Genomic DNA, 53,397 nt, shown 5'->3' with positions numbered 1-53,397 from the left:
GTATCGCTTCGCCGGGTCAGGTTTCGCGGCTTCAACCGCCTTGGTCGTCAACGCTTTCGCCATGGCCAATTTGCCCTCTGGGGTAACACTGGGGTAACAGATCAAGGTGTTTTTCGGTGTTACCCCAAGTTAGGAACTTAACCTAACACTTGGCGATTTTCCATTTATTTTTATGTCATTATTGGGCACGGATAGTTTTACAAATTTAGGCTATGTTGGATCGAAAAATTAGACTGTTAATCAATTGGTCGTAGGTTCGATCCCTACCGCCGGAGCCAATAACCCAATAAAATTAAGCGCTTAGTTGCTGACAAAAACAGTCATCGTCCGACGTCCGAACTTGTCCGACTTCGGACGATGTACGGAAGCCACCACGCGCGCATGAAAAAGCCCCGCTCGAAGCGGGGCTTTTTGCTTTATTGACCCAAGGCAGATTCGCCCCCATCATCGCTTGATCAACAAGTTTTGGGGGCGAGTTTTCATGACACAAGATCACCTCAAATTCACTTTCGTCTGCAAGCAGTGCGGAGCCAACCCGGCCACGCTCGAACTGCCTGAAAATTACACTGATAACGACACGGCAAAGTGCAAAGCATGTGGCGCTGAGCTCGGGCGCTATGGGGATATCAAGGCGGAAGCCATGCGCCTCGGAAAACAAGAAATCGAAAAAATGGTAAAGGACACCTTCAAGGGGCTGAAAGGCTGGAAGGTCAAGTAATCGGCAGGCGCGAAGAGGCATTACCCCTTTGCGCGGCAGGTGGTGCAGAGACGATGGCCGAAGCCGGAGCTGATGAAGCTGGCACCGCAACATAGGCAGGCGCGCGGCCGTTCGTTCAGGCGTCGCTCGAGCACATTCGCGGCCGCGCAGGCTTTGTCGCAGTGGGTTTGGCTCAGGCCAACTTGATGGCCGCTGTGAAACACCGCCCAGCTATCGCCGCTGCCCCGGATCTCGACCGCGGCGCTCATAGCATGGCCTTGGAATTTTTCACCGAGTTGGCTCGGAGTGCCTCTATTGTCAGAGCGGTGCAGTAAAGCTTGCCTCCGCTCTGAACGACATTCGTATTCGTGACGATCAATTTCGCTCCGTCGGGGCCAGAGATCTCTGTCCCCTCCTCGACCACGTGAATGGCCAAGCCGAAGATCATCGGCGCGGGCTCGCTCATGCCTTCTTCCTTTCCTGCTTTTGGGGCCGCTGCACGGCGGTGACGGCGCGGCCGGAGGTTTCGAGCTGCGGCGCCATGTAGATATCGGCGAGGTGCTGATCGACCGCGGCCGAGTTGCCGAGCACGTCGGCGGTGTCGTCTTTCGTGGCGCCGCCCGCGCGGGAGAGTGCGCCGAAGGTGCGGCGCAGGTCGCGGAACTGGAGGCCTGCCAGCGCCTCGGCCGCCGCGGCCGCGCCTTCGGCGGCGAGAGCCGCTGCGGCGGTGCGGCGCAGGGTCGCCCATCGGCGCTGAAAGCGGTCTTCTCCGTCCGGGCCCACGAAGGGCGCGGCGGCCACGTCATCCCAGATCAGGGCCGCGGCGGCCAGATCCTCGCGCCGGACGGTGCCGCCCGCAGCGGCAAGGGTGCGCGCGCGCGCCGCCGCGATGGCCGCAGTGAGCGCGGGGGTGGGCCGCGCAGATCTACACCCATCAGCGCCTGAACCGGGTGCTGATCATGGGCAACGTGCTCAAGGGCGCGAGCGATCAGACCGGCATCAAGACCAAATGGCCCAGCCTCGGGATGCGCGATAACCTGATCATTGGCGTGGGCACCGCGGTGCACCACATGCGCCCCGGCGTGATCGGGCCGCAGCACATGCGCCCGCTCGACGCGGATCCGGCGCCGATGGCTGCGGCGAGCGACGTGGCTGGGCCGTCCGGCATGCAGGGCTGGACGTGGGAGACGCCGGAAATCACGTTCGTCCCGGGCGAGACCACGGTGAAGATCTTCAAGCAGGGCACGCGGATCGACGGCGACTTGCAACTGTGGCTCAACGCGCGCGATGGCTCCTCCTATGACGTGATCACCGGGCGGCTGATCTACGACGGCGCAACGCTGCAATTCCGTCCGGTGCGCCGCCAGCGCGGCGGCACCGTCCAGTTCAAGACGGCGAATTACCTGGGCAAGAAAGACGGCATCCTTGCCGTCGTCGTCGCCAATTCCGGGGGCGCTGCGGTGGAGAACATCCGCCCGCAAGCCGCCTTCACCGGCTTCTACCAATGGGGGGTTTGAGATGAGCCTTGACGCATCCGTCATCACTGTGGACAGCGGCGCCAACGCGAATGGCTCCTGGCACATGCGCGACGATGGCACGATGACCTGCACCAGCGTGGTGAGCATCACCACGCTGGGCACTGCCTTCGCCGACATCATCACCCTGCCCTTCCCCAAGGAGTTCAAGAGCGGGTCCACCCCGGCTGTCTCCTGGGCGCTGGCGGTCGGGACCGGCGAAACGGGGATCGACGCCGGGGCAAATGCCATCGCCTTTTGTGCGCATGAGAACGATTTGGCCGAATTGGCAGAGGCAGAGATCGAACGCTTCCATCGCGGCAAGGGTCACTCAGCTTGGCGCTGCGAAACAGCGTAGCTTGACCACTTTCAGCTTGAAGCCGGCACGCCGAAACGGTAACGAAGAGGACGCTGCGGGTGTAGCTCAATGGTAGAGCATTTGCTTCCCAAGCAAGTGACGAGGGTTCGATTCCCTTCACCCGCTCCATCAGACCCCCTTTGCGGTCAATTTTCTCAATATCTTCTGGCACTTGCGTCCCTTCCGGTGCACATTCGGGCACCCATGGGACTTGTCTTGAAGCACTTTGAGCAATCCAAATCGGGAAGTTGGCAATACCGCCGCCGCGTTCCCAAAGACGTTTCCGAGGTCATCACCAAGCGCGAGTTCAAACGCAAACTGGGCGATTCCCGGAAGGAGGCCCTTGCCGCCTATCCGCAGCTTCAGGCCCAAGTGGAGCGCGAGATCGAGGCGGCGAAGCGGCGGCTTGCCGGGGCCGCGGCGGCATCGGGGCCGGGAGCAACGGAGCGCGAAGCCTATGCCGAGGCGCTGCGGCGTCGGGCCGATCTAATCACCAAGGGGGCGACGGAAGAGGCCCTTGAGCTGGCCGCCGATGCGCTGGCGGACAGCTTCCCGCAAGACGGCTATGAGCCCCTCGGAGCGCCCCCGGTCGCGCGCCACACGGTCAACCTTCTGCGCCTCGGGCCGGAACGCTACAGGCCCCCGGAGCCCACCTTGGGGGATGCGCTGCGGCTCTACCTGAAAGAGCATCTGAAAGTGGACAGCGCAGAGACGGACAGCCGCGTTGTCGGGCTTGCGCGCCGCGTCGTGGAGGCCGCAATCGCCGCCATCGGGCGCGATCTTCTGTTGACCGCGATCACCCGCGAAGACGCCCGCGCCGTCCGCGATCACATGCTGGACCGGGTGAAGGCCAGCCCTTTGCCGTGGCAGCGCATTGCTGCCTGATGCGCTTCATCACGCATTGGCGGGAAATCTGATGCACGGACAGAAGTATCGTTATGCCGACTTCGTCAGATCGCTAAGGCCGATTAACGGGAACGTCCAAGACCGGCTCGCCCAACTCACCCTACAAAACTTCTTCTGGCATATTGACGTCGCTGCCGAAGAGGGGATCATTGATGCGGCCTTACAAGGGCGCCTTCATGCAATGCGCCTTGAGCGCAACACGGTCCATATGCGAGCCCGGACGCATCGGGCGTTCTTGGGAACGTCCATATCGCCGTTTAACACGACCATCGAGACCGTGCGGCAGACGAAACTATGGCGTGCAGCCAATCCCTGAAACGCCTACAGACTGCCTACAATTTGGGGATTCTGTCGCGGCCATCCGATTGAATTTCAATTGAAATTCGTGATTTGAACGGATAGTTAGGAAGCTGGGGCTCTACCATCGAACTACACCCGCATGGCGCTTCCTTAGCGTGTCAGGCGCTGGCCTGCACCTGCAAATCCCCTGCCGCGACCCGCCCCCCCGGTGCGGGGTCCGCCCTCTACGACCGTCCCGCTGTCGCGGCCTCTCTGCGTCCCGATGTTAAGTTGACAAAAAGGATAAACTTCATGCAGAGAGAACCGGAGCGCATATGCGCGGATTCGAATCCTGTTCCGCTCCCGCGCCGCAGCTGCTAGAAGAGGCCCCCATGTCCCCGAGCGATGATGCGTTGATCCTGTTCCTCGACCGTCTGGGGGCCACCGGCCTTGCGCAGGCCTTGCGCGAGGCGGCGGCCTCCGATGCGCTCACACCGCTGGCGATGTTCATGGATGCCGATACGCTGGTGAAAGCAGTGATGCTGGGGCTTCTGGCCGCCTCGGTGCTGGCCTGGGCGATCTGGGCGGGCAAGCTGGTGCAATTGGCACGCGCGCGCCGGGCGCTTGGCCGCGATTACCGGCTTCTGGCGCGCGAAGGGCGTCTTGGCGCCATTTTGCCCCGGGGGGTGGTGGCACAGATGTCGGCCGCCGCAAGCGCCGAGGTGCGCGCTTCCGAAGGGCTCCCCGATGTCGGCGTGAAGGAGCGTGTGGCAATCGAGCTTGGCCGGATCGAGGCAGGGGCCGCGCGCGCCATGCAATCCGGGGTGACGGCGGTGGGCTCGGTCGGCTCGACCGCGCCTTTCGTCGGGCTTTTCGGCACCGTCTGGGGGATCATGAACGCCTTTGTCGGCATTGCCGAGAGCGGCTCTTCGAACCTTGCGGTGGTTGCGCCCGGCATTGCCGAGGCGCTGATGGCGACCGCGCTTGGCCTTGTTGCCGCCATTCCCGCGGTGCTGCTTTACAACCACCTGACCCGCGCCATCGGCGGCTACCGGGCCGCGCTTGCCGATGCGGCGGCGCTGGTCGAGCGCACGCTCTCGCGCGATCTTGACCGCGCGCGCCATCAGCCCGAGGCCACGCGCGCGCTGCATCTGGTGGCGGAATAATGGCGCTGCGGCTCTCCGAAGAGGATGATCTCGCGCCCGAGGCGTCGATCAACATCACCCCTTTCATCGATGTGATGCTGGTGCTTTTGATCATCTTCATGGTCGCGGCTCCGCTGTCGACCGTCGATGTGCCGGTCGATCTGCCGGTGGCCTCCAGCAAGCCCTCGCCGCGGCCCGCCGATCCGGTCGTCGTCACGCTGCGGGCCGATGGCGCGCTGCTTCTGGGCCGCGATCCGGTCACGCCAGAGGCGCTTGGCCCGGCGATCGAGGCCGCCACCAAGGGCGACCGGGAGGCGCGGATCTTTGTCTCCGCCGACAAGGCCGTGGCTTATGGCGAGATGATGGCGCTGCTCGACCGGATGCGGGCGGCGGGCTATCTGCGGGTTGGCCTCGTCGGCCTCGAACAAGCCGATGCTGACGCAATCGCAGGCGCGCTTGCTCCCAGCGCCGGGGCCGCGCCGTGAGCCTTTCGCTCGCCCTGCAGGAGGCGGGTGCCGCCCCCCCGTCCGGCGCGCGGGTGGTGCTCGCCGGGCTTGCGGTCTCGCTCGTGCTGCATGGTACGGCGCTCGCCGTCTTCGCCCGCACCGAGGCGGCCCCCACGGCGCTTGTCGCCGCGGGCGCGGGGGGCGAGGATCTGCAAAGCTTCGAGGCGATCGAGGCCGCTTTCGTCGATCTGCCGCCGCCCGAGGTGAAGCTTGCCCCGCCGCAGATGGCGCTGCCGCTCACCGCCCCGGTGATCGAAATCCCGCAGGTGGTTCTGCCCGATCCGATCCTGCTGCCGCCCGAACCGCCGAAAATCGCGCCGCCCGAAATCGAGCAGCCGGCACCGCCCCCCGAGGTGAAGCCCGAAGCCAAGCCGAAGCCGAAACCCGAACGCGCCGAAAAGCCGCCGGAGCGGCAACCGAAGGCAAAGCCGGCACCGCAACGCGCCGAGAGCCGCGCGGCGAGCCGGGCAGCGGGCGCGGGCGGGGCCACCGGTGCAGGCACGGGCGGGCAAGCTGCGCAGGCAAACCTTTCTGCGGGGGCCGAGAAATCGCTGCTCAGCCGCTGGGGGGCCGCAATCCGCGCGCGCGTCGAGCGGCGCAAGAGTTACCCGAGCGCCGCGGGCCGCGCCGAGGGCACGGTGACAGTAGCGCTGACGGTCAGCCCCACCGGCGCACTCGCCGCCGCCTCCGTCACCCGTTCTTCGGGCAATGCCGCGCTCGATGCGGCAGCGCTCGCGGCGGTGCGCAAGGCGGGCAGCTTCCCCGCCGCCCCCAAAGAACTCACAAAACCGGGCTACAGCTTCTCGCTGGCGATCAAATTCGCGCGCTGAGCGCTCAGGGGCGCGCGAGCAATTGCGCGAGGTCGAGCCCCGCGGGCATCCGCCCCGACAGATCGAGCGTGGCGAAAATATCGGCCAGATGCGCCGCCATCACCCGCTCCGCCTCGGCGCCATCGCGGGCATGGAGCGCGGCGAGCAGCGTGGCGTGATCATGGTCGCGGCAGGTCTCGAGCCCGGCCGCACCATAAATCGCCACAATGAGCGAGCTGCGCGTGACCAGATCCTTGAGGATCCGCACCAGCGTGGCATTGCCGCTCGCCTCGGCAAGCCGCAGATGGAACTGCCCCGAGAGCCGGATCGCCTCGTGACGGCTGCCGCGCGCATGCGCCGCCGCCTCCTCTTCCAGCACCGCTGCAAGCGCCGCGAGTGTTTCGGGCGAAGCGCGCTCAGCCACCAGCCGTGCCACGGCGGGCTCAAGTGCGGCCCGCGCCTCGATCACGTCGCGCGCCTGCGCCGGGCTCGGGCAGGCCACATAGGCGCCGCGGTTCGAGCGCAGCTCCACCACCTCGCGCGCCGCCAAAAGCAACAATGCGCGCCGGATCCGCATCCGCCCCACCCCGAAGGCCTTGCACAGTTCCGATTCGGAAAGCTTGGTCCCCGCCGCCAGCCGCCGTTCCATCACTGCCTCGAAAATACGCTCCACGATCTCCGCTTCGGTGATTTCCTCACCAGAAGCGGGATCATCGATTTCTCTCTCGGGGCCGTCGGTCATCGGAGCCATCTCGAAACTGCCTGTCAGAACAGGGAAATACATGGCGGGCGCCCGCTCAACAAGCGCCCGGCGTGGTGACCGCAAGCTTAACAGGAAAGTTGACAGGATTGTTAACAATATTTTCCCTGTTCTCAGCCGCCGCGCCAAGCGCCCGGAACCGGCCACCGCACCGAACAACGACGGTCCCAAGGGAGTATCCACGATGAACAGACGCACCATGCTTCGCACCACCGCGCTTGCGGTCGTGGCGGGCCTCACCTTCTCTGCCGCCACGGCTCAGGCCGAAGACACGCTGAAGATCGGCTTTGTCGGCGTCACCTCCGGGCCGGCCGCGGCCTGGGGCACCTCGAACGTGCGTTCGATGCAGACGCTGGCGGCGATGCTGAACGAAAAGGGCGGCGTCGAGATCGGCGGCACCACCTACAAGATCGAGATCGTCACCTTCGACGACCAGAAAGACCCCAAACGCGCGATTGCCGGCATGGAGCAGATGGCGCAGCAGGGCATTCATTACGTGATTGGCCCGAACGTCGATGACGGCGCCGCCGCAGTGCGCCCGGTGGCAGAGGCCAATGACATCATGTATGTCCCCTATGCCTTCCCGAAAGAGCTGTACACCAAGCCCGCCGAAAACGCGATCCTCGGCATGGTGGCGAGCTATCAATCGGGCCCGGCGATCTACAAATACCTGAAAGAAAACAAGGGCGTTGCGAAGGTCGCCTTTGTTGCTGCGAATGAATCCGACCCGCTGAGCCAACGCGACAGCGGCGTCGAGGCTGCCACGGCGCTCGGCCTTGAAGTGACGTCGTCGGATGTGACCTATCAGGTCGACACGACCGACTTCACCCCGGTGCTGCTGCCGGTGCTGAAAACGCAACCCGATCTGCTTGTCCTCTCGGGTGTGGCCCCCGCCGCCGCGCCGCAACTGATCCGCTCGGCGCGGGATCTTGGCTATACCGGGCTGATCTCGACTGAAACAGCACAGGATGCCAAGGTGATCGAAGAGGGCGCAGGCGATGCCGCGAACGGCTTCATCTCCGTGGGCGGCGCCTCCACCCCCGAGATCGCCTCGGATTACATGAAGGCGTTCGTGGCGAAATACACCGAGATGTTCGGCGAATATAACGACGAGTCGAACACCAAGGTCTATGCGCTCGAATATATCCTCGACACGATGAAGGCCGCCCCGGCATCCATCACCGATATCGCCGCCTTCAAGGCGGAGATGGACACGTTCGAGGCGCCGAACCCGTTCATGAAGGGCGATGCAAAGCTGACCTATGTCGGCACCACCTCGTTTGGCCAAAAGCGGCAGCTTTCGGTGCCGCTCGTGGTGAACGAATATCAGGGCGGCAGCTTCGAGACGCTCTTCGTGGCCACGGTCGACTGAACTGAGCCTTGCCAACACCGGACCCGGCCGCCCAAGGCCGGGTCTTTCCACCCCGGGGAGAGGGACGGAATGGAGCAGATCATCGTCAACGGGCTCTTTCTTGGCGCATCCTATGCGCTGATCGCGCTCGGCCTCACGCTCATCTTTTCACTGATGAACGTGCTCAATTTCGCGCATGGGCAAATGTATGTGCTGGGCGGGTTCATCACCTATACGGTGGTGGCGCAGTTCCATCTGCCCTTCGTCGTCGGGCTGATCTGCTCGGCTGTGGCGCTTGCCGCCCTTGGCGCCTTTGCCGAGCGGTTCCTGTTTGCCCCCGTGATCCGGCGCTCGAAACGCGAAGAAAGCACGATGCTGCTTGCCGCCGGGATCGCGTTTTTCCTCGATGCGGTGACGCTTCTCGTCTTTGGCGAAAAACAACGCGGCATCCCGAAGATCGTGCAAGGCGTGTTCAACTGGGATTTCCGCATCGTCATGCCCTATGACCGGATCCTGATCGGCTGCCTTGCGGTGGCGCTGATCGCCGCCTTCATCCTCTTCATGCGCCTCTCACGCACGGGCCGCGCGATGCGCGCGCTTGCACAAGACCGGATGGCCGCCGAGCTGATGGGCGTCGATGTCGGGCGCTATTCGATGATCGGCTTTGCCCTTGGCGCCATGCTCGCGGGGCTCGTGGGCGGGCTTTTGGTTTCCATCGTGGGCGTCAACCTCGGCATGGGCGGGCCCACCTCGATCAAGGCCTTCATGATGATCATGATCGGCGGCGCGGGCGTGATTTCGGGCGCCATCGCCGGCGGCTTCATCCTTGGCATGCTCGAAAGCGTCGGCCTGTCGCTTCTCGCAGCCTATGGCGACATCACCTATCTCGTCATCTTCGTGTCGCTCCTGATCTTCCTCGCCTTCCGCCCGCAGGGGCTGATGGGCAAACCCTGGGGTTGAGCCATGATCCGTTTTCTGTCCGTGGCGGCATTTCTCGTCGCCCTCTTCATCGGCGTGCCGGTGCTGATCACCCTCACCGGCCGGTGGGATTTCTACTACACCCTCACCTCGGTGGCGCTTCTCTCCATCGGCTCGGCGGGGGTCTGGCTCACCTTCTACATCGGGCGGATCAACATCGGCCAAGGCGCCTATGCGCTGGTGGGCGGTTACGTCGCTGCGGTGCTGATCACCAAACTCGGCTTCAACTTCTGGGCAACGCTGCCGCTCGCGGGGCTCTTTTGCGCCGCGTTGGCGGTGCTGATCGGCCTGCCGATCCTGCGGCTCCGGGGCGTTTACTTCTCGATGGTGACACTGGTGCTGACGGAGGTGGCGCGGCTCTCGGCGCTTGCGCTGCCCGTCACCAATGGCGCGCGCGGCATCACCTCGATCCCGCTGCCCGGCGAAGTGTCGCTCTTCGGCATCACGCTCCTGCCCGATTTCGCCACGCTCGAAAACCCGAAGCTCGCCTTTTACCTGATGGCCGTCACGTTGATGTGCCTCGCCTACCTTGTGCTCTGGCGCATCACCCGCTCACGGCTTGGCCATCTGTTCCGGTCGCTGCAACAGAATGAAGACCTCGCCGCCTCGATCGGCGTCAACATCGCCTTCCTGCGGGTGCTGGCCTATGCGATCTCGTCGTTCATGGGCGGCATTGCGGGGGCGGGTTTCGTGGTGATCTCGCAATCCATCTACCCCTCGTCGTTTCAGGTCGCCGACAGCGTCAACTTCATACTCAACTGCTTCCTCGGCGGGCTTGGCTTCGTGTTCGGCCCGATGCTCGGCACGCTGGTTCTCTACTTCGGCTGGTCGCTCCTTTTTGCGGCGGCGAAATACCAGATGCTGATCTATTCGACGCTCCTGATCGCGGCGATGCTGGTGGTGCCGAACGGCCTTTTGAGCCTGCCTGCGATGCTGCGCGGCAAAGGGGGTGAAAAATGAGCCCGATCCTGCAGATCCGCCATGTGACCAAGCGCTTTGACGGGCTCGTCGCGAACAATGACATCTCCTTTGAGGTCGGCGAGCGCGAGATCCTCTCGGTGATCGGCCCGAATGGCGCGGGCAAATCCACGCTCTTCAAGATGATCTCCTCGTTCCTGCGCACGACCTCGGGCGAGGTGTTGTTCCGCGGCGCGCGGATCTCGAACCTGTCGCCGCATGCCGTGGCGCGCAAAGGCGTGGTGCGCACCTTTCAGGAAACGACAATCTTCCGCTCCATGACGGTGCGGGAAAATGTGATCGTTGCCCACCACCTGCGTGCGCGGGCCTCGCTTGCGGGCTTTTTCTTCGGCTCCAGCGCGGCGCGCGCCGATGAGGCGGCTTTTGCGGCCTCTGCCGACGAGATCATCGGCTTTCTCGGGCTTGGCGCGATTGCCGATGAGCTCGCCTCAAACCTGCCGCAGGGGCATTTGCGCGCGCTTGGCATGGCAATCGGGCTCGCCACCAATCCCACGGTGCTGCTGCTCGACGAACCCTTCGCGGGGATGAACCACGATGAGACGATGCGGATGGTGGCGCTGGTGCGGCGGCTGCGCGACGAGCGCGGCATCACCGTGCTTTTGGTCGAGCATGACATGCCCGCGGTGATGAAGATCTCCGACCGGATCGTGGTGCTCAATTTCGGCGAAAAGATCGCCGAGGGCACGCCGGCTGAAATTCAGGCCAACGAGCGGGTGATCGAGGCTTATCTCGGCTCCGAAGATGCCGCCATCGGGATGTAAGACATGCTTTTAAGCCTCGAAAACATTGAACTTTATTATGACCACGTCTATGCGCTCAAGGGCGTGTCGCTGCATCTGGCCGAGGGCGAGACGGTGGCGTTGATTGGCGCCAATGGCGCGGGCAAATCCTCGATCTTGCGCGCCATCACGGGGCTGCGCAAACCGCGCGCGGGCACGATCACCTATCGCGGCGAACGGATCGACGGGCGCGCCCCGGCGGATATCGTGAAAATGGGCATTGCCATGGTGCCCGAGGGGCGGCGGGTGTTCCCCTTGATGTCGGTGAAGGACAACCTCTTGATGGGCGCCTTTTCGCGCTCCGACAAGGCGGGGATCGCGCGCTCGCTCGACTCGGTGCTCACCCGCTTTCCGCGGCTGAAGGAGCGCTACGGCCAGCAGGCGGGCACGCTTTCGGGCGGCGAGCAACAGATGATGGTGATTGGCCGCGCGCTGATGGCGGCGCCGAAGCTGCTTTTACTCGACGAACCCTCGCTCGGCATTGCCCCCAAACTCGTGCAGGACATCGCTCGCTCCATCGTGGCGATCAGCCGCGACGAGGGCGTTTCGGTGCTGCTGGTCGAACAAAACAGCCGCATGGCGCTGTCGATCTCCTCGCGCGCCTATGCGCTTTCAACCGGCACCGTGGCGCTGACCGGCGCCTCGAAAGAGCTGATGACAGATCCGCGCATCAAGGCGGCTTACCTCGGCGGAGACCTCTGATGCGCCTTTTGGTGATCAACCCCAACACCACCGCGGCGATGACCGAAAAGATCGGCGCCGCCGCACGCCGCGTGGCAAGCCCCGGCACCGAGATCGTGGCGGTGAACCCGGCCCATGGCCCCGCCGCGATCGAGGGCTATTACGACGAGGCGATGAGCCTCGCTGGGCTTTTGGGCCTGATCCGGGGACGGGATGATTTTGACGCCGTGATCATCGCCTGCTTTGACGATACCGGGCTCGATGCGGCGCGCTGCGTGACCGAAAAGCCCGTGCTCGGCATCGGCGAGGCGGCGTTCCACATGGCGGCGATGCTCGCAAACCGGTTTTCTGTCGTCACCACGCTTGGCCGCTCGGTGCCCGCCATCGAGCATAACCTGACGCGCTACGGGCTGATGGCCCGCTGTGGCCGGGTGCGCGCCTCGGAGATCCCGGTGCTGGAGCTTGAAGACCCCGCCAGCGATGCCTGCGCGCGCATCGGTGCCGAGCTTGGCCGTGCCATCATCGATGACCGCGCCGAGGCAATCGTGCTGGGCTGCGCGGGCATGACCGACCTCGCGCAAAGGCTCTCCGAGACCCACGGCCTGCCGGTGCTGGATGGCGTCGTCTGCGCCGTGGCGCAGGCCGAGGCGCTGGTGCGGCTTGGCCTCACCACCTCGCGGCTGGGCGGGTATGCGCCGCCCCGCCGCTGAGGCTCACACCGGCAAAGCCTCAAGCGTGGCCTTGATCAGCGCGATGTTGTCGGGTGCCGAGAAGCGGTGATCGGCGCCTTTCACCATGGTCAGGCGGATGTCTTCCCCCTCGGCATGGTTGAAGAGCTTCACCGCCCAGTCGGGCGGCACCGACCGGTCGAGCGAGCCTTGCAAGAGCCGCGTGGGCATGGGCAGCGGCAGCGGATCGCGCATGACAAAGTGATCGCGCCCGTCGACGATGAATTTTTTCATGATCCGGTAGGGTTGCGGCCCGTATTGCAGATCGACATAGCCTTGGTCCATCAGCGCGGTCTTCTGCTCGTCGGTCAGCGCGGCGAAGTATCCGTCCTCGGTGAAATCCTGCGCCGCCGCCACGGTCACGAGCGCCGCCACCTTCTCGGGGCATTCTCGGGCGAGCAAAAGCGCAAGCCAGCCCCCCATCGAGGAGCCCACAAGCACCTGCGGCCCCTCGGCAATCTCGTGGAGCACGGCCTTGGCATCGGCAAACCAGTCCTTCACCGAGGTCTCGGGGTAGCTCTCGGAGGATTGGCCATGGCCCGAGCAATCAAAGCGTACGAAGGCCCGGCCATTGGCGGCCGCCCAAGCGTCGAGCGCCTCGGCCTTGTCGCCCGACATGTCCGAATGCAGCCCGTGCAGGAACATCACGCCGGGGCCGCTCCCCGAACGCTTCTGATAGGCGATGCGGTGGCCCTCGGGCGTGGTGAAGAATTCGGTCATCGGGTCCTCCTTGCTGGCGGGGCGAGCCTAGCCCCCTGCCCCGCCCTTCTCAAGCGGCGCGAAACGCCGCGGGGGGCGTCGTTTTCGGGATGGACGGTTTCTTGCTGCCGGGCTAGGCGGAGGCATGACCACAACGGACCGCATCCTGCCCGGCATCGTCTTGATGCTCGGCTTCTGCACCATCGCGCCGCTCATCGACGTCGCCTCGAAACTTGCTGCGCAGGCGGTGCCGGTGGGCACCGTCACGCTCGGGCGCTATGTGGCCCAGGCGCTTCTGATGCTGCCAATCGTGGTGCTGCTCCGGCATCCTTTCAGGATGACGCGGCGCGCCGCCGCCATCACCTTCGCGCGCGCCGCGGTCTCGATCACCGCCACTTACAGTTTCGTCGCCGCGGTGCAGGTGATGCCGATTGCCGATGCCCTCGCCATCGCCTTTGTCGAGCCGTTCGTGATCCTGTTCATCGGCCGGTTCTTTCTGGGCGAAGAGGTCGGGCCGCGGCGGCTTGGCGCCTCGGTCGTGGGCTTCATCGGCGCGCTGTTCGTGATCCAGCCCTCCTTCATCACCTTCGGCGCGGTGGCGCTTTACCCGCTCGGCACGGCGGTGAGTTTCGCGCTTTATATCCTGCTCACCCGCGCGCTCTCGCGCCACATGCATCCTGTGCCGATGCAGCTTCATACCGCCTGGGCGGCGATCGTGCTCCTTGCCCCGGTGCTGACGCTTGGCGGGACATTCGAGATTGGCCAGCTCCGTTTTGAGGCGCCCGAAGGGATCTTCTGGCTCTGGTGCTTCTGTGTTGGCCTCGCCTCCACCATCAGCCACATGTCGATGAGCTATGCGCTGAAATTCGCCCCTTCCTCGACCCTGGCACCGCTCCATTATTTCGAGATGCTCACCGCCACGCTTTTTGGTTATCTCGTCTTCGGAGATTTTCCGAATGCGCTCACCTGGGTCGGCGTGGCGATCATCACCGGCTCCGGGCTTTATGTGATCCACCGCGAACGGGTCACGGCACGAGCGCTGCGAGCACCGCGCCCAGATGCGCCTTCGGCACCAGAACCAGCATCGGCCCGGTGATCTCGAGCGTGACCGGCCCGGTCACCTCATTCGAGGTGCCAACGCGGCCCGCGGGGGTGAACTCGAGCCCTTCAAGCGGCCACAAAAGCCCCTCCGCCCGCCCCGAAGCCGGGCCCATAGGGTAAAGGGAAAGCCGCGTGGTCGCGGGCAGATCAAGTCGAAATCGTGGCGGGGCGCGAAAGATCACCTCGTCTTCCGCGATCAGCACGACCGCCTGCGCGGGCCGTGCGGCGATTTCACTGAGCGCGGCAAGGGTATGATCGAGTCGCAACCCCGTAAACCCGAGGCAGAGATAGAATCGCGCCGCCACCCGATCGAGGCATTTACCAAAATCGGTGCTGTCCTGCTCCTCGATCCGGTGCAGCCGGTCGGAAAGCCTTGCCTGCGCCTCTGCGCTGAGGCTGTCGAGATCGCCGATCACCGCTTGCGGCGTAAACCCATGAAATAAAGCGGTTTGAGCCCCGCCATCGGCCGCCACGAGGGCGGGAGCCAGCGCCAGCGCCTTCGTGACATCCGCCGCTTCCGCGACCCCGCCCCCCAGAAGCGTGACCCCGCCTTCAGATTGGACAATCATCTCCGACATGGCATGATTGGTTACGATTAAGGCGAGAGAACTCAAGCGCAAACGCGAAGATTCCACAATATTGCCCCAATTCGTTCACTCGAAAGAACGACTTGGGCGGTCATGGTGAACGTGACGAGTTCAGTAGAAGGCGACGGTCAATGGTTGGAGCGAGCAAGATTCTCACCGTGTCCTACGGGACCTTCTCGTGCACGCTCGAGGGGTTCGACGAGCCTTTCAACACGATGAAGGCGATCGCGGAATATTTCCGCGATCTGGCGGCGGATGACCGCTACTTCGGCGCCGAGCCGCCGCAACCCGATGCCGAGATGCTGCACCGCATCGCCGAGCGTGAGATCCAGCGCCGGGTCGAGGCGAAGATCCAGAAAAACGGCGTGGTGCTGCGCCCACGCATCGGCGCACCGGGCAGCGAAGAGGGCCCGGGCATCGTGGTGCCCTCGGCGCAGCAAGTGATCGCCCCCGAGGCCGTGCCGAATCCGGAGCCGGTCTATGGCGCGGCCTCGGGCGCCTCTTCCGAGGCGCCGCCTGCCGCCGATCCGGTCTCGGATTCGGTGGCCGCCAAGCTGCAACGGATCCGCGCCGCGGTCGCCCATGCCCGCGCGGAGCCCGCATCCACCAGCGAACCGCAACCGCTCCCCGCTGAGACGCCCGCGCCCGAAGCGAGCAAACCGGAGGCGCCCGCGGCCCAAACCCCGGATTTCGACGTCGAACCGGACGCCCCGCAGGAACCGGTTGCAAGCGTCGCTGACTTCGGCTTCGCGCTCGACATTTCCGGCCCGCTGAGCGCCGACGAGACGGCTGCGCTCGCGGATGACGCGGGCATCGAGGCGGATCTCGAGGCAGGGATCGAGACGGCGCGTGCGGAGCAGCCCCCCGCCACGCCGGCGACCGAATCGCAAGCCGCGGATGCCCCGGAAGAAGAGCGGATTGACGAGGCCGAGCGGATCCAGCGCGAGAGGCAGCGCCGGCGCGCCGAACGTCGCGCCGCGCGCCTGGCGATGGCCGAAGTCGAGCAGCTGGAGAAAGCGCGCGAGCTGCGCGCCGAGGCCGAGGCCGAGGCACGCCAGACCGCGCAAACAGCGGCGGAAGACAACACCGAAGACAACGCCAAGGTGACAGCGGAAGAGGTGGTGCCTCCCCCCGCTGCGGCGCGTCCGGTCATCCGCGCCCGGGTGATCAAGCTGCGCCGCGCCGAACCGGCGCCCCCCGTCGCACAGGAGATCGCGTCGATTGATGCCGCCGCGCCAACCGAAGCCGCGCCAGTGCCGGAAGATGCCGAGGCGCTGCTTGCCGCGGTGACCGCCCAGCTCGGCTCCGACAGCGCGACCCGCACCGAAGCGGAGATCGCGGCGGAGGTCCCGGAGGCCGATGACACGCTGATGGCGGAACTCGCAACGCTGGCCGAAGACCTGCCCGACGATTCCGACTGGGGCAGCCTTGCCGCCGTGCAACATGCTCTGGCCGAGGCCATTCCGGACGAGGCGGCGCTGCTGCCGCAGACCGAAGATGCCCCCGCTCCGATCGCCGCCGCCCCGGCCGAGGATACGCCCGAAGCATGGGATGCGGCAACAGACGCCGCAGAGACCGAAACAGATCTCGACGCGGGAGGCACAGCCAACAGCGCAGCGGAGATACCGGACGAGACGCTCGCAGAAACACCCGCAGAGACGCCCGCAGAGACGCCCGACGCCCCGGGAGTGGCGCCCTCCGTCGCGCCCGTCCCCGCAGCGACCCGGGCTCCGCAGCCGCTTGCCGAAGGAGATCTGTCGCGGCTCCTCGAGAAAACCGATGCACAGATGGCGGGCAGCGAAAGCAAGCGCCGGATCTCGGCGATTGCCCATCTCAAGGCCGCCGTGGCCGCAACAGTGGCGGACCGGCGCGCCGGTGCCCGCGCACGGGCCGAGATCGAGACCGACGAGACCGAGCCCTATCGTCAGGATCTGCGGCAGGCCGTGCGCCCGCGCCGCCCGCTGGGGCTGGCCGAGTCCGGGCCCCGCGCCGCCGTCTCCGGCGCCCGGCCCGAATTGCGTCCGGCCCCTCTCGTGCTCGTCTCCGAACAACGCGTCGATCACCTGCCGCGCACCGAAGAAGCCCATGCCCAGGCGGTGCGTCCCCGCCGGGTCAGCACCGCGAGCCTGCAACGCCTGCGCGCGGAGGACGACCTTTGCGATCCGGAGGAGGACGGCTCAGCAACCGCTGCAGATGAAACCACAACGGGGTTTGCCGAATTCGCCCGCGCGCGGGCGCCGCAAGGTCTGGCCGAATTGCTCGAGGCCGCCGCGGCCTATACTGCGCAGGTCGAGGGACGGCCGCATTTCTCGCCGCCGCAGATCATGCGCAAGGTGACCGCGCTCGAGACCGAGGACATCAGCCGCGAGGACCGGTTGCGGGTGTTCGGTACGCTGCTGCGTCAGGGCAAGATCGCCAAGGTCAAACGCGGCCAATATGCGATCACCGAGGCGAGCCGGTTCTTCGAGCGGCGCGCCTGACCCTGAGGCGGGCGCGCCTGCGCCCGCCGAGGCCAATCAGCAAACGGAGGGGCAAAGCCCCTCCGTTTTCATTTTTGCTCAGGGGGAGGCGCTTCCGGGTCGGCCTTGCCGACACCGATGAAGATCGGTTTCAGCGGCACGATCCAGAGGAAGCCCAGCACGACATAGACCAGAACCGAGCCCCACCAGGGCAGCATGCCCCAGCGCGTCTCGGCCCAGGCCACGGCCGAGACCGCCACCACGATATAGGCTGGCAGCCCCAGCACGAGAACGAGCAGCGAGAGCCGCCGACGGGTGCGATAAGAGAGCGCCATCAGTCTTCGAACGGGTCGGTGACAAGGATCGTGTCATCGCGCTCGGGGCTCGTCGAGAGCATCGCCACCGGGCAGCCGATCAGCTCTTCGATGCGGCGCACATATTTGACCGCGGCACCGGGGAGGTCGTTCCACGAGCGCGCGCCTTGCGTGCTTTCCGACCAGCCCTCAAGCTCTTCATAAACCGGCACGGCTTTCGCCTGCAGCGCGGCCTGGGTGGGCAGATAATCGTAGCGCACGCCATCGACATCGTAGCCCACACAGATTTTCAGCACCTCGAACCCGTCGAGCACGTCGAGCTTGGTCAGCGCGATGCCGTTCATGCCCGAAATCGCGCAGGTCTGGCGCACCAGTACCGCATCGAACCAGCCGCAGCGGCGCTTGCGCCCCGTGACCGTGCCGAATTCATGCCCGCGCGTGCCAAGACGCTCGCCATCCTCGTCCTTCAGCTCAGTCGGGAACGGGCCTTCGCCCACCCGCGTGGTGTAAGCCTTGACGATGCCAAGCGAGTAATCGACGGCATTCGGGCCAAGCCCCACGCCCGTCGCCGCCTGCCCCGCGATCACGTTCGAGGAGGTCACAAAGGGATAGGTGCCGAAGTCGATGTCCAGAAGCGAGCCCTGCGCGCCTTCAAAGAGGATCCGCTTGCCCGCCTTGCGCAGCTCTCCAAGCACCTTCCAGACCGGCTTGGCATATTGCAGGATCTCCGGAGCAATCGCCTGCAGATCGGCAATCAGAGCGTCACGGTCGATCGGCGGCAGGCCCAGCCCCTCGCGCAGCGCATTGTGGTGGATGAGCGCGCGGTCCACCCGCGTCGCCAGCGTCGCCGCATCGGCGAGATCGGCCACGCGGATCACGCGCCGCCCCACCTTGTCTTCATAGCAGGGGCCGATGCCGCGCCCGGTGGTGCCGATCTTCGCGTTAGAGCCCGCCGCCTGCGCCTCGCGGGCGCGGTCCAGCTCGCCATGGAACGGCATGATCATCGGCGTGTTCTCCGCCACCATCAGCGTCTCGGGGGTGATCTGCACGCCCTGTTCGCGGATCGCGGCGATCTCTTTCAAGAGGTGCCAGGGGTCGAGCACCACGCCATTGCCGATCACCGAGAGCTTGCCGCCCCGCACCACGCCCGAAGGCAGCGCGTTGAGCTTGTAGACCTTGCCGCCGATCACCAGCGTGTGGCCCGCGTTATGGCCGCCCTGAAACCGGGCCACGACATCGGCGCGCTCGCTGAGCCAGTCCACGATCTTGCCCTTGCCCTCGTCGCCCCATTGGGCGCCGACAACCACCACGTTGGCCATGCATCTTTCTCCGCTGGTGTGAAACCGTGCGACATATAGCGAGCCGGGCGGGCGGGGGGAACCGCTTTTTCGCCGCAATCGGCCCCACTTCCCCCACGATCATGCGACTGCGCGCCTCAGCGCCCCGCAAACGGGGTTGCGCGCGAGGCCCCATCCGCCTAGATAGGCGCGTCGATAGAAAGAAGGCGCGCGCCCCTCATGGAAAACGTCCAGAACGTCATTCTCGTCGTCCACCTCGTGTTGGCGCTTCTGCTGATCGGGGTGGTGCTCTTGCAGCGCTCCGAGGGCGGCGGGCTCGGCATGGGCGGCGGGGGCGGTGGCGGTGGCACCGGCGTGATGACCGGCCGTCAGGCCGCCAATGCGCTCTCGAAGGTCACCTGGGTCTTTGCGGCCGCGTTCTTCGCCACTTCGATCACGCTCACCGTTTTTGCCGCGCGGGCCGCGAAAGAGGGGTCGGTGCTTGACACTCTGAGCATCACCGCGCCCGCCGAGGCGCCCGCCGAAACCGGCTCGCCGCTCGTCGGCGCCCCGCCGCCGGCGGCCGATGAACCGATGCTGCCGCCGGTTCCGGCCGCACCCGCAACCGATGCGGCCCCTGCCGCGGACGCCCCGGCGACGGAGGCACCTGCGGCCGAAGCGCCCGCGAACGAAGCCCCCGCTGAGGAAGCTCCGGCGGCCGATGCCGCAACCGACACGCCGGCCGAGAGCCCGGCGGAAACTCCGGCGCTGCCGATGGGCGTCTCGCCCTATTCGGACGCCCCCGCCTCGAACTGAGGCGCTCCGAAGCTCTGTCCCGCGCGCCCTCGGCGCGCGTCCCATCTTCATCTCTCCACAATGTTTAGGGGCAACCGCCCTTCTTAACTCAATCTGTTGCGGTCCGGTTGCGGGCGAGCCGCGAATCATGTAACACTCAAATCCCGTGATCCCGGTTCATCCGAACCAGGAATGCTATGGAATTTGCTGATCACGGGGGCCTCATGGCACGTTATGTCTTCATCACCGGTGGCGTGGTTTCCTCGCTCGGCAAGGGTCTGGCCTCGGCGGCGCTTGGCGCGCTTTTGCAGGCACGCGGCTTTTCGGTCCGCCTGCGCAAGCTTGACCCCTATCTCAACGTCGACCCCGGCACGATGTCGCCCTTCGAGCACGGCGAGGTTTTCGTCACCGATGATGGCGCCGAGACTGACCTCGACCTTGGCCATTACGAGCGTTTCACCGGGGTGAGCGCGCGCAAAACGGATTCGGTCTCCTCCGGGCGGATCTATTCGAACGTGCTGGAAAAGGAGCGCAAGGGCGCCTACCTTGGCAAAACGATCCAGGTGATCCCGCACGTTACCAATGAAATCAAAGACTTCATCGCAATCGGCGATGATGAGGTTGATTTTATGCTCTGCGAGATCGGCGGCACCGTCGGCGATATCGAGGGGCTGCCCTTCTTCGAGGCGATCCGGCAATTCGCGCAAGACCGCCCGCGCGGGCAATGCATCTTCATGCATCTGACGCTGCTGCCTTATCTCGCCGCCTCGGGCGAATTGAAAACCAAACCCACCCAGCACTCGGTCAAGGAGCTGCGCTCGATCGGCCTGCAACCCGATGTGCTCGTCTGCCGCTCCGAACATCCGATCCCGGACAAGGAACGCGCCAAGATCGCGCTGTTCTGCAACGTGCGGCCCGAGGCGGTGATCCCGGCCTATGACCTGCGCTCGATCTATGAGGCGCCGCTCGCCTATCACCGTGCCGGCCTCGATCAGGCGGTGCTCGACGCTTTCAACATCTCCCCCGCGCCGCGCCCCGACATGAGCCGCTGGGAAGATGTGATGGACCGGCTGACCAATGCCGAGGGCGAGGTGCGTGTAGCGATCGTCGGCAAATATGTGCAGCTCGAAGATGCCTACAAGTCGATCGCCGAAGCGCTGACGCATGGCGGCATGGCGAACCGGGTGAAGGTGAAGGCCGAGTGGATCGACGCCGAGATCTTTGAGCGCGAAGACCCGGGGCCGCATCTGGAAAGCTTCCACGCGATCCTCGTGCCCGGCGGCTTTGGCGAACGCGGTACCGAGGGCAAGATCCGCGCGGTGCAATTTGCGCGCGAGAAGGGCGTGCCCTATCTCGGCATCTGTCTGGGCATGCAGATGGCGGTGATCGAGGCGGCGCGCAATCTCGCCGGTGTCGCCAATGCGGGCTCGGAGGAATTCGACCACGAAACCGGCAAGAAGCGGTTCACGCCGGTGGTCTATCACCTCAAGGAATGGGTGCAGGGCAACCACCGCGTCGAGCGCAAGGTCACCGATGACAAGGGCGGCACGATGCGGCTCGGCGCCTATTCGGCGGCGCTGAAGGAGGGCTCGAAAGTTGCCGATGTCTACGGCGCCATCGACATCGAGGAGCGCCACCGCCACCGCTATGAAGTCGATATCAAATACCGCGCGGCGCTTGAGGGCTGCGGGCTCTTGTTCTCGGGGATGAGTCCCGACGGGCGGCTCCCCGAAATCGTCGAGCACCGCGATCATCCCTGGTTCATCGGCGTGCAATTCCACCCGGAACTGAAATCGAAACCCTTCGCGCCGCATCCGCTCTTTGCGGGCTTCGTGAAGGCGGCGCTCGAACAGAGCCGTCTGGTCTGACCCGCACGGGCCGCGCCCGCCTCGCGGGCGTCCCGGTGAGGAAAATCTCCGCTCCCGGATCGCGGCACAGGGCCGCTTCTAGTCTTCGATCCTCAGACGGCCTGCCAGCCAGGCCGCCTCGGCGCGCGCCGGGGCAACGATGCGCTCGGCCAGCAGGCCCCGCAGTCGCGCCGCGACGGCACCCGGCATCTCTCCCATCGCGCCTGCGCGCGCGCTCAGCACGATGCGGCGCGTGAGCGCCTCGCCGGGAAGCGGCGCAAGCGCAACGCCCTGGCGCTTGCCATGCAGCACCCCCGTCGGCGTCAGGATCGACCAGCCCTGCCCCGCCGCCACCATGGCGAGGATCGCGGGCGTGCTGTCGATCTCGAACCGGTGCCCAGGCGCCGCCCCCGCCCGCGCGAGATGCGCCGCGATCTGCCGGCCCATCACGGTGCGCTGCGAATAGTGCAGAAGTGGCAGCTCTGCCTCCACCTGACCCTCGGGCCAAACCGCGATGAAAGGCTCGGTCAGGAGCGGATGCCGTTCAAGCCCCTCCCCCGCGCCGTCGAGCTCCGCCGCCACCACCATGTCGAGCGCGCGCGCCTCAAGCTGAGCGGCAAGCCGGTGGCTCGGACCGGTTTCGAGCAGGAACCGGCAGGCGGTAAGCTCGACCCCCATGCTTGCAAGCAGCAAGGGCGTCACCTCGGCCTCGAAATCCTCGATCATACCGAGCCGGAAGCTGCGCAATCCGGCCGGATCCGCCAGGCCGACACCGGCCCGGCCTTTGGCCAGTTCGTCGAGCATCGCCTCGGCATGCGGCAGAAAGGCCCGCCCCGCCGCCGTCAGGGCAAAGGGGCGCGCGGAGCGGTCCACAAGCTCGGCACCAAGCGCAGCCTCAAGCGCGGTGATCTGCTGGCTCACCGCCGAGGCGGAAACGCCAAGCCGGCGGGCGGCGGCGGTGATTGCCCCCTCTTCCGCCGTCGCCACCAGCATTTCCACCGCCCAGATGCTGATCTTTTCGCCCCGCCCGCTCACATCTCCGCCTTTCGCGCCGCAACACCCGGCGCCACAATGCGCGGTCCCCGCCCGCCTTGGCAAGCCCGACCGCCCCAGTGCCCACCGCCAATGGATACGGGGGCTGCCGCACAGGTCCCGCACCAACGCGCCGGAGTGAAAGGCAGGGGTCTTCGCGCAAGAACCCTGCCTTCGACCTGGAACAAATATCCCGGGGGTGAATTTGCCTCTGGTCAAGAGAGGGCTACGGCCCCTCCGCGCGCCCGTCGCATGCGCCGCGCAGCCGATCCGGACCGGGGGGCTGGGGGGCGGGGACTAGGCCCCGCACCTCAAGCTCTCAAAGCTTGGAAAGTTTCGACTGCAATTCCGCAAGCTGCTTCTTGATCGCGTCAAGCTCCTCGCGGCCGCTCGCGCCCTCGGCATCTCCCTCACCCACGGCAGCGCCCCAGCCCGCCATCATCGATTTCAGGAACGCTTCCTGCTGGCGTTGCAACGCCTCGAACCCCGGCATCGACGCCATCGGATTGGGCATCGCCGAAAAATTCTCCATCATCTTCGACTGCCCCTCGCGCAGCATCTCGAAGCTCGCAGCAAGAAATTGCGGCACCACCGATTGCGCCTGTGTCGTATAGCTGCGCACGAGATCGGTGAGCACATCGACCGGCAGCACATTCTCGCCCCGGCTTTCATGCTCGGCGATGATCTGCAGCAGATATTGCCGCGTCAGGTCATCGCCCGATTTCAGATCGACGATCTGCACTTCCCGGCCCTGCCGGATGAAGGCGGCGATATCCTCGAGCGTCACGTAATCGCTTGTCTCGGTATTGTAGAGCCGTCGGCTGGCATAGCGTTTGATCAGCAACGGCTTTGCATCTTCGGCCATGTCGTTCTCCTCCCCAGAATGTCATCGGCCAATTTGTTTGGTCCGTTCTTTTTGGCGCTGCAGCAATGATTAAGCCGCGCTGCCGCAAAAGCAACAAAAGAAAAGGGCGCACCGAAGTGCGCCCCGGGCGGCCGACAGGGAGGAGGAGGCCGGACCGCCCCTTTGCTCAGAGCGTCACGCTCATTTCGCCGCGCTGGCGGTGGCGGTGGCTTTCTTGGCAACCGCGGTCACTTCTTCGGTGGCCTTTTTCATCGCCGCGGTGGTCTCTTCCGAGATTTCCTTGCCGGCCGAGAGCATCAGCTCGACGGTCTCCATCTGCACTTTCTTCGCCACTTCGGCGAAGGCGGCGAGGTTTTCCGCAGCCATCTCGGCCGAGGCGGAGGCGAAATCGCTCATCGCCTTGGCATAATCGGCGGGCTCGACTTTCGAGGCGGTCAGCGCGCCGACCTTGCCAAGCGTGTCCTTGGCCCATTTGGCGGAGATATCGGTCGATTTTTCAGCGGCTTCGAGCGCCACTTTCGCCATTTTCTCGCTCAGCGCGGTCTGCGCCTTGAACGCGTCTTGCATCTTCGACATGTCCATCGGCATCGCCGACATCATGTCTTGCATCATCTTGGTGAAATCTTGGGTCTTGGCCATTGGGGTTCTCCGGGTTTTGGGGGGCCCTTGGAGGCGGCGGGGCCCTGTCGCTTGAGAAATATATACATGCTGCAGTGCAGCATTTCAACAAAAACCTGCTGCGTTGCAGAAATTTCATCCAAGAATTTTCAACCCAGACGTGCGCCCTGACAAAAAACACGGCTGCTCAGAGGCTTCGCTTGCGTGCCCCACCCCTCAAGGCGCGCGCCAGGGCAGCGTTCCGGCGGGCAACCGCCTCCCGAACCGGTCCACAAGCATCACAAGCCCCGCCACAAGCGCGAGGGCGACCACCGAAATCGCCGCCGCAGCGGTCGAATTGCCCTCATATTGCATCGAGAAGATTTGCACGCCGATCGTCTCATGCCCCGCCGACCACAACAGCGCTGAAACGGTGAGTTCGTTGAGTGCGGTCATGAAGATCAGCACCGCTCCCGCCACGGCGGTGGGGGCAAGCACCGGCGCGGCGATGCGGGTGACGCGGCGCACCACCCCCACCCCGGCAATCCGCGCCGCCTCATCGAGCGCGGGATCGGTACGGGCGATCTCCGCCTCGACCGGGCGCAGCACGAGCGGCAGGAAGCGACCGAGATAGGCCATGAGCAGGATCGCCGCGGAGCCGTAAAGCGAGACACCGACGAGCGGCAGCGGGCGCAGATAGACGAGGATCATCGCAAGGCCAAGCACCGTGCCCGGCACGACAAAGCCCGCATCCGCAAGCCAGCCGAGGCCGCGCCCGAGCGGGCTTTTCGCCACGCCGCCGAGCCAGCCAAGCAGGATTGCCACCAGTGCGCTGAGCATAGCGGCCGCGAGCGAAAGCGCGAAGGAATTGGCAAAGCCGCGCTGCACGGCGGGGCTCGAGAGAACGGTCTCGAAATTGGCCAGCGTGGCGGTTTGCGCGCTCAGGGGCACACCGAGCGCTGGTATGAGTGCGGTGGCAAGAAGCGCGGCGAGCGGCGCCAGCACCAGCACCCCCAGCACGGCCCAGAGCGCAAGCGCGAGGGGGATCCCCGCGCGGCCGGAGCCAAATCCGGTAAAGCCGGGCCCGGAGGCAAGCGGGACCGAAAGGCGCTTTTGCACGATCTGGCGCGCGATGAGCGCCGCGAGCGCAAGCGCAACGAGCACAAGCGCAATCGCCGCGACCTTGCCGATCACCGCGGGGCCAAAGCCGTTCAGGCGCTGATAGATGAGCGTGGTGAGCACCGAAAACCGCCCCGGAATGCCGAGCAGCGCCGGCACCCCGAAATTCCCGACCGCGGCGGCAAAGGAGAGCATTGCCCCCGCGGCCACGGCGGGCAGCGTGAGCGGCATCAGCACGCGCGCCACGATCCGGGCCGTGCCAGCGCCGGCAATGCGCGCGGCCTCCACCAGATCGGCGGGGACCGATTGCAGCGCCGCGCGCGCGGCGATGAAAACAAGCGGCATATGCTCGATTCCCATCAGCCAGACCACGCCGCCCCCCGAATAGAGCGGGTTCGGGCGCCCCGGCGGCGGTGCAAGGCCGAGGGGGGAGAGGAGCGCCGAGCCCGGCCCCATCAGCTCGATCCAGCCCAGAGCCATGATCTGCGAAGGAATGAGCACCGGCGAGAGCGCAAGGAAAGAGGCAAGCGCCCGCCCGGGGAGTCGCATCAACCCGGTGGCAAGCGCGAGGCCGAGCCCCAGCACAACCGAAACCACGACCGAGCCCGCAGAGGACCAGAGCGTGTTCCAGAGCGCACGCTGAAAGGCGCGGCTCGCAAAGGTGTCGCGCAAGAGCCCGAAAGCCGCGCCGCTCTCATCTGGCCCCAGCGCCAGCACAAAGAGCCGCGTGAGCGGATAGAGCGCGGTCACGGCAAGGTAAAAGGCGACGAGGGCGGCAATCCATCGGATGCCGCCCGCGCCAAAGGCTCTGCGCCTGACATCAGCCACCGAAGAGATCAGCGAAATGCTCCTTGTTCGCCTGGTCTTCCGCCATCAGCTTCGTGGCATCGAGCGGCAGGATATGCAGGCTGTCGAGCGCCGGATAGCCCGCGGGGGCGGCCACCCCCTCGATGATCGGGAAATAGCCCTGCGCGACCGATTGTTCTTGCGCGGTCTTCGAGAGCTGCCAGTCGACAAAGGCCTTGGCACCCTCGGCGTTGTCGGTGCCCGCGACGATCGCCACCGGCTGGGTGATCGCACTCACGCCCGTTTCGGGCCAGACGAAATCGACCGGCGAGCCCTTGGCCTTCGCGTTCATCGCCATGTATTCGATAATGATGCCATAGGCCTTTTCACCGCGCGCCACGGCCTCGATCACCGTGCCATTGCCCTGCCCCGCCACGGCGCCGTTCTTGGCGAGATCTTCGTAATAGTCCCAGCCGAATTGAGGCTGCTGCGTCATCGTGCCGACATGGATCACCGCGGCGCCCGAGTAAAGCGGGCTCGGCATGATCGTCTGCGCGGCCACCTCGGGCGCGCGCAGATCGTCCCAGCCCTTCGGCGCCTCTTTCACCAGATCGGTGTTGTAAACGATGCCGGTGGTGATCAGCTTCGTGCCGAAGAAGGTGTGATCCGGGTCGATGAGGTCGGCGGGAATGCCCGCCACCGGCGCATCGTCATAGGCCATCAGCCGGCCGTCGTTTTTCAGCTGCGTCATCGCCACCGCATCGGCAATCAGCAGCACATCGGCGGGCGTCTTTCCGGCCGCGAATTCGGCCTGCAGTTTGGTCATCAGCTCGGTCGTGCCAGTTCGGAACACCTCCACCTTCACATCGGGATAATCCTTGTTGAAGGCCTCGACCACTTTCGCCATCTGCTCCTGCGGCTGCGAGGTATAGACGGTGATCTCGCCCGAGGGCTGGGCGAAGGCCGGACCGGCGAGCGCCATCAGCGCGAGCGTCACAGTGCGAAGAGAGGTCATGAGGGGCTCCTGTTCTTGAAAGGTCGGGTCGTTCCGTGCCCGCGGCTTAGCCCGCCGGTTTGAAACATTCGTGACAATGCCAGCCATGCGCACCGGGCACCCAGAGCACGGCCTCGGCGTTCGTCAGCCGCCGATGCGGGGTGGCGGGGGCAAGTGCGGCGTGGATCTCGCGCGCGGTGCCGGAATGCGCGACAATCAGGAGCGGCTCGGCGCGGTCGATCCGGGCGAGCGCCGCGCGGACGCGGGCGCGGAAGGCCTTTGGCGATTCGCCCTCCGGGGGCGTCGCCTCGCGTTTCAGGATCGCGCGCGGCTGTCCCTCCCAGGCGCCCCAGTCGCGCTCGGCGAACCCGGCGACCGTCTGCGCCACGAGGTCGAGCCGCGCAGCAAGCGGCGCGGCGCTCTGGCGGGCGCGCAAAAGCGGCGAGGTCAGAATGCGCGTCAGCGGCAGATGGGCAAGGAAGGCTGCTGCCTGATCGGCCTGCAGATGGCCGCGCGGGCTGAGCGGCAGGTCGGTCTGGCCGCAGATGATATCGGCCGCATTCGCCTCGGTCTCGCCGTGGCGCATCAGAAGGAAGGCCCCGGGCGGAAGATCTATCGCCGGGCGCTCTACCATGCGAGCCGCCCCTGCTCCCCCCAGGGGCCGGGAAGCGCAGCCGCAAGCGCCGCGCGCGCGGCGGGCGGGGCGAAAGCGGGCAAGACGGTCTCGGCGCCGGTATCGCGGAGCATGGCGCGGAGTGTGGCAAGATCGGGATGCACGTTCCAGCGCAAAACCTGCGCCCGCCCCTCGGACACCCAATCCGCCGCGGGGGCGCCCGCAGCGAGATGGCCGGTGAAGAGAATGGGCACACTTTCGGCCAGCGCGCGCGGCCCGAGCGTTTCGGAAAGCCCCGAGCCGCAATTGGGCCCGCCCGCGACAATCACCCCGACGAGCGGGTCATCGGGCCCGATCCGGCGCGCCCGGTGCAAAAGCGTGCTCAGAGCCGCCGCCGCGCCGGGGGCGAGCCAGCCGGGTCGCGCCGCCATCACCTCCGCCACCCGCAAGGTTTCGGGGCAAAGCGACACCTCATGCCCCGCGGCAAGGCAGGCAAGCGCGATCTCGAGGCCGCGTCCGCCGGTCGGCGCGGGCAAAAGGCAGGGGCCGGAGCCGATCGCGGCCAGAAGCGCCGCGCGCTGATCGCGGAGCCGGGCGGGCTCGGCACCATAGGAACAATCGAGCACCGCAGCGCGCGCGGGAGGCAGCGGCCGGGCGGCGAAAAGCCCGCCCTCGGCGCAGTAATCGCCGCTGTAGACAAGCCCCCCGACGCCGCCGATGCGGAGCCAGACGGCCCCGGGCGCATGGCCCGCGGGGCCGGTCTCGACCGTGAGCCCGGCGATGTCCTGCCGACTTTCGAGCGGCAGGGCCTGCGCCAGAGCCGCGTTGCGGGCGAGCGCACGCACCGGCGCGGAGGCAAAGACCGGCGGGCGGCCGATCCGGTCGAGCCAGTCGAGCGCGCCGATATGATCTTCGTGGCCATGCGAGATCAGCACCGCGTCGATCCGCCCGATCCCCGCAGGCGGGATCGCGGGGCGTGCGGCATGATCGGGGCCGCGGCCAAGATCGAGCAGAAGCCGCGTCCCGCTCCTCTCGAGCAGGAAACAGGCCGGGCCCTTGGCATCGAAGCCCCCGAGTGCGATGAGGCTGGTCATGCGGGCACGGTCCGCGCGGCGCTGGCGAGGGCTTTGGGCGCTACCTCGGCACGCGGCAGCACAAAGCCGCCGCGCAGCACGACCTTGAGGCGCGATCCGCGCGGCGTGGCGCGGTCGAGCCGCAAAGGCAGCGAGGCGACATCGGGCAGGTCGTCGAAAATGAGTTGGGCGAGGTGATAGCCATCCTCGAACCGACTTTCGAGCACGGTCGCGGGCAAGCCCATCGCCCGGCTTTGCGCAAGGTCGCGCGGATGCACACAGAGCCAGCCCGGCCCGGGCGGCGCAGTGCCCGGAAGCGTGATCTCCTGCCCGCCGAGGCGGATCCGGCAGCGGCCGGACTCTCGGGTCAACACAGTAACGGGCAAGGTGCGCCCCTGCCCCACGAAACGCGCCACCATCGGGCTTGCGGGTTCCTCGAACACCTGCTGCGGCGTGCCAAGCTGTTCGAGCCGGCCGCGGTCCATCACGCCGATCATGTCGGCCACCGCCATCGCCTCGTTCTGGTCATGAGTGACAAAGACCATGGTGCAGCCGGTTTCGGCATGGATGCGGCGGAACTCGGCGAGCATCGCGGCGCGCAGATGGGCATCGAGATTGGCAAGCGGCTCGTCGAGCAAAAGCACGCGCGGCCGCGCGGCGAGGCTGCGCGCGAGCGCGACCCGCTGGCGCTGCCCGCCCGAAAGTTCATGTGGGCGCCGGTTGGCCAGCGCGGCAAGGCCAACCTTGGAGAGCGCCTCCTCGACCCGGGTCAGCCGCTCGGCCTTTGCAAGCCGGTTCAGCCCGAAGGCGATGTTTTGCGCCACGCTCATATGCGGCCAGAGCGCATAGGATTGAAACACCATGCCAAGGCCGCGCGCCTCCGGCGGCGTGAACCGCCCGGGCCCGGCAACCTCTTCAGTGCCAATGAAAAGCCGGCCACCATCGGGGCGGTCGAGCCCCGCGATCTGGCGCAAAAGCGTGGTCTTGCCGCAGCCCGAGGGGCCCAGAAGCGCCAGAAATGTGCCTGAAGGGATCTCGGCGCTCACGCCATCGAGGGCCAGGGTTTCGCCAAAGCGACGACTCAGATTTTCGAAGACGAGCGCGGACATGACCCCGCGATACGCCCGCCATGTGACACTTTCGTGACACCTCCTCAGGCGGCGATGAAGCTTTTGACGAAGGGGGTGGAAGGATGGGCGCGGATGTCCTGTGGCCGACCGATCTGCTCGATCCGGCCCATCGACATGACGACGACCAGATCGGCCAGTTCCATCGCCTCTTCCTGATCATGGGTGACAAAGACGGTGGTGAGCCCGGTCTCGTCATGGATGTCGCGCAGCCCCTGCCTGAGCTCCTTGCGCACCTTGGCATCGAGCGCGCCGAAAGGTTCATCAAGGAGCAGCATCCTGGGCTCGATGGCGAGCGCGCGGGCCAGGGCAACGCGTTGGCGCTGCCCGCCCGAAAGCTGCGAAGGGTAGCGCTGCGCGATTTGGGGAAGCTGGATCAGATCAAGCAGCTTCGTCACCCGGCGCGCGATCTCGGCTTTCGGCGGCCGGGTCGCACGCGGGCGTGCCTTCAGCCCGTAGGCGATGTTCTCGAACACCGTCATATGCCGGAAAAGCGCGTAACTCTGAAACACAAAGCCCGCACGGCGCTCCTGCACGCTGAGCCCGGTCGCATCCTGACCGTCAAAAAGCACGCGCCCCGAGGAGGGAAATTCGAGCCCGCCGAGAATGCGCAAAAGCGTGGTCTTGCCCGAGCCCGAGGGGCCGAGCAGGGCCACCAGCGCCCCCGAAGGGATCGCAAGCGAGACCGGATGCAGCGCCGTGGTGGGGCCGAATTCCTTGGCGATTTCGTCGATGTCGATATGCATGGGAAACCTTTCAGCCCTGTGTGCGGCGCGCATGCAGCCGCTCGAGCAGCGTCTTGACAAGGAGGGTGAGAAGGGCGAGCGCACTCAGGCAGGCGGCGAGCGAGAAGGCGGAAACCGAGAGATATTCGTTATACATCATCTCGATGGTGATCGGCATTGTCGCGGTCTGGCCGCGGATCTTGCCCGAGACCACCGCCACCGCGCCGAACTCGCCCATTGCGCGGGCATTGGCCAGAAGCACGCCGTAAAGGAGCGCCCAGCGGATATTGGGCAGCGTCACGGTGCGAAAGACGCGCCAGCCGCCCGCGCCGAGGGTCAGCGCCGCTTCCTCCTCGGCGCGGCCCTGCTCCACCATCACCGGGATCAACTCGCGCGCAACGAAGGGGAAAGTGACGAAAAGCGTGGCGAGCACGATGCCGGGCAGCGCGAAGATCACCGGATGCCCCGAGGCAACAAGCCAGCCGCCAAGGGTTGCATTGGCACCAAAGAGAAGCACGAGGCAGAGCCCGGCCACGACCGGCGAGACCGAAAACGGCAGATCGATCAGCGTGATCAGGAAGGCCTTGCCGGGAAAGTCGAATTTCGTCAGGAACCAGGCGGCGGCAATACCGAAGGCGGCGTTCACCGGCACCGCGATGGCCGCCACGGTGAGGGTGAGCCGGATTGCCGCGCGCGCATCGGGGCTTGCGAGGCTCTGGAGCGCTGCGCCCGCGCCCTTGGCGAGCGCCTCGGCAAAGACCACGGCCAGCGGCGCGAAAACGAAAAGCGCCAGCGTCGCGAAGGCAAGGCCGATCAGCACGCGGCGCGCGGGCGGCGCCTCGGTCACAGCGGGGTGGCGGACAAGCGTCAGCTCAGACATCGCCGATCCTCCTGCGGCTCCAGATCTGCACGAGATTGATGGCAAGCAGCATCGCAAAGCTGATCGCCAGCATCGCCAGCCCGATCGCCGCGGCGCCCTTGTAGTCGAACTCCTCAAGCTCGATCACGATCAGAAGCGGCGCGATTTCGGTGCGCATCGGGATATTGCCGGCAATGAAGATCACCGAGCCGTATTCGCCCACCGCGCGGGCGAGCGCGAGGGCAAAGCCGGTGAGTGCGGCAGGCATCAGCATCGGCCAGATCACGCGGGTGAGCGTGGTGAGCCGCGAGGCGCCAAGCGTGGCCGAAGCCTCCTCGACCTCGCGTTCGATCTCCTCGATCACCGGCTGCACGCTGCGCGCGACAAAGGGCAGCCCCACGAACATCAACGCGAGAAAGATCCCTCCCTGGGTATAGGCGATCTTTGCGCCGAACCCGGCCGCCACCGCGCCAAACGGGCCCGAGGGCGCGTAAAGCGCGGTCAGCGCGATCCCCGCCACCGCGGTGGGGAGCGCGAAGGGCAGATCCACCGCGGCATCAAGGAGGCGCCGCCCGGCAAAGCGGTAGCGCGCCAACACCCAGGCAAGCAGGGTGCCAAGCACAAGGTTCACTGTGGCCGCGAAAAAGGCGAGGCGGAACGAGAGCCCGAGGGCCGCGAGCACGCGCGGGCGGCTCACCGCCGCCCAGAGCGCCTCGGGCCCCATCACCGCGCCCTGCGCCACCAGCGCGCCGATCGGCGCCAGCACCACGAGCGAGAGCATGGTGAGCGTGATGCCCATGCTCAGCCCGAGCCCCGGCATCGGCGAGGAATGGATCAGCGGTTCGCGCATCATCCCCTCACTTCGCGGCATAGATCTGGTCGAAGATCCCGCCATCGCCGAAATGCTCGGGCTGCACCTTCGCCCAGCCACCGAAATGCGCGATGTCGACAAGCTCAAGGCGCGGGAAGCGGGCCACATCCGCGGGGTCGGCGGCCGAAGTATCCCAGGCGCGGTAGTAATGCTTGAAGGCAAGCGCCTGCGCCTCGGGCGTATAGAGGAAGGTCAGATAAGCCTCGGCCAGGGTGCGCTGTTCGGGCGTTTTCAGGTTTTCATCCACCAGCGCCACCGGCGGCTCGGCCAGAACCGAGATCGAAGGCACGACGATCTCGAATTGGTCGGGGCCAAGCTCCTCAAGCGCAAGATAGGCCTCGTTCTCCCAGGCGAGCAACACATCACCGATGCCGCGCTGCGCAAAGGTGGTGGTGGCGCCGCGCGCGCCGGTATCAAGCACCGGCACATGCGCGAAAAGATCGTGCTCGAAGGCCTTGGGATCCTTGCCGTTCTTCTCGGCCCAGGCCCAGGCGGCCAGGTAGTTCCAGCGTGCGCCACCCGAGGTTTTCGGGTTCGGCGTGATCACCTCGACCCCGTCCTTCACCAGATCGCCCCAGTCGGAAATCTCCTTCGGGTTGCCCTTGCGCACAAGGAAAACGATGGTCGAGGTATAGGGCGCGGAATTGTGCGGCAACCGCGCCTGCCAATCGGCGGGCAGCTTGCCGGCCTTGGCGATCTTGTCGATGTCGGAGGCGAGCGCGAGGGTGACGACCTGGGCATCGAGCCCCTCGATCACCGCACGCGCCTGCGCCCCTGAGCCGCCATGCGAGGTCTCGAGCTCGGGCGCCGCATGGCCTTGCTTGACCCAGAAGTCGCTGAAAGCGGCGTTCACATCGCGGTAAAGCTCGCGCGTCGGGTCATAAGAAACATTGAGCAGCTTCTCCGCCGAAGCCTGCGGCGCAGTCGCGCCAAGCGCCCCGAGACCCAGCGCCAGAATGAGTGCCGTCGTGCGCATCAGCCGGGTGATCGGCCAGCCGGTGAGTCGCAGCGCGCCATCGGAAATGGTCACACGGCCATCGGCATGGGTTTTGGTCAGACGCCCCTGTGCGGTGATGTGGCGCGACAGCTCGATCGTGGCAAGCATTGGAATTCCTTTCAGAATGCAGAATCCGGGAAGACGGGACGCGCGTCGAAGCGCCAGCGCCCGGGATCGCGATTGCGCAACAGCGCAGTTGCGGCCTCCTCGGGCGCACGGGTGAAGAGAACGAGCACCTCGCCACCGATCCGATGCGGTCGGCCGGTGGCGATATCGATCAGCGAAAGCGCAAGCAGGGGGCGGCTCATCATCCCCTCCCCGAGGCTCGGAGCGTCGCGCGGAGCATCGGCCGGTGGCCGAGGTGGCGCGGCATCGGGCAGAGCGCGTCCAACCGCGGGCAAGCCGCGATACGGGCAGATGCGGGGGCGACGAACAGGCTCATGGGCGTCTCCTTGCTGACAGGTCCATCCGATGCAATAAATCTCTATCGGATTTGTCGTGTTAGCAAGAAAATAATCTCGCCTTTGTCCGTCGTGATTTTAGGATTTTTTTCTCCGCGGGCTCGAAAGATATGCACAAAAGCCCCGCAATGCGGGGCTTATCCATTTGTTTTCAGTTGTTTTTTAGCTTTCGAGCAAGGTTGCGCCGGCGCCGCCTGCCTGCAACATGTCTTCCAGCGTGAGTGAGTCGATCAGCACGAGATAGGACCAGAACAGCTCCGCAAAGACCTTGCGAATCCGGCAATCCTCCTCGCTCTCGCAATCATCACAGCGCTGATAGGCGCTCCGCGAGAGGCAGGGCAGTGGCGCGATCGGCCCGTCGATCCGGCGCAGAAGCTCCGAGATCGACACCTCACGCGGCGCCTTGAGCAAGCTGTAGCCCCCGGCCCGGCCACGCACCGAACTGACCACGCCCGCCTTGCGCAGATCGAGAAGAATATGCTCCAGAAACCGCTTCGGCGTGCCAGAACGGGTGGCGATCTCCTCGATCGTCAGCGGCTGCGGCGTCTCGGCACGGCGTTCGTCGGCCAGAACCAAGAGTGCCTTGAGCGCATATTTCATCTTCTGCGTGATCATGGCCCAGCATTACGGGCAGCGATGACGCAAATCAACGTCGATCTGGTCGAGATTGCGCCCTGCCCGACTGCACCGCTTATACACGATAATCACGATAGACTTTTTAAAAAAAATCGTCATGCTGACCCGGCGATGGAGGGGAAGATGCCGGAACTCGACTTGATCGACCGCAAGATCATCGTCCAGTTGATGGAGGATGCAACGTTGCCGGTGGCGCTGATCGCCGATCGGGTGGGGCTGTCGCAAACGCCCTGCTGGAAGCGCATCCGCCGATTGGAGCAAAACGGGGTGATCCCCCGCCGGGTGGCGCTTGCCGATCCAGCGGCGCTCGGCATCCAGGTCGAAGCCTTCGTGCTGATCGAAGTTTCCGAGCAGGGGGCCGAGGCGCAGGCGGCGCTTTGTGCCCTGCGTGCGGAAACGCCCGAGGTGATGGAAATCTGGCGGATCGCGGGCGAACACGATTACCTGCTGCGCATCGCCGCCCCCGATATCGCAAGCTTCGATGCGATCTGCCACCGGCTCCAGACTCGCGTGCCGCTGCGCCGACTCAATGCCCATCTCGCGCTTGAGCGGATCGCCTTCACCACGGCTTACCCTCTCGACACTCATCCGTGAGCGGGCTCCCGGCTTTGCGCCAGAGCCGGGAGGATGCAGGCCCCCGGCGGGTCGCTTCGGCCCTGCTGGAGCGAACGTCCCTTCCCGGGCAGATCAACTGTTGGGCTGCGGAAACTGGCGCCGGTATTCGCTTGGAGACACGCCGACTTCCTTCTTGAACGCCTTGCAGAAATAATTCGCGTCCTGATAGGCGAGATCGAGCGCCACATTGACGATCGGCAGGCTTGAGCCCTCGAGCAGCTCTTTGGCCCGCGCGATCCGGCGTTGCTTCAGATAGGTAATGAAGGTCATGCTCATCTGCTTGTGGAACAGGCGGCTCAGATAGCAGGGGCTGACATGGGCATGATCGGCCGCGTCCTCAAGCGTCACCGATTTATGCAGGTTCCGCTCGATATAGTTGCGCACCGTCTCGATCCGCGCCGCGGCCGAGGTGCCCGGCTCCTCGTCGTCGGCAAACAGCAGATCGGTGATCTCGCTGAACAGTTCCTGCAGCTTGTAATGATTGCGCGCCTCAAGCCGCTGCGCGGTGAGCGCCTCAAGCTTGCGCGCAATTGCCTCGGGCAGTGTCCGACCGGAACAGGCAACGAGTTCGGTGAGAATCTGCGACAGATCCAGCACTCCCTGTCGCGGCGCGGCCTCGCGGCGGGCATGGAGCGACTCAAGCTGGCGGCGCACCAGCATCAGGCAATCGCGATAAGCATGCGTTTCGACCAGCCGCTCGATCTCGGCCCGCAGCGCTTCCGGGTCGCGCATCGCCTCGGCGCCGCCCCCCGCGGCAGGCTCGGACAGCGGCGGCACCGCGGCGGGCGCGGCGGGCACCGCACGCAAGCAATTCTCGACCGCTTTCAGGAGCGCCTCGGTGCGCACCGGCTTGAGCAAAAACCCGTCTGCACGCAGCTGGATTGCCGCCTGCATGATCTCGAAATGGTCATAGGCGGTGACGATCAGCACCTTTGTGGCGAGCCCGCGTTCGCGCAGCATCTCCAGAATTTCGAGCCCGCTCGGGCGCGGAATGCGGATGTCGAGCAACATCAGGTCGATCGAGCGGCTCTCGATCAGCCGCACCGCCTCGGCGCCGTTCTTCGCCTCGCCCACGACCTTCACGCCGGGCAGGTTGCGCTCCAGAATGGTGCGCAGCGCGCGCCGCTCCAGCTCTTCATCCTCGACGATGGCGATGTCGAACATTCGGTCTTCCTTGGTCTTTGCCCCGCGTCTCTGAAACCGTCAGAACGCGCAGGGGTCGAAATCCTGCGGGATGCGCAGCCGCACCAGCGTACCGCGACCCTGCCGGAACGGGCTGACGATCTCGAGCCCGTGGCTGTCGCCGAAGTAATGCTCCATCCGCGCATGGATATTGTAAAGCCCGATGCTCTTGCGCCCGCCATGGTCGGCCTCACCGCGCAACACCTCAATGCGGCGTTCGGCACTGATGCCGGGGCCGTTATCGACCACATCGACGATCACATCGGTACCGTCGCGGTAGAGCGAAACCTCGATCAACCCGCCGCTTTCCATCGGCTCGATCGCATAGTTGATGCAGTTTTCCACCACCGGATGCAGCACCATGAAGGGGCACATCACGCGGTCGAATTCTTCTGTCGGATCGACATGAAAGTTGAATCGGTCGCCAAGCCGGATCTTGAGCAGATAAAGGTAGTTGCGCACATGGTCGAGCTCGGTGCGCAGCGGCACGAATTGCGACCCCGAGCGTTTGAGGATGTAGCGCATCATATCGGCGAAGGCATGCACCGTGGTCTCGGTTTCGGGCGCGCCCTCAACCAGCGCGAGACGGCCGATCGTGTTGAGCACATTGAACAGGAAATGCGGGTTCACCTGATAGGAGAGCGCCTGCAGTTCCGCCTCGCGCAACAGCCGCTCCAGCTCCGCGCGGCGCTGCGATTCCTCAGCGAGCCGCAGGTTCTTGGCGTAAAGCTCCTGGGTGACATTGTTGGAATAGCTCTCCTCGACGATATGCGAGGCGATGTAATAGAGCGAATAGGCCGCCGAGCGCAGCCGCTCATAGGTGATCTCGCCGATCTTGCCATGCATGTCGAGCAGCGCCGGATCCTCGCTCCAGGAGCCCTCGGTGGGGAAGATATTGGACAGATCGACCAGACCGGGGCTGTCATTCTCAGCAAGCTTCACCTGCCCGCAGATCACTGCGCCCAGATATTCGCCGCGCATGATGATGGGAGCGGCAAAATCGACAAGCCGACAATGGCATTTGTAGATCGCCGGATCGCCGGTCGAAAGCGCGGTGCGCCCGCCCACCGCATCGCAATGAAAGCAGCGCTCACGCCATTCGGGCCGCGAGCGCACCGCCTGACAAAAGGCCGAAAAGCCGGAGGGCTTGGTCACCGGAACGCCTTCGGGGTCGACGATCACCATCGCCACGCCGACAGCGGCAGAGAAATTGTCCTGCACCTTCTGCAGCATCTCGGTGCTCATCAGATCGGCAAGCTTGCGTCGGCGCGCCGCCTTCTCTGCCCGCCGCGCCGGATCAACCGGCACTCCGCTCTCCGAGGCGAGCCGCGCGCCGCCCGCACCGAAAGACAAAACCTCCTGCACCGACCCGGCAGGATGTCCGAACGGTATGCCACTTCCCATGCCAACCCCTTCCGCTCTGGCTGCTCCGAGGTTGCAGCCCGGAGCCGACCCGGCACGGAGCCCGACAGACGTCCTTGATCGGGAACCCCGTCGCCACGATGCCCCGGCGCCTCCGAAGCATGCTCCGATCCCCGTTCCGACTCGGTTTTCGTTGCCCCGGAGATTAGCGCAAACAAGGCTTTCGCAATTGACTTAGCGCAATTTTTTGCGCCCGGATTGCATATTTTTCGCCCCTTCCGTCCACCAAGATACCGATTTAAAAGATTGGTGGAAACTTACTATCCGCCAATCATGCATTTGAGACCCGCAGCCTCGACCGCAGCCTTGAGCGGCGCAACCGCTTCGGGGCGCAGATCCTTCATACCGTCGAGCGGATAGCTGCGGCCCAGCAGGGTATATTTGTTCTCGCCGAAGCTGTGATAGGGCAGCAGATGCACCGTGCTCACCTTCGGCATCAGCGTCGCGAAATGGGCAATCGCGCCGATCTCGGTGACGTTGTCGTTCACCCCCGGCACCACCGGCACGCGGACCACCGGATTGGGGCTCAGCGAGGCCGCGATCAGCGCGTTCTCAAGGATGATGCGGTTGTCGACGCCGGTATTGGCCTGATGCACCGCCGGGTTGACCGCCTTGATGTCCATAAGCAGGTGATCGACATGGGGGATCACGTCGCGGATGATCTCGCGCGTGGTGTAGCCCGTGGTTTCCATCGCAGTGTTCCAGCCCTGCTCGTGGCAGGCCATCAGGATCTGTTTCGCAAAGGCATGCTGCATCAGCGGCTCGCCGCCCGAGAGCGTCACCCCGCCGCCCGAGCGGCGGTAATGGATCGCATCCTTGCGCAGCTCCTGCATCACCTCGGCAAGGCTCATGCGCTTGCCGGTACGTTTGAGCGCCTCGGTCGGGCAGACCTTGGTGCATTCGCCGCATTTGATGCATTTGGAGCGGTCGACAAAGCCCGGATTGGCCTTCGATAGCGCCTGCACCGGGCAGACGGGCACGCATTGTCCGCAACCGATGCAGGCCGAGGCGCGGAAGAAGAGTTCCGGTTCCGGCGCCTGCGATTCAGGGTTGGAGCACCAGCGGCAGCGCAGCGGGCACCCTTTGAGGAAAACGATGGTGCGCACCCCGGGCCCGTCGTGAATGGAATAGCGCTGGATGTCGAAAACCGTGCCTTCGGCTGTGAAATCGAGCTCGGACATGGGGGATTCCTTCCTTAAGTCGGGCCTTAAGTCTGGCTGCCGCGGTGCGGTGGCTCAGAAACCGGGGCCATTGGCCGCTTCGATGGCAGAGATCGCGGCGCGCACGGCCGAGGTCTCGCCCAGCACGGCGAGGGTGGTGGTGGTCTGCGGGCAGGTGCCGAACAGTTCCACCGTCAGCACATTCGCCGCCTTGCCGGCGATATCGGCGAAATAGAACATGTCGGGGATACTCACCTGCAGAAACCCGATCGACGAGACAGGGTTCTCTTCCACCCATTTGCGCACATGCGGCGCGACGCGGCGCGCCAGCATGTCGAACAGGTTTTCCTGCGGGGCGTTGATGATGCGGATCTGCATGGGGAGTATCCTCGAACTGGGGGCCTCAGCGCACGTTGAGCGCTTCGACCATCACGCATTTGCGGCGACGCGCGAAGGAGCGCGCCGAGGTGAGCCCCTCGCCGGTCGGCCCGGCGATAGTGAAGGTGGTATAGCCCTCGCCGCCCACGCCAATGCCCGCGTAGGAGGGGCCGTTCTTCACGAAGATCGTGGTCTGGATCAGCTTCGCCATCTTCGTGAGCTTGCGCACATTGGTGGAGTGCATGATCGCGGTATGGCGGTTGCCATGCTCAAGATCGACAGCCAGATCAATGGCCTCGTCGACATCGGGCACGCGCACGAGCGGCAGGATCGGCATCATCAGCTCTTCCTGCACGAAGGGGTGATCCTTCGTGGCTTCCATCAGCACCAGCCGCACTTCGGGGCCGACCTTGACGCCGACCTGATCGAGCAGCCAGACCGCGCTCTTGCCGACGCAATCGGTTTTCGGCCCGCCCTTCTCGGTCAGAACCCGCGCCTCAAGCTTGGCGATCACCGCGGGGTCTTTCACCAGATAAGCGCCATTGCGGCACATCTCGGAGATCAGGAAATCCGCCACCTGGGTGACGACGATCGCTTCCTTCTCGGCGATGCAGGGCATGTTGTGATCAAAGCTTGCGCCATTGACGATGTCGAGCGCCGCTTTCGGGATGTCGGCGGTCTCATCGACCACCACCGGCGGGTTGCCCGCGCCCGCCCCGATGGCTTTCTTGCCGGTGGACATCACCGTGCGCACAATCGCCGGGCCGCCGGTGGCCACGAGCATCCGCACCTTGGGATGCGCCATCATCGCATTGGTGTTCTCGATCGAGGGCGCCTGCACCGTGACCACAAGGTTCGCGGGCGCGCCAAGCGCGGCCAGCTTGCGGTTGATCAGTTTGATCGCGAGGAGCGAGACGCCGCGGGCGCGCGGATGCGGGCTGAACACCGCCGCATTGCCGGCCGCAAGCATGCCGATGCCGTTGCAGATGATCGTTTCGGTCGGGTTGGTCGTCGGAGTGATCGCGCCGATCACGCCATAGGGCGAGAGTTCCACGAGGGTGAGCCCGTCATCGCCGCTTTGCGCTTCGGTCACCAGATCCTCGATGCCGGGGCTGTTTTCGGCCGCAAGCCGGTTCTTGATGATCTTGTGCTCGACATTGCCCATGCCCGTTTGCTCGACGGTGAGGCGCGAGATCCGCTCAAGGATCGCCGGGTCGGTGAAAATGCTCCGGATACCGTCCACAAAGCGCTTGCGGTCCGCCATCGAGCAGAACAGGTATTTCTTCTGCGCCTCGGCAGCGGCGTTGATCGCCGCGTCCATCGTTTCGAAAATGCCGTCGCCCAGCTCCACCGCCTCGGCGTCCGAGATCGAGAGGCAACCGGTAGCGCCCTTGCAATCGCCGGTCTTGCAGCAGGAGCAGTTGCGCTCGCTCAGCGCCCGGGTGAGGATGCCGCCGATGATGTCATCCATCGGATCGGCCGGTTTCGTCGCTTCCCAGACGCAGCCTTCGATCGAGGGTTTGTGAGAGGGGGCCGTCGGAGAGGAGGCACCGGGGGCGGGCGCGGCCGCCCCGGTATAGCCGCTCAGCACGCGGGCCACGGCGTCTTCGATATCGCTGTCTTTCATCTTCCTTGTCCTTTCTCGAGGGCCGCGCCCCAATGTCCTGCGATCGCCGCACGGGCGATCTGCATGTCTTCCGCGACGCTGCCGCCGCTGATCCCGATGGCGCCAAGCACCGCCGCACCCGCCCGGATCGGCAGGCCGCCACCAAAAAGCACGAGCCCGCTTTCCGCCGCGCCGAGGCCTTCGAGCATCCCGCCCGGGGCACACAGAAGGCCAAGTTCGTCCGTGCCCATCCGGTAGCGCGCCGCGGTGCGCGCCTTGGCGGGCGCGAGCACGCTCGAGGCGGGCAGCGCGCCTTCCATCCGATGGAAGAGAAGCGCCTCGCCGGCCCCGTCGCACAGCGCCACGCAGACCGGAACACCCATATGCCGCGCCTCAAGTTCGGCGCGCGCAGCGATCCGGCAGGCGTCGAACAGCACGAGCGGGCGGCGCGTGGCCAGTTCGGTAGCAAGAATGCGGTCGATCAGCGCCATGGCTCAGACCCCGACTTCCGGCCGGCATTCGACCGTATCGACAATGCCGACGATCGAGGCGTCGACCACGGAGTGATCGAAGGTGCCGGCAAAGCGCCCCGCCGAGCCCGTGGTGATGATCACCGTTTCGCCATCGCCCGCGCCAACGGTATCGACCGCCACCTCGGTATCGTCATAGGGCGCAAGCCGCGCGTCGAGGCGGCACACGATCAGGAGTTTCGCGCCCGCAAGGCTCTGGTCCTTGGTGGTGGCGACGACCCGTCCGATGACTTTAGCCAGATACATGATCGCTCCTCACTCTCTGATCAGCCGGATGCCGCGCGCCGACAGGATGTCGGAGGCGAGCGGCGTCAGCCGCACCGCGCGGCCCAGCCGCAATTCGGGGCCGGGGCAGGCGCGCGCCTGCTGCCAGCCCAAAATGCCCGTCTGCTGCGCCGGGGCCGCCATCGCGGCGGGCGTGCCCTGAACCGTCGCGGCCAGCCGCGTCGCCCAGCACAACTCCACGCCCTGCGCCGCAATCTCCTCCAGATGGGCGGACATCATCGCCCGGCGCGCGGCGTTTTTGGGCGTGAGCCCACGCGCTGCGCGCTCGCGCGATGCCGGGCAGACGCCATCGCGCGCCGCGACCACGCGCAGCCCGCGGTCGAGCGCTTCGCCCAGCACCCGCGAGGGCAGATCATCGGCAATGCCGGTGGCGAGTTTGGCCGCGGTCGAAAGGCTCAGCGCAGGCACCAGCACAAGGCCAAAGCGCGTGAGCCGCGGCGCGGCCTCCGCCTCGGGCAACCGCAGCCGCGGCGCGAGCCCATCGCGCATCTCGGGCGCGGCGAGCCAGTCGCCGGTCCAGCCCGCCGCGCTGAGGGTCTCGAGCCCGGCCAGCGCCGGTTCAAGCCCCAGATCGGTATCGGAAAAGACGACGAGCGCCCGGCGCGAACGCGCCTTCAGCGCGGCCACGATCCGGTCCGAGAGCGCGTCGATCAGGATGCGGTCGAGATCCATCACCGCCCCTCCCCGGCAAAAAGCGCGATACCAAGCGGCGTCACGAGCAGCGGTTCGGCGGGCTTGATCACCCTGCGCCCGAGCCGCGCCGCGAACACCGCGCCAAATTCCTCAAAGCTGCAGGCCCCGCCCACAACATGGACGGTGTCGAGTGTCGGATAGCGGTCCACCACCCCGGCAACGATCGCGGCCATCTTGTCGACCACCGGGCGCACCAGCGCGAACACGTCCCGCGCCTGCGCCGGGTCGAGCTTCATCGCCTCGGCCGCGGCCAGATCGAGCCGGAGCGCGCCCGCGAGCACCAGGGTCATATGCGTGCCGCCCGTCGCCTCGTCGACCGAGGCGAGCACCGTGCCGCCGCGCAGCACCGAAATGCCGGTGGTGCCGCCGCCCACATCGACCACGGCGCCATCGGTGACGCCAAGCACCCGCGCCGCGGCAACGGGCTCATCGACGATGCAGGCAAGCTCGAAATCGGCAGCCTCGATCACATTGCCGATCGCCTTGGCGGCGCCCGGGTGGATGCCGGGGGGAATGGCGGTCGCCGCGCGCAGGAGCTTCTCGCCCAGCCGCGCCTCAAGCTCCGCCTTCATTCGCCGCACCGCACGCACCGTGCCCGCGTAATCGACCACGATCCCGTCGCGGATGCCGCCCGAGCGTTCGGTCAGTCCCGCCACCGGGCGGCTCGCCGCATCGGTGACGGCAAGCACGAGGTTTGCCGTGCCCAGATCGACGCCGACCCGGAGCGGGCCCGCGGCGCGCTCTTCGCGGGGCAGGATCGCGCCCTCCCGCAGAAGGGCGCCGAAGTCGCGCAGGATGTCGTCCGGGCCGGGCATGGCGCTCTCCTCAGGCCTTCAGGATGCGCACGAGCGCATCGTTTTTCAGCCCGAAGGCATTGGCTTCCTCAACGTCGATATGCATCTCGGTGGCCGAGACCTCGTCGGAACGGATCGCCACATTGCGCATGATGCCGCCGCGCGGGCCGGTCACGTCCACATCGACCGTGTCGCCGTTTTTCAGCCCAAGGCGGGAAGCATCGGCGGGCGCCATGTGGATGTGGCGCAGCGCAACGATCACGCCCGCGTCTTTCACCACCGCGCCTTTCGGGCCAACCACGGTGAGGCCCGCGGAGCCTTCAAGCTTGCCCGACATCCGCATCGGCGGCTTGATGCCGAGCACGAAACCATCGGCGACCGAGACCTCGATCTGAGTTTCCTTGCGGAGCGGGCCGAGCACCCGGACCTTGCCGATCTCGCCCTTCGGCCCGCGCAGGATCACGGTTTCCTCGGCGGCATATTGGCCGGGCTGTTTCATCGCCTTCATCCGGGTGAGGCTCGCGCCCGGCCCGAACAGGATATCCATGTCGGGGCGAGACAGGTGGATGTGGCGGTTCGAGACCCCCACCGGCACCAGCGCCGGATCGGCCGCGACGGGGGTCGCCGCGGCGGCCTGCCCCTGGGCCAGAACTTCGGCGAGGATGCGCTCGATCAGGGGGGTGGTGATGTTCATTCTACTTGTCCTTCAGGGTCGGCACGGATCAACGGTTCTTCGGTCCCTTGACCGGCCGCGACGGGCGCGGCGGGCTCGGTTGGGGCGCGGATTTCGGTGCCGGGGCAGATGCGGAGGCCGGTTCAGCCTCGGGCTGCGGTTCCGGGTCTTCCAGGACCACGGCGGCCGGTTCGGGCGCACCGTCAACCGGGGCTTCGGGTGCGGCCGGCTCGGGTTCGGGCTCGGGTGCCGCCTCCTCGGTTGCCTGGGTGCCGGATGCGTCCGAGGAAGACGCATCCGGCAGGTTCGGCGCCTTCTCGGCGGGCGCCTCCGGGTGCGGAGCTGTGGCAGCGGGATAACCTTCACCGCTCCGGGCCCACCCGATCGTTTCGCGGCTCTCGACGATCCCTTTGAGACCGTCGGCGGGGCGTGCGATGACCCGGGTCGCCACGACCCGTCCGACGCGCCCCGCCGCCGCCTGCGCTGCCTCGATGGCGGCTTTCACAGCCCCCACATCGCCGCGCAGTTTTACCACCGCCATGCCGTCACCCTTGGTGAGTTCATAGCCGACAAGCGTGACATTGGCCGATTTGACCGCCGCATCCGCCGCGGTCACAGCCGCCGCCAGACCCGCCGTCTCGATCAATCCAAGGCTTTGTTCCGACATGACGATTTCCTTTCAGTCTCAGATGTGGGGGCTCAGATGTAGGGGGTGGTCGAGGAGACCAGTTCCGCCCCGTCGAGCGTGGACAGCACCTGCTTGCCGACATCGCGCGCGGCAATGATCGCTTGCCGCACGGCGCCGGAGTCGCCGGTGAAGCACAAGATCACCTCGTTCGAGAAGCTGGTGCCGCCGTTGCCGGGGGACGAATAGGCCACCGGCACGACCGTCGCGGCTTTCGCGGCGGTATCGGCCATCAGCACACCAATCGCGGCAGGCGCACCCACGGTGATGCCGAAGGCCTGGCCAAGCGGCGCCCCGAAGGCCTTGTTGAGCGCATAGGACGCGCGGGCGGTATACTGGAATTCCAGGTGACCGGCCGAGTTGCCGTAGACGTCGCCAAAGGTGCGGTTAAGCTCGGAGAGCGTAACCTCGACGGCGCGGCGCGCATCCGAGACATCTTCCGCGCCAAACAGGATCAGCGAGCCGTGGCCGGCACCGCCTTCGGTGTCGCGCGGCAGTTCGATCAGCACCACTTCGCTGTTGGTCGCCTTCACCGCTTCATCGGCGGCAAAGATATGCGGGCCTGCCCCGGTGCGCGCACCGACAATACCGATCGAGCGGTATTTCTTGTCGATCTTCATCTGCTCATGCAGCAGCGGATCGACATTGGCGATCACCAGACCGACGGTGTTGCCGATGGCAGTGCCGACGAATTCGGTGAGGTTGCAGGCTTTTTTCGGCGCGGCTTTGGGCGCGGCGGCTTCGACGGGGGCCGCAGCGGGAGCCTCGGGGCTCATCTTCCGCATCACCTCATCCATCAGTTTTTCGACAAGATCGTCTTTCATCGTCGATCCTCCTTCCTAGGGTCGGGCTCACAGGGCTTTCGCGGCCGGCAGGATTTTTTCCACTTCGGTGTGGGGGCGCGGGATCACGTGGACGGAAACGACCGACCCCACTTTTTCGGCGGCAACGGCACCGGCGTCGGTGGCGGCCTTCACCGCACCCACATCGCCGCGCACCATCACGGTGACGAGGCCGGACCCGATTTTTTCATAGCCGACCATGGCCACATTGGCCGATTTCACCATGGCGTCGGCGGCTTCGATGGCGGCGACCAGACCTTTGGTCTCGACCATTCCGAGAGCTTCTTGTTGCATGACTTACTCCTTGCTTTCCGGTCTGCAAAACGTTGGTTTCATTGGGGATAGATGGTTCATGATGCGATGTCGGCGCGTCCTCCCCACTCAGCCCCCGGCCCGGTCGAGGAGCTGCTCAAGCTCCGCAAGCGAGGGCCGGCGCGGGTTACCCGCGGTGCAGGCATCCGCCATTGCGGCTGCCGCAAGGTCGGGGATCGCCCGACGATATTCCCCGATGTCGAGGCCAAGGCCACGCAACGTGGAAGGGATGGCGAAGCGCTCGTTGAACGCTTCGATGGCACGGATCAGCGCGATCACGCCCGCGCGGGTGCCGGGTACGTCGAGCCCGACGCGCAGCGCGATGCGGGCATAGCGCCCCGCCGTTTCGCGGCAGCCCGGCGCGTCATCGACGAGCCCGGCATTCCAGGCGATCACATGCGGCAAAAGCACCGCATTGAGGCGCCCGTGCACCAGATGGAACCGCCCGCCCAGCGCATGGGCGAGGCCGTGGTTGATGCCGAGCCCCGCCTCGCTGAAGGCGAGACCGGCAAGGCAGGAAGCCTGATGCATCGCATCGCGGGCGGCCAGATCATTGCCGTTCTCGTAAGCTTTCGGCAGCGCCGCAAAGGCCAGCTCAAGCGCCTTTTCGGCAAAGGCATCGGTGAAGTTCGAGGCATTGCGCGCCACCACCGCCTCGATCGCATGGGTGATCACATCCATGCCGGTATCGGCGGTCACCTTGGGGGGCGCCGTGCGTACGAATTCCGGGTCGAGCAGCGCCACATCCGGGATCAGATCGGTGGAAATCAGCGGGAACTTGCGATTGTTGGCCGGGTCGGAGATCACCGCGAAGGAGGTCACTTCCGAGCCCGTGCCGCTCGTCGTCGGGATCGCGACGAGACGGATCCGGCGCGAGGTATCCATGCCGCGCACCACGGAGAGGATCGCCTTTGCCGCGTCGATCGGCGAGCCTCCGCCAAGGGCGAGCACCACATCGGGGCGGAAGTCGGCAAAGAGGCGCGCACCGGCGGCGACAGTGGCCAGCGGCGGTTCGGGAATGGCTTCAGCGAAGACCTTGACCTCGCACCCCCCCAGATGGGCCATCACCCGGTCAAGCGGGCCGGAGCAAGCCATGAATTCATCGGTCACGATGCCGACGCGCTGGCCACGGTAGGCTTCGAGGCGCTCCAGCAGCCCTTCGCCGAAAACGATCTCGGTGCGGGGCGTGAAACTTTGGTAGCGGGTCATCGGGACACCTGTTGCGCGAGAGGTAGGGCCCGGAGGGCATCGGCAGGGAGGGGAGAGGCGCCGATGCCCCCCGGAGGTCAGGTCCCGCCCTGGGCGGACGGGGCCTGCGGGAAGAGGATCAGAACTGTTGTTCCGTCCGGCTGATGATGTCGTCCTGCACTTCTTTCGCGAGCACGACGAACTGCGCCGAGTAACCGGCCACCCGCACCACGAGGTCATTGTAGTCCTCGGGGTTTTTCTGCGCCTTGAGCAGCGTTTCGCGGTCGATCACGTTGAACTGCACATGCATCCCCTTGTGGTCGAAGTAGGAGCGCACGAGCGAGGCGAAGTTCTGCAACCCGGTATCGCCTGCCAGAGCGGAGGGCAGGAATTTCTGGTTGTAGAGCGTGCCGTTCGAGGCGATGAAGTGGTCCAGCTTGGCGACGGAGTTCGCAGCGGCGGTCGGGCCGAGACGGTCCTTGCCCTGGCGCGGAGACACACCATCGGCGAGCGGAAGCTTGGCCGGGCGGCCATCGGGCAGCGCGCCCACATCCTTGCCGAAGAGCACGTTGGCAGACACCGGATAGATCCCGGCCTGGAACTGGCCACCCCGCGGGTTGGTGTATTTTTCCACTTCCTTGCAGTAGATCTGAGCGCATTTGCGGGCGATCAGGTCGACATCGTCATTGTCGTTGCCGAAGGCTTCGGCCGAGTCGAGCAGGCGGCGGATGCCGTCGTATTTCGGCGCACCGGCCGGGGCCGCCCCGGTGGCGAGGGTGCGATAGACCTCGTCTTTCAGCGCCGCGACATCGAGCGAGGCATTCGAGGCGAGAACTTTCTTCACCGCTTCGTAAACCTGCGCTTCGCTCATTTCGCCCGAGGGAGCATTGCTGCTCGCCACCATGCCGAAGTTCGCGTCGAGCGCTTCCTTCAGTTCCGCCATCGTCAGCTTCTTGCCGTCGAAGACGAATTTCTTCATCGCATAGACCGAGTCACCGGTGTCGGCGACGCCGAAGGCTTGCGGGCCGGTGAAGTTGTAGATCGCCCCACCTTCCTGCACCGACTTGCCGCGGCCCATGCAGTCATCGACCATCGCCGAGAGGAAGGGCAGCGGCGCCCGTTCGGCATGGGCGATGTCGACACAGTTGTCGGCTTCGGCCAGATATTTGACGAAGAAGGCCATTTGCCCCGAGAAGGCGGCATAGAAATCTTCGAGCGATTTCCACTCTTTCGCGTCGCCGGTGACCGGGCCGAGTTGCAGATCGCCCACCTTGCCGTTGTTGAGCGTGATCTCGAGCACCTTCGCCACGTTGAAGAAGGCCGCGTCGTGCCAGCCTTCGGTGCGGTGGATCGCCTGCGGTTCCACGCAGCCGACGATGCCGTAATCGCGGGCATCAGCGAGCGAGACACCCCGGTTTTGCAGCGACGGGATGATTACCTCGTCGTTGTAGACAGCCGGAACGCCGAGCCCGAGGCGCACCACTTCGGCGGCGCGGTGCAGGAACTCGTCGGGCGTGCCTTGCCAGACGCGGATCGAGAACGAGGGCGCCGGAAGGCGAACGTGAGCGACGGCTTCCATACACATGTAAGACACGTCGTTCGTGGCATCGAGCCCGTCTTCGGTTTGCCCGCCCACGCAGAGGTTCTGGAACACGGCATAGCCCGCGAAGGCCTGGGCCGAAACTTCATCGCGCGTCTTGTTGACGTCGTTGAGCTTGATCCAGATGCAGTCGACAAGCTCTTGCGCGGCTTCGCGGCTGATCGAGGTATCGGCTTTCAGGTAGGGATACATGTATTGGTCGAAGCGACCGGGCGAGATCGAGTGGCCCGAGCTTTCGATCTGCAACATGCACTGGATGAACCACATTGTCTGGCAGGCTTCCCAGAAGGTGGTGGCGCCATGTTCGGGCACGCGGCGGCAGTTCTTGGCGATTTGCTCAAGCTCGGCCTTGCGGGTCGGATTGGAGCAGGCTTTGGCCAGTTCCTCGGCCTTGTCCGCATAGCGATGCGCGAAATCGATCGCGGCTTTGTAGGCGATGATGACGGCGGTGTAGAACTGGTTTTTCTTGATCGCGTCGGGGTCTTTGTCGTCAAGGAATTCGCGACGCTTGATCGCTTCCATGATGACGCCGGAGAAGCCGATCTTCAGGATTTTGCCGTAGTCAACGCAGACGTGGCCGACGCCGCCGTAGAAGTAGTTGCCGACGGTGAAGACGCCGTTGGCCATGCAGTCCTTGGCCTTTTGCGACATATAGGAGGAGGCAAGGTCCGAAGTGGTGCGGCCGGGCCAGTATTTGAACGCTTCATGGAGCGCCGCGGCGGTTTCCTTCGGGATCTCGAACGGGTCGGCAACGCGGCCAGCCATCGTTTCGAACTCTTTTTCCACCCAGTCGAAGCTGAATTCGGGGCAGATTTCGGTCGAACGCGGGTTGATGGTGATCGAGCCCACGACAAGTTCGTCGTCGCGGATCGTGATCGGCAGTTCCGCAAAGATTTTTTCCACCACCCGGGCACGACGCAGGATCGGCGGCAGACCTTCGGTCGCCTTGTACGCTTCGGTGGCCAGCACCGCGCGTTCCGCCTCCACATAGGGCCGGGCGTTCAGGATCTGGTTTTTCAACCGCGTGATACGGTCGGTCGGTTTGGTGAAGCCCTTCTCAATCATTGCATCCTCCAGGCTGTGAAAGCTTCCCGGGCGCGCATGCCCGGAGAGCCGGTCAGGTCAGAATGTTCGGAGCGACGAGGCTCACGAAGGCGCGCATCAGGGTCTGATGCCCCGGCCATGCCGGTGCGCTCACGAGATTTCCGTCGACCACGGTTTGCTCCGGCGCGACTGCGACGAAGTGGGCTCCTGCCGCCCGCACTTCCGGCTCGACGGCCGGGTAGGCCGTCATCCGACGCCCGCGCACCACATCGGCGGCGGTCAGGAGCTGCGCGCCATGGCAGATCGCGGCCACAGGCCGGTTCTCCGTCATGAAGGCCCGCACGATGGCCAGCACCTGCGCATCCAGACGCAGGTATTCGCAGGCACGGCCACCGACGAGATAGAGACCGGCGTAGTCGTCCGGGCTGACCGTCGCAAAATGCGCGGTGAGCCGGAACAGATGGCCGGGTTTTTCCGAATAGGTCTGGTCGCCCTCGAAATCATGGATCGCGGTGCGGATCGTTTCGCCCTTGCGTTTGCCGGGGCAGACCGTATCGACCGTGAAACCGAGCATGCCGAGCGCCTGAAACGGAACCATCACCTCATAATCCTCGGAATAATCTCCGACGAGCATCAAGATTTTATGTCCAGTGAGGGGTTTCATGGTTTTCCGTTCCTGTGTCGGCCTTTTATCGGCGACTGAGGAAGAAATAGGCCCCGGGGTGGCGGATGGTCAACGAGACGGGCTTGACCAGCAGGGGGAATAACTTGCCCAGCGCCAGCCTTGACCGCTTTTTCCTTGCAACACAGGGGTTTTGCACGCGTCGTCTGAAAAGGCGAAAACGCGGCAGGACAAAAAAAGACACCAACGGGTGTTTTCTTGTCATCGCGGCGCAAGAGCGCCCTGCCCTGCGCCGCGCGGCGATGACAAGCGCGCACCGCGCCAGAGGCTTCCAAAGCGCTCAAATGCGCCCCAAGCCCTGCGGCGGGAGTACAGACGACTCGCATCGCTGTAAATTTAGAATATTAACTTCAAATACTTGATGACCACTGGCGCGGATTCCTGCCGTGCGGATTCGGCCTCCTGTCAAGAAACTACCCGCGAAGGCCAAGCCGCTCATCTTGATCCCCCGGATCGCCCGCGCGTAATTTGGTGCCTGATCGACATCGGCGCGATCGGAGGAAATCCCGCAAAATCGGGCCCGGGTGAGACTATCTGCGGAACATCGTTTTCGCGGTCGGGTTTCTTTTGCCTTGCGGAAAATCGCTCCGGAAACGGCTCCGGATAAATATCCGGTTTCGTAATAAACAAGAGTCATCCGGTTCAATTGCCACAGGCTCGGCCGGATATACAAGGAGACCAGAATGACACTGCTCGGTTTGCTCGTCGCCTTTGGCGGCGGTATATTCGGGGCCGCAATCGGTGCGCTCCCGGCTTTCACCTTCGTCGGCTTCCTGACGATGATCGGCGTGGCGATCCAGATGGCAGTCGCCCCCGAGGCCACCGATTTCTTCGGCATCCCCTTTGGCGCCTTTGGCCCGCACACGGGCGGCTTTGCTGCGGGCGTGGCCGCCGCCGCCTATGCCGCCAAGAAGGGCAAGCTTGATAGCGGGCGCAACATCGTCACCGCGGGCATGGGGCTCAACAGCCCGGACGTGCTCCTTGTGGGCGGCGTGTTCGGCGTGGTCGGCTATCTGATCTTCTGGGCGCTCACCTTTGTTCCGAGCTTCGGCCCGGGCCTCGCCTTCAGCGACCTTCCGGCCGTTGGCGTGGTGATCTCCGCCTTTATCGCGCGCTTCCTGTGGGGCACCTGCGGGCTTTGCGGCAAGGCCGATCCGGGCCGTGGCTTCTTCCACCCGACCGACGCCACCAAATGGCTGGTGTTCCAGTCGAGCTTCGCGCAGATCGTGGTGATCGGGCTTGGCGGCGGGCTCCTTGGCGGCTGGCTCGGCGTGACCCATGGTGTGCCCGGCGCGCTTCTGGCCTTCGGCATCGCGGCCTCGAGCCTTCTGTTCCTGACGCTGGGTGTGCTTACCCCCGTCTCGCACCACATCATGCTGCCCGCAGCCCTCGCGGGCGTCGCCTCCGGCAGCGTGATCTGGGGCGCGGTGATCGGCATCCTCTCGGCCTTCCTCGGTGAGTTCTTCGCCCGCGCCTTCCTGTGCCATGGCGACACCCATATCGACCCGCCGGCCTGCGCGATCGCGGTCATGACCTTTGCCGTCAACCTGCTGAGCTTCCTCGGCTTCTGGGCCCTGATCCCGCTTCCGGTCTGACCCGGCAGGGCCGGACCTCCGGCCGGCCCCGACCCGACCCCAGACGGCGCGACGCTTCGGTGCCGCGCCGTCCAGGACTTCCCGGCGGACGCCCCCGCGGCCGCATCTCCCCCCGACCGACCCCACCGACCGACCCCATCGACCGACAAGGAAATCCCCATGATCCTGATCATCAACTGCGGCAGTTCCAGCCTCAAATATCAGCTCTATACCCCTGATCTGGCAAAGGTTCTCGCCTCCGGCATCGTTGCAAAGATCGGTGAGCCCGAGGGCTATGCCGAGCATTTCGTCGGTCGCCGCGGCGAGCGGCGCCATTCCGAGACCGCAAATCACCATGACGCCTTCGGGGTGATGATGGAGGCGCTCCTGTCGCCCGAATATGGCGTGCTGGAATGCCCCGGCGCGATCACCGCCATCGGTCACCGCGTGGTGCATGGCGGCGCGATTTTCTTCGGTTCGGTCCTTGTGGACGATTGCGTCATCCAGGCGCTGCACGATTGCGCCCATTTCGCACCGCTCCACAACCCCGCCAATATTGTCGGCATCGAAGAGGCCCGGCGCGCCTTCCCCGGCGCGCCCAATGTCGCCGTTTTCGACACTGCCTTTCACCAGACCGTGCCGCCCAAGGCGCATCTCTATGCGCTGCCGTTCGAGCTCAGCACGGCTCATGGTATCCGCCGCTACGGCTTTCACGGCACTTCCTGCCGCTATGTGAGCCAAACCGCCGCCGAGCTGCTCAACCGTCCGATCGAGGCGCTGTCGATGGTCGTGTGCCACCTTGGCAACGGCGTTACACTCGATGCAATCGATGGCGGCAAATCGGTCGATACGACGATCGGCTTTGGCACGTTCAGCGGCGTGGCGATGGGCACGCGGGCGGGCGATTTTGACCCGGCGATCATTTTCCACCTTGTCAAGGAGCTTGGCATGAGCCTCGATCAAGTCGAGGAAATCTGCTATCGCAAGAGCGGGCTTCTGGGCCTTTCCGGCCTTTCCAATGACATGCGCGAGATCTGTACCGCCGCCGAAAAAGGCAACACCCGCTGCCAGCTCGCGCTTGAGGTCTTCACCTATCAGATCCGCAAGACGATTGGCGCCTATGCCGCCGCGATGGGCGGTATAGATGCGCTCGTCTTCACCGCAGGCATCGGCGAGAACAGCGCCGAGATCCGGGCGCGTATCTGTGCCGACATAGGCTTTTTGGGGATCGAGATCGACCCGCGGCTCAATGCCGCCGCGCGCGGCGGCGATCCGAACATCTCCGCCGCGGGCGCGCGGGTGGCCACGCTGGTCGTGCCGACAGACGAAGAACGGATGATCGCGATCGACACCGTCGCCCTGACCCGGCCCGGCGTGGCGGCGATGCAGGAAGAAAGCCCCCGCCTCGCCGCCGAGTGAGCGCCTTGGCAAAATCAAAACCGCCGGTCTTTTGCGAGACCGGCGGTTTTTCTTTGCGCGCGGTTTGGCTCAGGCGCCGAGCGTGCGCTCGATCAGCGAACACCAGTTCTCATGCGCGATCTTGCGCACCAGCGCCTCGCCATAGCCATGCGCCTGCATCGCCTCAACAAGCCCCTGCAGCCCCGCGACATCGCCCAGCACCGCGGGAATTTCGGCGCCGTCAAAATCCGAGCCAAGGCCGACGTGATCCTCGCCTAACCGCTCGATCAGGTAATCGAGGTGGCGCAGCATCGGCGCCCAGCCGCAGGCCGGATCCTTGATGCCAGTCTCGGTCAGGAAGCCCACCGCATAGTTCAACCCCACCATGCCGCGGCTTTCGCGGATCATGTCGAGCTGGCGGTCGGTGAGGT

60 protein-coding genes and 1 tRNA gene (2 of these 61 cut by a window edge) are annotated in these 53,397 nt (G+C 65.5%); 22 read left to right on the top strand and 39 right to left on the bottom strand.

Going from position 1 to position 53,397, the window contains the following annotated elements:
* Nucleotides 1–63, bottom strand: the 5' portion of a protein-coding gene (locus CRO22_RS11510; protein ID WP_097070295.1) for an Arm DNA-binding domain-containing protein. Its footprint begins 123 nt before the window's first position; 63 of the gene's 186 nt are visible here — the first part of the coding sequence; the start codon lies at nt 61–63; the stop codon falls past the left edge of the window.
* A gap of 418 nt (nt 64–481) precedes the next feature.
* Between CRO22_RS11510 and CRO22_RS11505 the strand changes: the two genes are divergently transcribed.
* Nucleotides 482–718, top strand: a complete 237-nt coding sequence (locus tag CRO22_RS11505) for a hypothetical protein (protein WP_097070294.1) — start codon at nt 482–484, stop codon at nt 716–718.
* Between the two features lie 244 nt (nt 719–962).
* Here CRO22_RS11505 and CRO22_RS11495 read toward each other — a convergent pair whose 3' ends face one another.
* Together CRO22_RS11495 and CRO22_RS11490 are read right to left on the bottom strand one after the other, a co-directional pair.
* Nucleotides 963–1,163, bottom strand: coding sequence for a hypothetical protein (locus CRO22_RS11495; RefSeq protein ID WP_097070292.1), 201 nt, complete (start codon nt 1,161–1,163; stop codon nt 963–965).
* Nucleotides 1,160–1,498: a hypothetical protein gene (locus CRO22_RS11490; RefSeq protein ID WP_097070291.1), complete on the bottom strand. Its 339-nt coding sequence runs from the start codon at nt 1,496–1,498 to the stop codon at nt 1,160–1,162. Before CRO22_RS11490 ends, CRO22_RS11495 begins: the two co-directional genes overlap by 4 nt.
* A gap of 158 nt (nt 1,499–1,656) precedes the next feature.
* On the opposite strand from CRO22_RS11490, the gene CRO22_RS11485 reads away from it, so the two are divergent.
* The 8 genes from CRO22_RS11485 (at nt 1,657) to CRO22_RS11450 (ending at nt 6,235) form a co-directional block, all read left to right on the top strand.
* Entirely contained in the window at nt 1,657–2,214 is a 558-nt protein-coding gene (locus CRO22_RS11485) for a hypothetical protein (protein WP_141399441.1), read from the top strand.
* A gap of 1 nt (nt 2,215) precedes the next feature.
* The gene (locus tag CRO22_RS11480) at nt 2,216–2,569 is read left to right on the top strand and encodes a hypothetical protein (RefSeq protein WP_097070289.1); all 354 of its coding nucleotides are present in this window, start codon (nt 2,216–2,218) and stop codon (nt 2,567–2,569) included.
* Nucleotides 2,570–2,624: 55 nt separating this feature from the next.
* Nucleotides 2,625–2,698, top strand: a tRNA-Gly gene (locus tag CRO22_RS11475).
* A 75-nt stretch (nt 2,699–2,773) separates the two neighbouring features.
* Nucleotides 2,774–3,454: a DUF6538 domain-containing protein gene (locus CRO22_RS11470; protein ID WP_097070288.1), complete on the top strand. Its 681-nt coding sequence runs from the start codon at nt 2,774–2,776 to the stop codon at nt 3,452–3,454.
* Nucleotides 3,455–3,485: 31 nt separating this feature from the next.
* Nucleotides 3,486–3,791 (top strand): hypothetical protein, encoded by a 306-nt coding sequence (locus CRO22_RS11465; protein WP_097070287.1) that lies wholly within the window; start codon nt 3,486–3,488, stop codon nt 3,789–3,791.
* A gap of 355 nt (nt 3,792–4,146) precedes the next feature.
* Complete coding sequence (gene exbB / locus CRO22_RS11460; protein WP_281254753.1) at nt 4,147–4,920, top strand: tonB-system energizer ExbB; 774 nt, start codon at nt 4,147–4,149, stop codon at nt 4,918–4,920.
* Nucleotides 4,920–5,384: a TonB system transport protein ExbD gene (gene exbD, locus CRO22_RS11455; RefSeq protein ID WP_097070285.1), complete on the top strand. Its 465-nt coding sequence runs from the start codon at nt 4,920–4,922 to the stop codon at nt 5,382–5,384. The genes exbB and exbD overlap by 1 nt, the downstream gene beginning before the upstream one ends.
* Complete coding sequence (locus CRO22_RS11450) at nt 5,381–6,235, top strand: energy transducer TonB family protein (protein ID WP_097070284.1); 855 nt, start codon at nt 5,381–5,383, stop codon at nt 6,233–6,235. The genes exbD and CRO22_RS11450 overlap by 4 nt, the downstream gene beginning before the upstream one ends.
* 4 nt (nt 6,236–6,239) lie before the next feature.
* Here CRO22_RS11450 and CRO22_RS18665 read toward each other — a convergent pair whose 3' ends face one another.
* Nucleotides 6,240–6,998: a GntR family transcriptional regulator gene (locus CRO22_RS18665; protein WP_176518626.1), complete on the bottom strand. Its 759-nt coding sequence runs from the start codon at nt 6,996–6,998 to the stop codon at nt 6,240–6,242.
* 160 nt (nt 6,999–7,158) lie between these two features.
* Here CRO22_RS18665 and CRO22_RS11440 point away from each other — a divergent pair, with 160 nt between their 5' ends.
* From CRO22_RS11440 to CRO22_RS11415, 6 genes are all read left to right on the top strand, one after another.
* Nucleotides 7,159–8,346, top strand: a complete 1,188-nt coding sequence (locus CRO22_RS11440) for an ABC transporter substrate-binding protein (RefSeq protein WP_097070283.1) — start codon at nt 7,159–7,161, stop codon at nt 8,344–8,346.
* A 69-nt stretch (nt 8,347–8,415) separates the two neighbouring features.
* Nucleotides 8,416–9,285 carry a branched-chain amino acid ABC transporter permease gene (locus tag CRO22_RS11435; protein ID WP_097070282.1) on the top strand — a complete coding sequence of 290 codons (870 nt, stop codon included), beginning with the start codon at nt 8,416–8,418 and terminating at the stop codon, nt 9,283–9,285.
* A gap of 3 nt (nt 9,286–9,288) precedes the next feature.
* Nucleotides 9,289–10,263, top strand: a complete 975-nt coding sequence (locus CRO22_RS11430; RefSeq protein WP_097070281.1) for a branched-chain amino acid ABC transporter permease — start codon at nt 9,289–9,291, stop codon at nt 10,261–10,263.
* Complete coding sequence (locus tag CRO22_RS11425; RefSeq protein ID WP_097070280.1) at nt 10,260–11,042, top strand: ABC transporter ATP-binding protein; 783 nt, start codon at nt 10,260–10,262, stop codon at nt 11,040–11,042. The genes CRO22_RS11430 and CRO22_RS11425 overlap by 4 nt, the downstream gene beginning before the upstream one ends.
* A gap of 3 nt (nt 11,043–11,045) precedes the next feature.
* Complete coding sequence (locus tag CRO22_RS11420; protein ID WP_097070279.1) at nt 11,046–11,762, top strand: ABC transporter ATP-binding protein; 717 nt, start codon at nt 11,046–11,048, stop codon at nt 11,760–11,762.
* Nucleotides 11,762–12,451: an aspartate/glutamate racemase family protein gene (locus CRO22_RS11415; RefSeq protein WP_097070278.1), complete on the top strand. Its 690-nt coding sequence runs from the start codon at nt 11,762–11,764 to the stop codon at nt 12,449–12,451. The genes CRO22_RS11420 and CRO22_RS11415 overlap by 1 nt, the downstream gene beginning before the upstream one ends.
* A 3-nt stretch (nt 12,452–12,454) precedes the next feature.
* Here the strand turns inward: CRO22_RS11415 and CRO22_RS11410 are convergent, their stop codons facing one another.
* A complete protein-coding gene (locus tag CRO22_RS11410; RefSeq protein ID WP_097070277.1) occupies nt 12,455–13,189 on the bottom strand; it encodes an alpha/beta fold hydrolase in 735 nt (244 codons plus the stop codon).
* 124 nt (nt 13,190–13,313) lie between these two features.
* Here CRO22_RS11410 and CRO22_RS11405 point away from each other — a divergent pair, with 124 nt between their 5' ends.
* Nucleotides 13,314–14,264 carry a DMT family transporter gene (locus tag CRO22_RS11405; protein WP_097070276.1) on the top strand — a complete coding sequence of 317 codons (951 nt, stop codon included), beginning with the start codon at nt 13,314–13,316 and terminating at the stop codon, nt 14,262–14,264.
* On the opposite strand, the gene CRO22_RS11400 is transcribed toward CRO22_RS11405, so the two are convergent.
* The gene (locus CRO22_RS11400) at nt 14,194–14,847 is read right to left on the bottom strand and encodes a thiamine diphosphokinase (protein ID WP_097070275.1); all 654 of its coding nucleotides are present in this window, start codon (nt 14,845–14,847) and stop codon (nt 14,194–14,196) included. The two genes, CRO22_RS11405 and CRO22_RS11400, sit on opposite strands and share 71 nt — an antisense overlap.
* A gap of 167 nt (nt 14,848–15,014) precedes the next feature.
* On the opposite strand from CRO22_RS11400, the gene CRO22_RS18875 reads away from it, so the two are divergent.
* Complete coding sequence (locus tag CRO22_RS18875; protein WP_176518625.1) at nt 15,015–17,336, top strand: hypothetical protein; 2,322 nt, start codon at nt 15,015–15,017, stop codon at nt 17,334–17,336.
* Between the two features lie 68 nt (nt 17,337–17,404).
* On the opposite strand, the gene CRO22_RS11390 is transcribed toward CRO22_RS18875, so the two are convergent.
* A complete protein-coding gene (locus CRO22_RS11390; protein ID WP_097070273.1) occupies nt 17,405–17,650 on the bottom strand; it encodes a DUF2842 domain-containing protein in 246 nt (81 codons plus the stop codon).
* Entirely contained in the window at nt 17,650–18,948 is a 1,299-nt protein-coding gene (locus CRO22_RS11385) for an adenylosuccinate synthase (protein WP_097070272.1), read from the bottom strand. The genes CRO22_RS11390 and CRO22_RS11385 overlap by 1 nt, the downstream gene beginning before the upstream one ends.
* A gap of 198 nt (nt 18,949–19,146) precedes the next feature.
* On the opposite strand from CRO22_RS11385, the gene secG reads away from it, so the two are divergent.
* Together secG and CRO22_RS11375 are read left to right on the top strand one after the other, a co-directional pair.
* Complete coding sequence (gene secG / locus CRO22_RS11380; RefSeq protein WP_097070271.1) at nt 19,147–19,722, top strand: preprotein translocase subunit SecG; 576 nt, start codon at nt 19,147–19,149, stop codon at nt 19,720–19,722.
* 203 nt (nt 19,723–19,925) lie between these two features.
* Nucleotides 19,926–21,569 (top strand): CTP synthase, encoded by a 1,644-nt coding sequence (locus CRO22_RS11375; protein WP_097070308.1) that lies wholly within the window; start codon nt 19,926–19,928, stop codon nt 21,567–21,569.
* Between the two features lie 78 nt (nt 21,570–21,647).
* Here CRO22_RS11375 and CRO22_RS11370 read toward each other — a convergent pair whose 3' ends face one another.
* From CRO22_RS11370 to CRO22_RS11305, 14 genes are all read right to left on the bottom strand, one after another.
* Complete coding sequence (locus tag CRO22_RS11370; RefSeq protein WP_245860956.1) at nt 21,648–22,583, bottom strand: LysR family transcriptional regulator; 936 nt, start codon at nt 22,581–22,583, stop codon at nt 21,648–21,650.
* 316 nt (nt 22,584–22,899) lie between these two features.
* Nucleotides 22,900–23,445, bottom strand: a complete 546-nt coding sequence (gene phaR, locus CRO22_RS11365; protein ID WP_097070270.1) for a polyhydroxyalkanoate synthesis repressor PhaR — start codon at nt 23,443–23,445, stop codon at nt 22,900–22,902.
* 180 nt (nt 23,446–23,625) lie between these two features.
* Nucleotides 23,626–24,084 carry a Phasin gene (locus CRO22_RS11360; RefSeq protein ID WP_097070269.1) on the bottom strand — a complete coding sequence of 153 codons (459 nt, stop codon included), beginning with the start codon at nt 24,082–24,084 and terminating at the stop codon, nt 23,626–23,628.
* 195 nt (nt 24,085–24,279) lie between these two features.
* Nucleotides 24,280–25,989: an ABC transporter permease gene (locus CRO22_RS11355; RefSeq protein WP_097070268.1), complete on the bottom strand. Its 1,710-nt coding sequence runs from the start codon at nt 25,987–25,989 to the stop codon at nt 24,280–24,282.
* A complete protein-coding gene (locus CRO22_RS11350) occupies nt 25,982–26,962 on the bottom strand; it encodes an ABC transporter substrate-binding protein (protein WP_097070267.1) in 981 nt (326 codons plus the stop codon). The genes CRO22_RS11355 and CRO22_RS11350 overlap by 8 nt, the downstream gene beginning before the upstream one ends.
* A 46-nt stretch (nt 26,963–27,008) precedes the next feature.
* Nucleotides 27,009–27,575 (bottom strand): histidine phosphatase family protein, encoded by a 567-nt coding sequence (locus CRO22_RS11345; protein WP_097070266.1) that lies wholly within the window; start codon nt 27,573–27,575, stop codon nt 27,009–27,011.
* The gene (locus CRO22_RS11340) at nt 27,569–28,648 is read right to left on the bottom strand and encodes an MBL fold metallo-hydrolase (protein ID WP_097070265.1); all 1,080 of its coding nucleotides are present in this window, start codon (nt 28,646–28,648) and stop codon (nt 27,569–27,571) included. Before CRO22_RS11340 ends, CRO22_RS11345 begins: the two co-directional genes overlap by 7 nt.
* Nucleotides 28,645–29,736, bottom strand: a complete 1,092-nt coding sequence (locus CRO22_RS11335) for an ABC transporter ATP-binding protein (protein ID WP_097070264.1) — start codon at nt 29,734–29,736, stop codon at nt 28,645–28,647. The genes CRO22_RS11340 and CRO22_RS11335 overlap by 4 nt, the downstream gene beginning before the upstream one ends.
* Nucleotides 29,737–29,780: 44 nt before the next feature.
* A complete protein-coding gene (locus tag CRO22_RS11330) occupies nt 29,781–30,500 on the bottom strand; it encodes a sulfate/molybdate ABC transporter ATP-binding protein (RefSeq protein ID WP_097070263.1) in 720 nt (239 codons plus the stop codon).
* A 10-nt stretch (nt 30,501–30,510) separates the two neighbouring features.
* Nucleotides 30,511–31,359 (bottom strand): sulfate ABC transporter permease subunit CysW, encoded by an 849-nt coding sequence (gene cysW, locus CRO22_RS11325; protein WP_097070262.1) that lies wholly within the window; start codon nt 31,357–31,359, stop codon nt 30,511–30,513.
* A complete protein-coding gene (gene cysT / locus CRO22_RS11320; protein ID WP_097070306.1) occupies nt 31,352–32,188 on the bottom strand; it encodes a sulfate ABC transporter permease subunit CysT in 837 nt (278 codons plus the stop codon). Before cysT ends, cysW begins: the two co-directional genes overlap by 8 nt.
* A 7-nt stretch (nt 32,189–32,195) precedes the next feature.
* Entirely contained in the window at nt 32,196–33,185 is a 990-nt protein-coding gene (locus tag CRO22_RS11315; protein ID WP_097070305.1) for a sulfate ABC transporter substrate-binding protein, read from the bottom strand.
* 140 nt (nt 33,186–33,325) lie between these two features.
* Nucleotides 33,326–33,514 carry a hypothetical protein gene (locus CRO22_RS11310; protein WP_097070261.1) on the bottom strand — a complete coding sequence of 63 codons (189 nt, stop codon included), beginning with the start codon at nt 33,512–33,514 and terminating at the stop codon, nt 33,326–33,328.
* Nucleotides 33,515–33,829: 315 nt separating this feature from the next.
* Nucleotides 33,830–34,282: an Rrf2 family transcriptional regulator gene (locus CRO22_RS11305; RefSeq protein ID WP_097070260.1), complete on the bottom strand. Its 453-nt coding sequence runs from the start codon at nt 34,280–34,282 to the stop codon at nt 33,830–33,832.
* A gap of 144 nt (nt 34,283–34,426) precedes the next feature.
* Between CRO22_RS11305 and CRO22_RS11300 the strand changes: the two genes are divergently transcribed.
* Nucleotides 34,427–34,897, top strand: a complete 471-nt coding sequence (locus CRO22_RS11300; protein WP_097070304.1) for an Lrp/AsnC family transcriptional regulator — start codon at nt 34,427–34,429, stop codon at nt 34,895–34,897.
* Between the two features lie 93 nt (nt 34,898–34,990).
* On the opposite strand, the gene CRO22_RS11295 is transcribed toward CRO22_RS11300, so the two are convergent.
* The 16 genes from CRO22_RS11295 to CRO22_RS11220 all read right to left on the bottom strand — a co-directional run bounded on the left by CRO22_RS11295 (nt 34,991) and on the right by CRO22_RS11220 (nt 49,976).
* The gene (locus tag CRO22_RS11295) at nt 34,991–36,082 is read right to left on the bottom strand and encodes a response regulator (RefSeq protein WP_097070259.1); all 1,092 of its coding nucleotides are present in this window, start codon (nt 36,080–36,082) and stop codon (nt 34,991–34,993) included.
* A gap of 39 nt (nt 36,083–36,121) precedes the next feature.
* Entirely contained in the window at nt 36,122–37,504 is a 1,383-nt protein-coding gene (locus CRO22_RS11290) for a sensor histidine kinase (RefSeq protein WP_245860954.1), read from the bottom strand.
* Nucleotides 37,505–37,782: 278 nt separating this feature from the next.
* Entirely contained in the window at nt 37,783–38,703 is a 921-nt protein-coding gene (locus CRO22_RS11285) for a glycyl-radical enzyme activating protein (RefSeq protein ID WP_097070258.1), read from the bottom strand.
* 54 nt (nt 38,704–38,757) lie between these two features.
* Nucleotides 38,758–39,060, bottom strand: a complete 303-nt coding sequence (locus tag CRO22_RS11280) for a BMC domain-containing protein (protein WP_097070257.1) — start codon at nt 39,058–39,060, stop codon at nt 38,758–38,760.
* A 25-nt stretch (nt 39,061–39,085) separates the two neighbouring features.
* The gene (locus tag CRO22_RS11275) at nt 39,086–40,687 is read right to left on the bottom strand and encodes an aldehyde dehydrogenase family protein (RefSeq protein ID WP_097070256.1); all 1,602 of its coding nucleotides are present in this window, start codon (nt 40,685–40,687) and stop codon (nt 39,086–39,088) included.
* Nucleotides 40,684–41,157 carry a GlcG/HbpS family heme-binding protein gene (locus CRO22_RS11270; RefSeq protein ID WP_097070255.1) on the bottom strand — a complete coding sequence of 158 codons (474 nt, stop codon included), beginning with the start codon at nt 41,155–41,157 and terminating at the stop codon, nt 40,684–40,686. Before CRO22_RS11270 ends, CRO22_RS11275 begins: the two co-directional genes overlap by 4 nt.
* A gap of 3 nt (nt 41,158–41,160) precedes the next feature.
* Entirely contained in the window at nt 41,161–41,442 is a 282-nt protein-coding gene (locus tag CRO22_RS11265; protein WP_097070254.1) for a EutN/CcmL family microcompartment protein, read from the bottom strand.
* A 9-nt stretch (nt 41,443–41,451) separates the two neighbouring features.
* Complete coding sequence (locus CRO22_RS11260) at nt 41,452–42,153, bottom strand: hypothetical protein (protein ID WP_097070253.1); 702 nt, start codon at nt 42,151–42,153, stop codon at nt 41,452–41,454.
* Entirely contained in the window at nt 42,153–42,989 is an 837-nt protein-coding gene (gene eutJ, locus CRO22_RS11255) for an ethanolamine utilization protein EutJ (protein WP_097070252.1), read from the bottom strand. The genes CRO22_RS11260 and eutJ overlap by 1 nt, the downstream gene beginning before the upstream one ends.
* A 10-nt stretch (nt 42,990–42,999) precedes the next feature.
* Nucleotides 43,000–43,662 (bottom strand): phosphate propanoyltransferase, encoded by a 663-nt coding sequence (locus CRO22_RS11250; protein WP_097070251.1) that lies wholly within the window; start codon nt 43,660–43,662, stop codon nt 43,000–43,002.
* A gap of 28 nt (nt 43,663–43,690) precedes the next feature.
* Nucleotides 43,691–44,308, bottom strand: a complete 618-nt coding sequence (locus CRO22_RS19425; protein WP_097070250.1) for a BMC domain-containing protein — start codon at nt 44,306–44,308, stop codon at nt 43,691–43,693.
* 32 nt (nt 44,309–44,340) lie between these two features.
* Nucleotides 44,341–45,150: a propanediol utilization microcompartment protein PduB gene (gene pduB / locus CRO22_RS11240; protein WP_097070249.1), complete on the bottom strand. Its 810-nt coding sequence runs from the start codon at nt 45,148–45,150 to the stop codon at nt 44,341–44,343.
* Nucleotides 45,151–45,177: 27 nt separating this feature from the next.
* Nucleotides 45,178–45,462 (bottom strand): propanediol utilization microcompartment protein PduA, encoded by a 285-nt coding sequence (gene pduA / locus CRO22_RS11235; protein WP_097070248.1) that lies wholly within the window; start codon nt 45,460–45,462, stop codon nt 45,178–45,180.
* Nucleotides 45,463–45,549: 87 nt separating this feature from the next.
* Complete coding sequence (locus tag CRO22_RS11230; protein WP_097070247.1) at nt 45,550–46,689, bottom strand: 1-propanol dehydrogenase PduQ; 1,140 nt, start codon at nt 46,687–46,689, stop codon at nt 45,550–45,552.
* Nucleotides 46,690–46,807: 118 nt separating this feature from the next.
* Nucleotides 46,808–49,333 carry a glycyl radical protein gene (locus CRO22_RS11225; protein ID WP_097070246.1) on the bottom strand — a complete coding sequence of 842 codons (2,526 nt, stop codon included), beginning with the start codon at nt 49,331–49,333 and terminating at the stop codon, nt 46,808–46,810.
* A gap of 52 nt (nt 49,334–49,385) precedes the next feature.
* A complete protein-coding gene (locus tag CRO22_RS11220) occupies nt 49,386–49,976 on the bottom strand; it encodes a DJ-1/PfpI family protein (RefSeq protein ID WP_097070245.1) in 591 nt (196 codons plus the stop codon).
* Nucleotides 49,977–50,677: 701 nt separating this feature from the next.
* Here CRO22_RS11220 and CRO22_RS11215 point away from each other — a divergent pair.
* Complete coding sequence (locus CRO22_RS11215; protein WP_097070244.1) at nt 50,678–51,589, top strand: permease; 912 nt, start codon at nt 50,678–50,680, stop codon at nt 51,587–51,589.
* 159 nt (nt 51,590–51,748) lie between these two features.
* Nucleotides 51,749–52,987, top strand: coding sequence for an acetate kinase (locus CRO22_RS11210; RefSeq protein ID WP_097070243.1), 1,239 nt, complete (start codon nt 51,749–51,751; stop codon nt 52,985–52,987).
* Between the two features lie 69 nt (nt 52,988–53,056).
* On the opposite strand, the gene CRO22_RS11205 is transcribed toward CRO22_RS11210, so the two are convergent.
* Nucleotides 53,057–53,397, bottom strand: partial view of a dipeptidase gene (locus tag CRO22_RS11205; protein WP_097070242.1) — the end only. Its footprint extends 718 nt past the window's final position; only the last 341 of its 1,059 coding nucleotides appear in the window; its start codon lies off the right edge, out of view; its stop codon occupies nt 53,057–53,059.

Source organism: Rhodobacter maris (genome assembly GCF_900217815.1).
GTDB lineage: Bacteria > Pseudomonadota > Alphaproteobacteria > Rhodobacterales > Rhodobacteraceae > Rhodobacter > Rhodobacter maris.
Note: the sequence above shows the minus strand (reverse complement) of the source record. Positions and strands in the feature narration are given on the sequence as shown.

What these genes read in the sequence shown, in the direction of transcription:
- CRO22_RS11280 (WP_097070257.1), bottom strand. Translation starts at nt 39,060, where the DNA reads ATGCAGATCCGCATCATCAACGCCCCGCAGGAAAACCTGTTCGACATG.
- cysT (WP_097070306.1), bottom strand. Translation starts at nt 32,188, where the DNA reads ATGCGCGAACCGCTGATCCATTCCTCGCCGATGCCGGGGCTCGGGCTG.
- CRO22_RS11270 (WP_097070255.1), bottom strand. Translation starts at nt 41,157, where the DNA reads ATGGCGCTGATCGACCGCATTCTTGCTACCGAACTGGCCACGCGCCGC.
- CRO22_RS11390 (WP_097070273.1), bottom strand. Translation starts at nt 17,650, where the DNA reads ATGGCGCTCTCTTATCGCACCCGTCGGCGGCTCTCGCTGCTCGTTCTC.
- CRO22_RS11315 (WP_097070305.1), bottom strand. Translation starts at nt 33,185, where the DNA reads ATGCGCACGACGGCACTCATTCTGGCGCTGGGTCTCGGGGCGCTTGGC.
- CRO22_RS11225 (WP_097070246.1), bottom strand. Translation starts at nt 49,333, where the DNA reads ATGATTGAGAAGGGCTTCACCAAACCGACCGACCGTATCACGCGGTTG.
- CRO22_RS11385 (WP_097070272.1), bottom strand. Translation starts at nt 18,948, where the DNA reads ATGGCCAACGTGGTGGTTGTCGGCGCCCAATGGGGCGACGAGGGCAAG.
- exbB (WP_281254753.1), top strand. Translation starts at nt 4,147, where the DNA reads ATGTCCCCGAGCGATGATGCGTTGATCCTGTTCCTCGACCGTCTGGGG.
- CRO22_RS11375 (WP_097070308.1), top strand. Translation starts at nt 19,926, where the DNA reads ATGGCACGTTATGTCTTCATCACCGGTGGCGTGGTTTCCTCGCTCGGC.
- CRO22_RS11335 (WP_097070264.1), bottom strand. Translation starts at nt 29,736, where the DNA reads ATGTCCGCGCTCGTCTTCGAAAATCTGAGTCGTCGCTTTGGCGAAACC.
- CRO22_RS11345 (WP_097070266.1), bottom strand. Translation starts at nt 27,575, where the DNA reads ATGGTAGAGCGCCCGGCGATAGATCTTCCGCCCGGGGCCTTCCTTCTG.
- eutJ (WP_097070252.1), bottom strand. Translation starts at nt 42,989, where the DNA reads ATGCCCGGCCCGGACGACATCCTGCGCGACTTCGGCGCCCTTCTGCGG.
- secG (WP_097070271.1), top strand. Translation starts at nt 19,147, where the DNA reads ATGGAAAACGTCCAGAACGTCATTCTCGTCGTCCACCTCGTGTTGGCG.
- CRO22_RS11340 (WP_097070265.1), bottom strand. Translation starts at nt 28,648, where the DNA reads ATGACCAGCCTCATCGCACTCGGGGGCTTCGATGCCAAGGGCCCGGCC.
- exbD (WP_097070285.1), top strand. Translation starts at nt 4,920, where the DNA reads ATGGCGCTGCGGCTCTCCGAAGAGGATGATCTCGCGCCCGAGGCGTCG.
- cysW (WP_097070262.1), bottom strand. Translation starts at nt 31,359, where the DNA reads ATGTCTGAGCTGACGCTTGTCCGCCACCCCGCTGTGACCGAGGCGCCG.
- CRO22_RS11420 (WP_097070279.1), top strand. Translation starts at nt 11,046, where the DNA reads ATGCTTTTAAGCCTCGAAAACATTGAACTTTATTATGACCACGTCTAT.
- CRO22_RS11360 (WP_097070269.1), bottom strand. Translation starts at nt 24,084, where the DNA reads ATGGCCAAGACCCAAGATTTCACCAAGATGATGCAAGACATGATGTCG.
- CRO22_RS11295 (WP_097070259.1), bottom strand. Translation starts at nt 36,082, where the DNA reads ATGTTCGACATCGCCATCGTCGAGGATGAAGAGCTGGAGCGGCGCGCG.
- CRO22_RS11305 (WP_097070260.1), bottom strand. Translation starts at nt 34,282, where the DNA reads ATGATCACGCAGAAGATGAAATATGCGCTCAAGGCACTCTTGGTTCTG.
- CRO22_RS11350 (WP_097070267.1), bottom strand. Translation starts at nt 26,962, where the DNA reads ATGACCTCTCTTCGCACTGTGACGCTCGCGCTGATGGCGCTCGCCGGT.
- CRO22_RS11250 (WP_097070251.1), bottom strand. Translation starts at nt 43,662, where the DNA reads ATGAACATCACCACCCCCCTGATCGAGCGCATCCTCGCCGAAGTTCTG.
- CRO22_RS18665 (WP_176518626.1), bottom strand. Translation starts at nt 6,998, where the DNA reads ATGTATTTCCCTGTTCTGACAGGCAGTTTCGAGATGGCTCCGATGACC.
- CRO22_RS11285 (WP_097070258.1), bottom strand. Translation starts at nt 38,703, where the DNA reads ATGTCCGAGCTCGATTTCACAGCCGAAGGCACGGTTTTCGACATCCAG.
- CRO22_RS11410 (WP_097070277.1), bottom strand. Translation starts at nt 13,189, where the DNA reads ATGACCGAATTCTTCACCACGCCCGAGGGCCACCGCATCGCCTATCAG.
- CRO22_RS11505 (WP_097070294.1), top strand. Translation starts at nt 482, where the DNA reads ATGACACAAGATCACCTCAAATTCACTTTCGTCTGCAAGCAGTGCGGA.
- CRO22_RS11465 (WP_097070287.1), top strand. Translation starts at nt 3,486, where the DNA reads ATGCACGGACAGAAGTATCGTTATGCCGACTTCGTCAGATCGCTAAGG.
- CRO22_RS11485 (WP_141399441.1), top strand. Translation starts at nt 1,657, where the DNA reads ATGGGCAACGTGCTCAAGGGCGCGAGCGATCAGACCGGCATCAAGACC.
- CRO22_RS11230 (WP_097070247.1), bottom strand. Translation starts at nt 46,689, where the DNA reads ATGACCCGCTACCAAAGTTTCACGCCCCGCACCGAGATCGTTTTCGGC.
- CRO22_RS11300 (WP_097070304.1), top strand. Translation starts at nt 34,427, where the DNA reads ATGCCGGAACTCGACTTGATCGACCGCAAGATCATCGTCCAGTTGATG.
- CRO22_RS11415 (WP_097070278.1), top strand. Translation starts at nt 11,762, where the DNA reads ATGCGCCTTTTGGTGATCAACCCCAACACCACCGCGGCGATGACCGAA.
- CRO22_RS11470 (WP_097070288.1), top strand. Translation starts at nt 2,774, where the DNA reads ATGGGACTTGTCTTGAAGCACTTTGAGCAATCCAAATCGGGAAGTTGG.
- CRO22_RS11400 (WP_097070275.1), bottom strand. Translation starts at nt 14,847, where the DNA reads ATGTCGGAGATGATTGTCCAATCTGAAGGCGGGGTCACGCTTCTGGGG.
- CRO22_RS11405 (WP_097070276.1), top strand. Translation starts at nt 13,314, where the DNA reads ATGACCACAACGGACCGCATCCTGCCCGGCATCGTCTTGATGCTCGGC.
- CRO22_RS11425 (WP_097070280.1), top strand. Translation starts at nt 10,260, where the DNA reads ATGAGCCCGATCCTGCAGATCCGCCATGTGACCAAGCGCTTTGACGGG.
- CRO22_RS11495 (WP_097070292.1), bottom strand. Translation starts at nt 1,163, where the DNA reads ATGAGCGAGCCCGCGCCGATGATCTTCGGCTTGGCCATTCACGTGGTC.
- CRO22_RS11220 (WP_097070245.1), bottom strand. Translation starts at nt 49,976, where the DNA reads ATGAAACCCCTCACTGGACATAAAATCTTGATGCTCGTCGGAGATTAT.
- CRO22_RS19425 (WP_097070250.1), bottom strand. Translation starts at nt 44,308, where the DNA reads ATGTCGGAACAAAGCCTTGGATTGATCGAGACGGCGGGTCTGGCGGCG.
- phaR (WP_097070270.1), bottom strand. Translation starts at nt 23,445, where the DNA reads ATGGCCGAAGATGCAAAGCCGTTGCTGATCAAACGCTATGCCAGCCGA.
- pduB (WP_097070249.1), bottom strand. Translation starts at nt 45,150, where the DNA reads ATGAAAGACGATCTTGTCGAAAAACTGATGGATGAGGTGATGCGGAAG.
- CRO22_RS11265 (WP_097070254.1), bottom strand. Translation starts at nt 41,442, where the DNA reads ATGTATCTGGCTAAAGTCATCGGACGGGTCGTCGCCACCACCAAGGAC.
- pduA (WP_097070248.1), bottom strand. Translation starts at nt 45,462, where the DNA reads ATGCAACAAGAAGCTCTCGGAATGGTCGAGACCAAAGGTCTGGTCGCC.
- CRO22_RS11215 (WP_097070244.1), top strand. Translation starts at nt 50,678, where the DNA reads ATGACACTGCTCGGTTTGCTCGTCGCCTTTGGCGGCGGTATATTCGGG.
- CRO22_RS11260 (WP_097070253.1), bottom strand. Translation starts at nt 42,153, where the DNA reads ATGGATCTCGACCGCATCCTGATCGACGCGCTCTCGGACCGGATCGTG.
- CRO22_RS11310 (WP_097070261.1), bottom strand. Translation starts at nt 33,514, where the DNA reads ATGAGCCGCCCCCTGCTTGCGCTTTCGCTGATCGATATCGCCACCGGC.
- CRO22_RS11480 (WP_097070289.1), top strand. Translation starts at nt 2,216, where the DNA reads ATGAGCCTTGACGCATCCGTCATCACTGTGGACAGCGGCGCCAACGCG.
- CRO22_RS11210 (WP_097070243.1), top strand. Translation starts at nt 51,749, where the DNA reads ATGATCCTGATCATCAACTGCGGCAGTTCCAGCCTCAAATATCAGCTC.
- CRO22_RS11330 (WP_097070263.1), bottom strand. Translation starts at nt 30,500, where the DNA reads ATGCATATCGACATCGACGAAATCGCCAAGGAATTCGGCCCCACCACG.
- CRO22_RS11435 (WP_097070282.1), top strand. Translation starts at nt 8,416, where the DNA reads ATGGAGCAGATCATCGTCAACGGGCTCTTTCTTGGCGCATCCTATGCG.
- CRO22_RS11430 (WP_097070281.1), top strand. Translation starts at nt 9,289, where the DNA reads ATGATCCGTTTTCTGTCCGTGGCGGCATTTCTCGTCGCCCTCTTCATC.
- CRO22_RS11275 (WP_097070256.1), bottom strand. Translation starts at nt 40,687, where the DNA reads ATGAAAGACAGCGATATCGAAGACGCCGTGGCCCGCGTGCTGAGCGGC.
- CRO22_RS11440 (WP_097070283.1), top strand. Translation starts at nt 7,159, where the DNA reads ATGAACAGACGCACCATGCTTCGCACCACCGCGCTTGCGGTCGTGGCG.
- CRO22_RS11290 (WP_245860954.1), bottom strand. Translation starts at nt 37,504, where the DNA reads ATGGGAAGTGGCATACCGTTCGGACATCCTGCCGGGTCGGTGCAGGAG.